Below are 57,671 nucleotides of genomic sequence, written 5' to 3'. Positions count from 1 at the left end.
AGTATTTGATATTAAAGACTCGGCGATATCGGTTAATAGCTGATCTTTTTGCTGAGCATTTAAATTTGCGACTTGACGGGCTGCCTTTTTTGCTTCTTTAGCGGCTTCCGTTATAGAAAAACTCATGGTGTATTTCCTTTAAAATAATTTATTAATTACAGCAGTACTAAGTCATCTCTATGCACGACAACTTCACCTAGGGTGTAACCCAAGGTATCTTCAATATCACTACTGTTTAGACCTTTAATTTGCGATAGTTCGGCGGCGCTATAAAGAGCTAACCCTTTGGCGATAACTTTCTTCTTATAGCTAATATTAACCGCATCACCAGATTCAAACTTTTTAGTCGTACTGACAATACCTGGTGGCAATAAAGAGGCACCGTTTTCAAGTAAGGCTTTGGCAGCACCTTCGTCTACCCTTATAGTACCTCTTGGCTTCAACGTATATTTGAGCCAATTACCTCTAGCACTATGATTGCTCTCTAATGGCGTAAATGATGTACCCGCCAATTGTCCTTTGCCCAAGGTGGTGAATACGTCTTCATCACGGCCATTAACAATTAATGTTTGAATACCTGAGCTCACACACTTTTTAGCCGCTTGTATTTTGGTGTACATTCCACCAGTACCAGAAGAAGTCCCAGCGCCACCTGCTAAATCAAATATGCTTTGGTCGATACTGGTAACCAAAGGCATTAAACTCGCATCCGGGTTTTTCCGCGGATCTGCGCTATATAAACCATCAATATCGGTACAAATAATTAAGGTGTCGGCTTCTGCAACCAAGGCAGTATAAGCGGCTAGGTTATCATTATCGCCCACCTTTAATTCATTGATAGCAACCGTATCGTTTTCATTTACGATAGGTATTATGTGATTTTTTAATAATTCACGAAGAGTATTTTTGATATTAACGTAACGGGTACGATCGTGAAGATCATCAGACGTTAATAGAATTTGCGCGCAATCACTTGCGAATAATTTTGCCCAATTGGACATCATTTCCATCTGCCCAATGGCAGCCATTGCTTGTTTTTCTGCAATGGAAGGTCGGTGGTTATGGGCTATCTTACCCTTACCAGCAGCAACACTGCCCGACGATACTAAAATAACTTCTTTACCTAGCTTGCGACTATCAGTTATAAATTGAGCAATATGAGCTAAATATTTTGCACTACACTGATTATCAGATGGAGCAATCAAACTGCTCCCCACTTTTACAACGGCTCTTTGCCATTCTAGTTTTTTCATCATCCCCCCTACAATTTAGTTGCAGTAAGGGTACGGCAACCAGCTTAATAAACAAGCTGATGTAGTTATAAGCTATGGTTTAATATAAATAAAGCCCCCAATTAACAACCTTTTTCTTTATATCAAAACAAACGTTTCAAATGTAAAAAGCAAACAAAAGATTCTTAAGAGAGCAATACAAGAGGCCGGACTTTACTCCGAAAATGTTATATTATCACGCGGCTAATTGGATTAAAGATTATCTTAAAAATTCTGGTCTAGTAGCACTTCACAACATACAACCATCAGGGAAATTCATGCTTAAACAACTTATCACGATAACTATGTTATCGTTTTTAGCTATTGCTTCGGCTAACGCTGCTATTAGTCAAACAAAAGGTGATTTTGAAGATAAATTTCGCCAATTAGACGAATCATTACCCACACCTAATGTTTACCGTAACGCAGCTGGTGAGCCGGGCCATAAATATTGGCAACAACAGGTTGATTATAAGATAAAGGCTAAATTAAACGAAGAAAAACGTCGTATAGAAGCTAGCCAAACTATCACTTATCACAACAACTCTCCGGATACCTTGAAGTATTTATGGATGCAGTTGGATCAAAACAAATTCCGTAATGATTCTCTGTCTGCCATGACAACTACATTTGGTGGCATTGGCAATCGAGGGCCAGCTACAGCGGCAGCTTCAGCAGGTAAAGCAGCACAACTTAGCTTAGGTGCATTACGTCGCCAACAGTTTACCGAAGACAATGTTTTAGGTTATGACATTCAGTCGGTTACCGATAAAAGCGGTAACAAGCTTAAATTTACTATTGTTGGTACTAATATGCGTATCGACTTACCTAATTCATTAAAGCCGGGTAAAAAGATCGTATTTAACCTAGATTACGCATTCAACATAGTTGAAGAAGATGCGGTTTCTGCACGCTCTGGATACGAACACTTTCCAGATGACGAACGTGAAGGTGGTAACGATATTTTCTTACTAGCCCAATGGTACCCGCGTTTACATGCTTACACAGATTACGAAGCTTGGACCAATAAAGAATTTATTGGCCGTGGTGAGTTCACCTTAGAGTTTGGTAATTATGATGTTGAGTTAACAGTTCCTGCAGACCATATCGTTAGTTCTACCGGTGCTCTGCAAAACCCTAGAGATGTTTTAACATCAACTCAACGTAAACGTTTAGAACAAGCTAAAAATGCAGAGCGTATAGTCTTTGTTGTCACTGCAGAAGAAGCACTAGAAAACGAAAAAGAAGGCACTGATAAATCTAAAACATGGAAATTCAGCGCTAAGAACGTCCGTGATTTTGCTTGGGCGTCTTCTCGTAAGTTCATGTGGGATGCGCGCGGTCATCAACAAGGTGGAGACGATCAACCTTTAGTTATGGCTATGTCTTTTTACCCTAAAGAAGGGGGGGACTTATGGAAGAAGTATTCAACTGAGTCCATTATTCAAACCTTAGAAGTTTACTCACGCTTTTCTTTCGATTACCCATACCCGGTAGCTCAATCTGTTAATGGTCCAGTAGGCGGCATGGAATACCCAATGATCACCTTTAATGGCCCGCGTACAGAGCTACAAAAAGATGGTAGCCGTACTTATTCTCAAGCTGAAAAACGCTTTTTGATTGGCGTAGTCATCCACGAAATTGGGCATATTTATTTTCCTATGATTGTAAACTCTGATGAGCGTCAGTGGACTTGGATGGACGAAGGGCTTAATAGCTTTTTAGACGGTGTTGCTGGTCGTGAGTGGGATCCTACTATTCCTTGGGGTGTTGAGCCTCGCGATATAGTCGCTTACATGAAGTCGTCAACCCAAGTACCTATCATGACTCAATCAGATAGCGTATTACGTTTAGGCCCTAATGCTTACACTAAGCCGGCCGCTGCGTTAAATATTTTACGTGAGACCATTCTAGGTCGTGAATTATTCGATTTTGCCTTTAAAGAGTATGCACAGCGCTGGAAATATAAACGCCCTACACCTTCTGATTTTTTCCGCACCATGGAAGAAGCATCGGGTGTTGATTTAGATTGGTTCTGGCGTGGTTGGTTTTACACCACAGACCACGTTGATATCTCGTTAGATAGTATTTATAAACTACGTTTAGATACCCTTGACCCTGATATTGATTTTGACCGTCTACGTCAAGAAGAGCTTGATAAGCCATTGTCTTTAACTGACGAGCGTAACAAAGCTGAAGGCAGAGAGCTTTGGGTTAACCGTTTTTCTGATATCACAGACTTTTATGACGAAAACGACCGTTTTACTGTTACAAACAAAGAGCGTAACAAGTATCAGAAGTTTTTAAGTAAACTTAAGCCATGGGAAAAAGCCACCCTAGAGCGTGCTGTAGCCGAAGACAAAAACTACTATGTATTAGAGTTTTCTAACCTGGGTGGTTTAGTAATGCCTATCATATTAGAGCTTACCTTTGCCGATGGCACCACAGAAAATCAGTATATTCCTGCTGAAATTTGGCGTCGAACACCTAAAGCGGTAAGCAAAATGATTATCACCGATAAAGACAAAGAGCTAGTTAGTGTCACTGTTGATCCTCGCTGGGAAACTGCCGATGTGGATGTAAACAACAACCACTACCCTCGTAAAATTATACCTTCACGTATTGAGGCCTACAAAACCAAGAAACGTACCGGCAAAGTATATAGAGATATCATGCAAGATATCAAAACCGAGGCTAAGTCTTACGATGACAGCACAACCGAAGATGAAGACTCAAACTAACAGTGAGTAACTTCATTAAACTCTTAGTGGGGACGCTGTTATTCACAGCGTTTTCACTGAGTGCTCATCAGCAAAAAACTTCAATAAGCACGGTATTGTTTAACCCGCGCACCAAAAATATCGAAATTATGCATAGGTTTAGGGTCCATGATGCTGAACATGCTGCAAAAGAGATTTTTGGTAAAGATGCCGATATGATTGACTCTGAGATCACTCAGCAACAATTTAGTGATTACGTGAATGAGCGGTTTAGACTTTTTGATAGCCAACAACAACCTTTGAAATTAAAAGGAGTTGGCCATGAATTAGACGGTAACTTTTTCTGGGTTTATCAAGAAACCACAGAGCCTTCAAATTTAGAAAACCTCACGATACAACACGAAGCATTGCGAGATCTATGGCCACAACAAGTCAATACCATTAATGTTGAAGGTAAAGGTAAACTACAAACCTTAACCTTTTCAGGCTCAGTTGAGTTGTTAAAGGTTTCCCTTAAACAAGATTAATTCTGTTTGAGTTACAGTTTAACACTAAGAGCATACCCAATAAAAATAGGCTTTTGTATCTTCTACAAGAGCCATTTTTTTAAAAGCACACCTTTCAAATCAATAATTTTTAATCACCGGCACAATACTTGATCTAGATCATAAACAACCACAACGCTCTGCTTACAATTTAACCCATGACATTAAGTGGTTATTTGAGGAGAAACAAAATGTGGAATTTAATTTTAAACGATCCAGTAGCATGGGGCTCAATTCTAGGTATAGGTGTTGTGGTATCGCTATGTAGCTATTACGCTTATTTGTTTATTCATAACACTAGCCAAAACCTATAAACACGGCCTTTAGCTTAGCCCATTGAAAATGGCAGTGGGCTATCAGCTTGTGCTGATTCTGGGTTGCCTATCATTTCGTCATAGGGTGACTCATGTAACATCTGTGCAGCTAGTATATTGCAGTGTTCAAATGCATTTCGAACATCTTGACTGCTATTAAAACGCTTAGGTTTGTTATCTTGGTATACCAAACCTTTGCGATTACCAATCTCAAGTTCTACTAGATATATGCTCATTTCATAAGAGCGTACAGTTAGCCTATCCACAACTATATTTTGGGACTCAATGGTTTTTATTGAAAATTTAGAGTTTGCCATTAGGGTTACACCTAGCTTGCTTTTCATAAAAACCATTACGTAGCCTTTGCTAAATTGGTTCAACACTAATCACAGAATTAATCAGTATATCCCCAAGGTGCTGGTGGCGCTGAAATGGGTTTGCTTAAATCAAAGTCAACTCTAAACTCCCGACCTTCACGTACTAAGCGATACGAGAAAGTTTCGGGGTAAATATACATTTGCCACACATTAGTAATCGACTGGGGTAAACCTTGCTTGGCAAACAACTCTTTGGTGTATTGATCTGCAGGGAAGGATTGAATCTGCTCATAGCCCCCATCTAAGGTATGGCCACCATACATAGTGACAAGATCATTAGTACCATCTTTATGTCTATGATCATGCTTTAGGCTCAAACCGCTCCCTGTTTTTTTAATAATCCAAGTACGAGAGGCATTATCACCGACATAAAAAGGTATTTGTAATTCAGCTTGATCGCAATAGCGCACAAACATCACTAATTTATTATCAAAAGCTGGGCTGGGTTGATTGTCTACCGTAACTTTACCTTCATATGCTTTGCCACAATGTTTGGCAATGGCATCAAAAAATGCATCGTGAGTCGGTATTGACACCAAAGGCGCAGAACCTGCAAATACAATATTAATAGTAAACCCAACTATTAAAATAGTGAGATATCTAATACTCATAATAACTTCCTCTTTATTGAAAACTAATGTGCTAAAAACGCTTTAAAACTTGAGTAACTATGCCAGTAAAAGGAGACAAACAAATTTCACTACAATTTATGTGAATTACATGCCTTTCATTTATTTTTCACTACAAGGAGAAAATACTATTCAGTGAAGTCTAAGTACCCATAATCTGTTCGTCCAGAAACATTGTTAAAATTTTGCTACTGCATTTTTTTTGAGGTTCAGATTACTGTAATTTACGATCTACACATATCAATTGAGACAAATTTTGAGTAGGCTAATATCTAAAGGGTTTTGGTAGGAACATAACATTATGAATGATCAATCTAGCAAGTCATTGGTACCCCATTTTACAATTGGAGCAATTGTAGTTTTAATCATATTGATTGTGTTGCTTTGGCCATCTGAGCCAACTCTATATGCACCTGAAACAGAACCAACTATTGAATCCCTAATAACAACACCAATTGCAGAACCAGAGGTAGAGCCAGCGCCAACGTTTGAGGCGCCGCCAGCTGTGACTGAATTTGTTGAGTCAGAACCTGAGTCGACCCCTGAACCAGAACCTGAGCCAGAACCATTAGATGTAAGTGATGGTACTGTTAAAACTAAACTATTGTCCCTTTCTGATTACGATGCTTTTGCTAGGTTACTTATTAATGATGCCTTATTGGAACGATTTGTGGTCATGACCACTACGCTTGCCAATGAAGATATAGCAGCGAACAACAGAGTCCTTACTCAACCCGAAAAGCCGTTTCGCACATACAGACAAGCAGATAAAGACTGGATAGATCCAGCAAGTTACAAACGTTACACCCCTTATGTTGATGTTTTTGAATCCTTAGAAGTATCATCCTTGCTAGCTTTATACGAAGAATACAAACCAGCAATTAACGATATATTTGCAGAAATAGGCAATCCAAATGACAGCTTTGATGACAAACTGTCTGATGCAATAGATATACTACTGGACACCCCAGAAGTACCAGTGCCAGTAGAGGTTTATACCGACAGCGTGATGTTTAAATATGCCGATGAAAGAATTGAAGCTTTGTCAGCGCCTCAGAAACAACTATTACGTACCGGCCCAGAAAATATGCGCCGCATCAAAGCAAAATTACGAGAAATTCAGAGTGCCTTGTAGGGCACTTAATTACTAATGGCAAACTTTGATTTAGGCTCTTTTCAAGAGCAAATTAGCTCACAACAAAGGGCTTTGCCGCCAATAGAAACATGGGATCCTGATTTTTGCGGCAACATAGACATGCAAATAAAGCATGATGGTAGCTGGTTTTATATGGGTACTCCAATAGGCCGTAAGGCATTGGTTAAACTTTTTGCTAGCGTGTTAAAGCGTGAGGGTGATGAATACTTCTTAGTGACCCCAGTAGAAAAAGTCGGGATTCAAGTTGAAGACGCTCCCTTTATTATTACTCAATGGCATATTGAAGAAGGTGAGTTGGTACTAACTTCCAACATAGGTGATGTTTTAAAAGTTAGTGCTGAAAATCCAATAGAACTATTTAACGATAAACTAACAGGTGCCACATTACCCTATGCCAAAGTTCGCCGAAATTTGTGGGCCCGTTTCCACCAAAATGCATTTTATCAACTCGCCGAATTAGGCCAAGAGCAGATTATCAAAGGCCAGTCTCATTTAACTTTAGCAAGCGGTGATTATCGCTTCAGTTTAGGGACACTCTAAAAAGGATCTCCAATGAAAAATTATATTTATAATCCTATCATGGCGTTATTGGTATCCCTTTTGCCATTAACATCCAGCATCGCAGCTACCTTAATTCACACAGGTACATTAATTGATAGCACTTCTAATAAAGTAAAATCGAACATGACGATAGTGGTTGATGACAATACAATCACAGCGGTAGAAAAAGGATTTATTGCACCTCAAAGTAACGACAAGCTCATCGATTTATCTGATTACACTTTAATGCCAGGCTTCATGGATATGCATACCCATTTATCCATGCAACATAATGGACCTGAAACTTATACTGAAGGGTTTATTTTAAACGAGGCAGACTTCGCAATTAAGGGAGTAATTTACGCTAAAAGAACCCTTATGGCAGGCTTTACTACTGTGCGTAATTTAGGTGATGGTTATAACGAAACCGTAGCCCTACGTAATGCCATAAACAAAGGCATGGTGAGTGGCCCTAGAATATATACCGCAGCTAAATCAATTGCGACTACCGGTGGTCATGCGGATCCAACTAATGGCACAAGCCAGTCAATTATGGGTGATCCAGGACCTAAAGATGGGGTAATAAATGGTGTAGCCGAAGCCCGAAAAGCGGTACGGCAGCGTTATAAAGAAGGCGCTGATTTAATAAAAATCACCGCAACAGGTGGTGTGTTAAGCGTAGCTAAAAGTGGCCAAAACCCACAATTCATGATTGATGAGCTTGAGGCCATAGTAGAAACAGCTAATGATTACGGCATGACGGTGGCAGTCCATGCTCATGGTAAAGAAGGAATGTTAAGAGCCATAAAGGCTGGTGTTACATCTATCGAACATGGAACATATATGGATAAAGAGGTGATGTCGCAGATGAAAAAGCACGGCACCTATTACGTCCCCACTATTATGGCCGGCAACTGGGTAGCAGAAAAAGCTAAAATAGAAGGTTTTTTCCCAACATTAGTTAGACCCAAAGCAGCAAAAATTGGCCCTCTCATTCAAAATACCTTTGCTAAAGCTCATAAAGCTGGGGTTAAAATAGCCTTTGGAACAGACTCTGGCGTATCTGCCCATGGTGACAATGGGTTAGAATTTCAGTTAATGGTAGAAGCAGGTATGAAACCAATTGAAGCTATACGCTCAGCAACTATAAATACTGCTGAATTATTACAAATAGAGAATACATTAGGCACAATAGAAGTAGGCAAACTTGCTGACTTGGTAGCAGTTAAAGGTGATCCACTTTCTGATATTTCATTATTGCAAAATGTGAGTTTTGTTATGAAAAACGGCGAAGTCTACAAACATCTGTAGCCTTCATTCCTCAGCCTTGGCTTTTATATACCCATTAAAAATTCACACTAAAATAGCCGATAATAGTTTGTTTCGATGCGTTATAAATATCATTATTGGCTGAAGGGGGATACAAGTCTAATCCAGTAACTGTCTCGAAAGTACGTAACTCCCCTAAACGCACTTTACCGGTCCCCTTCTTTATGTAGACTCCAGTGGTAATCGGCAACTCAAAAATAAGTGTATTAAATGCCAAACTTACGCCTTTAAGATCTATGTCTTCTAAGCGCTGATTGGCAATAGTAGGGTCAATAATTGACATAGCGTTATCGGTAAAAAAACCCAACTGCAAGCTGTCTTCTTTATTCATTTTATACTGAAAGCCTACAGCATAATTTGTAACACTGGCAAAAGAACGTGTAATAGGAATAGGAAAATTTTCTAGAATATGCTCGTCCACTTCTAAGGCTTGATAGTGACTAACATCAGCACTAAAGCTAAGCCTTTCGAACTGATAAGCCATTCCCAACCTAATATTGAGGGGGTACGTTTGTTTTACCTCGCTAGAGTCATGAATGCGCGAAGCAGTTGTAATTCCCAGGATTTCCGAAGGTATGCCTGATACTAAAATAGTACTATTAAAATCATATTTACGTTTCACTGCAATATTTTTAGTCAATTTTGCACCAAAACTAAAAGCGTCTTTGTGATACAACAGGGATAAACTTGGCACAATAAAATACTTTTCATCACTAAACCTAGCTGCACTGAAAAATCCACCTTCAATCACGTCAACACCAACATCGGTGCCAGACACAACTCCAGATGCCTGATAGGTTTCAAATTGACTATATTCTAATGCCAGTGACAAACCTATGTTCCAATGATCCGTTATACTTCGCGCTCCAGCAAAAGTAATTTGGTAAGCACCATTGTCTATATCAATAGTGGCAAATTGATTTTGTTCTAAGGCAAAGGTGTCTTCTGTCGCTGCAATATCAAGGTAAACATCCCCATCTGAACGCTCTTTACTGTAATCCCTTACCATTAACGCTGCACCTAAAGTCCAATTATCAGCTGCTTGACTCACACCAAAAAATCCAGGAACAACCGAAAATGCCTTACGATTAAAGTCTTGTTCGTTACCTATACCATAAACATTTTCAAAGCTAGTTTCTTCCCAAGCAAAAGTATTGATTGAAGCCATATTACTTGAGCCTAATTTGACTAAGCCTGCTGGGTTATAAAAAATGGTGGAAAGGTCATCCGCTACAGCCGTATACGCTCCCCCTAATCCCACAGCATTTTTACCTATCAAAAGATTGTTATAATGATACTCATCCGCCAAACTAGTTTGAACTATCGCGACTAACAACCAACAAGTGAACCCATTTTTCATTCCATTCCCCTCATACACTTGATAATGTTTTTACTTGAAAGCCTTTTTACTATTTACTGGTCTTTTACGTGTTAACAACATAAATTAACTCTCAAAAAATATACAATGTATGTAAGTTAACCTAATTAACAGCAATGGAGCCATTTAATGAAAACCAGTTTAGTTTTATTCATAACACTAGTCGTTAGTGCTAACACCTTAGCTGCTAACAGTTTTGATGCAACAGCTGAGAAGATTAAGAAAGCCTTAGCCTCAGATATTAGAACTGAAGCCGATACCGTTCGAGATAAAAACCGTAAACCATTAAAAACTTTAGAATTTTTTGGTTTACGTGACGATATGAAAGTTATCGAGTTGATCCCAGGTGGCGGTTGGTACACTAAAATTTTAGCGCCTGTTGTTAACAAAAATGGGCAGTATTACGCAGCCATAGGCACTGGACGCATTGAAAAACTACTTGATGAGCCGGGTTTTAAAAATGCCAAAATAGTGGCAAAAGACGCAAACTTTTATCGTCCAGAAGGTGCGAGCTCTTACTCTTTATCTGGTGACTCTCTAGAAGTTGAAGATTTAGATATGGTACTAACTTTCCGTAATTATCATAACTTTGGTGAAGATGGGCGCCGCCACATGAACAAAATAGCTTTTGATGCACTTAAGCCTGGTGGCATATATGCTGTTGTAGACCACACTAGGCGTCACATGGAAGCTGATAATTCTCAGAACGGCCGCAGAGTAGACCCTGTTTTAGCCATTAAAGAAATACAAGAAGCTGGGTTTGAGTTCGTTGACTACAGTGATTTACACTACCGTATTGACGACGAGTTACGTTACGAAGTAGGAGTAAAAACAGTAACAGGTAACACTGACCGCTGGACAATCAAGTTCCGCAAACCAGAGTAATATATACAACTTTGTCTGCTATTGTGGGGAGCCCTCTCAGTAGCAGACATTCTAATCAAACAATAGTCTTCAATATTCAAAACCTTAGAGCATTTATTATGGTCTTTGCGACACCTTACTAATGATGGTACTGTTCTGTCTAAGGCATTTTGTACCCACGAAAATTTTTAGTTTTTTCCCGAATGAAAATACACGATCCCAGGCCAAAATTAATACGCTTGTCAGCACTTTTTATGGCTGTCAGTATTCTAATACCTACGGTCGTCACGCCTTTTTTTGTTAATCAGAGTATCTATTTTACCCTAGCCGGTATATTTAACGTTACTTTGTATATTTTATGCTTTCTAATTTTTACTTTTGATAAACCTAAATTTTGGCACATATATTTACTATTAGGGGTGATATTAATCTCAGTGACGCCACTTGTTGTAGTGACAGGCGGTGTAAATAGTCAATTTACATTATTATTCCCTGTAGCTCCTATGCTAGTAGCATTATTATCAAATAGCCGTAACGCTTGGGCTTTCTCAGTTATCCTTATTATTTTGATGGTGAGTATAACGGCCTTACAAAATCATCTACCAGATTTTACCGAAGAAAATACTTCAATAGATAAAACTCGGGCTCGCACCATATGGTTAATAGTAAGCGTAGGTTTTAGTACTACCTTTGCCACTTTGTTCAATGGTATTAATCACAAATTAAGACGTGAACTCACACTTCAAGCCTATCAAGATGTACTAACTCAAGTAAGCAATAGGCGAAGCATTCTAGAAGAACTTGATTTAAAAATTAGTCAAGTCACTCTTCAAAAGCCCTTTGCTTTGTTATTACTAGACGTTGACCATTTCAAAAAAATCAATGACCAACATGGGCATATAATAGGAGACACATGTTTACAGTTAATAGCCAAAACCATTCAGCAATCTATAAGGCAGGATATTGATCTGGTTGGCCGTTATGGAGGCGAAGAGTTTCTAATAATACTAAACGAAGTTAATGATATAGAGGCGAGCAAAATCGCCAACAAAATACTTAGCAATATTCGCAAAAGCAAAGTAGAAACAGATAACCAATCAAAAATCACACTATCAGCAACTATTGGTTTAAATTGGATAAATCAAGCCTCTAGCCACAACGCAACAAGCTTAATAGAGCAAGCTGATATAGCCCTCTATGAAGGAAAAGAAGCTGGAAGAGATAGAGTAATAAGCTATCTAGAACCTAGCTCCTCGAGTAATATCCTAGCCTAAATTAAGGCCAGTATATTACTCTAAGTTTAACTACCGCTATGTATGTTATACGCCGTTAAATTAGCGCCACAACATCAAACCTACGTAGCCATTTACCATTCCCCAAAGCACTATAATTAAATTCATAGAAATTAAAACATAAGCCACAAGGTGAGAGATTGACAAGCTAGATGGTTTTATCCCTTGATAGGCTACTTTTACTGACCAGAGTGTGGATGCTGCCCAAAAGATAGAAGCAATAAACATTAAGCCTGATGACAAGCTTAATTGCCCTGCTAAAATTTCAGGCGTCACACTTGATTTAATCATCAGCAAACTTACTAGCATCACCACCATAAAGATTAAGGGTAATAAGGCCCATAACCTCAGTTTGATACTCTCAGTCGCATAAACTTTACCTAGTTTTTTTCTGGTCAACCAAATAGGTAAATTAATGACAGAGACTAGAGTCGTAAACACCCATAGCAATATCACTATAAAAGGCACATACACCAGTATAGAGGGCACTTTCTCAAAAGTGCTTGTGCCATACTGAACTACTTGACCAGAAATAGGGTCATCAAGCACCACCATAGCGACTTTTCCAGATTTAGGCTCTAACATTGATTGAGCATCTTTAGCAGAAAGCGATCTTGGGGGACCAAACAGGGGTTTAAATAGGACTTTTTTGGCGCTTATACTTAACCGCCAAGGCATTAGGCTGATAAATGGACCCACTAGTTCAGATATAGGACTAATATTTTGATACATACCGGATAGTGTTGCAGAAGGTTGGCCATTGGCTAAATGGGTAGACGGTTTCACTGACGGTACCCCCTGTGTTAAATAAGCACTAAGCAACTGGTGAACTTGAGATACTGCTGGACTATTTGAATTACTAACAACCAAATAACCAACATTTAAACTAGGAGAATAAGCCAATAAGGAATTTGTCCCAACTAGACTACCTTCATGTGCAATAAAAACCTGTTCACCCACTCTAAGCCTAGTGTTGCCTAAACCATAGGTCAATTCTAATCCCGCATCAGTAGCATCAGTCCCCATTGGTATAGCGAACTGCTCAAGCACCCAAGGGGACAAAACCTGCTTACCGTTTATTTTTCCATCGCCAATTAGCATAGTTAAGAAAGCTGCCATGTCAGACATTGAGCTGTTTAATCCACCAGCCGCTCGATTGTTTAAATGCACATAAGAAATTGGCATTACACCTTTATATAAGGTAGCGCTGTTTTGATGGTATGTGTCTGAGTAAAAATAGTCCGATGAAGACATACTAAGGGGCTCAAAAAAATGGGTTTTGATAAAGTCTTCATATGAAGTATTAGTCAGTTTTTCAATAATAAAAGCTGCCACTAAAGGAGCAGTGTTGTTATAGGCAACTCGGGTGCCGGGTGGCCACCTTGATTCTCTAGAATCTGGGTGGATAGCTAATGCTTGCTCGATTGAAATAGGACGATTACTGGCAGGAATTTGTTCTGCAAAATGCATCCCATCCCAACCTGTTGAATGATTAAGTAAATGTTTAACCCTAAGTGGATGAGTTGCTTGCCATGGGTTGCTAAATTGAAAGTGAGGTAATAAATCTTTCACCTTGTCATCTAAACTAACTTTTCCCTGCTCAACTAAAGTCAACATGCCTAAACTGATGAACATTTTCGAAATAGAGGCAAACCGAAATTGAGTAGCTGAATCAATACTTGTTTTATCTTGTATGTTCCTTAAGCCTGATGCATAAAGCCAATCAGGTTCGCCTTCTTTGATAATAGTAACGGCAATCCCTGGTGTACGAGTTTTTTCTCTTATTTGGTCAATGGCAGCTTTTAAAGACGCTTCATCTTTCACTTGTGCTTTTGCTTGATAGCTTATAAATGGGGTCCATAAAAATAATGCCACCACATAAATCCAATATTTCATGCTGTTTTCCTTTGATTGAATGACGTAAGGTTTATATGAAATACTCAATTTTTCCGAATACTTCATTTTCTAATGTGAAGCATTTAATAAGCTGACTATAAACACAACGGCCCTTTTGTGATGTTTTGTGACGGACCGCTATATTTTTTAGACACGAGCTCTAATATATTGATATGTATATAAAAAATAGTAATTACCAAAATTCAGAGATGCCCATAAAAGTAGGTAAGTTTACTTTTTATCCAGCACGGAATGTCTTAAATAAACAGGGTGAAATATACAAAATAGAGCCCAAAGTTTGTCAGCTTTTACTGCTGCTATGTGAATCAAAGGGCCATGTAGTTAACCGCCAAACATTAACTGAAGCGTTATGGGCGGGTCGTGTTGTAAGTGATGATGCCCTCAGATCAGTAGTTAGAAAACTAAGAGAGGTGCTATCTGATGACGCAAAACAGCCAAGTTACTTAAAAACTTTTCCCCAGAAAGGTTATCAATTAATAGCTGATGTGGATATTGGTAAACCACAACAACCCCCTTCTATTACCTGGCAACAGAGTTTGTTAGCGTTAAGCTTAGTATTACTTTTGTGTATTTTTGTCTTAAAGTTTTGGTTTTTTAACAGCCAAACCACTGCGCAGATTGAGCAACTTACTATGCTCACAGGGTCTGAGGTAATTGCAGATTATAATGAAGTTAGCAAAAATTTAGTCTTTTCACATAGAGCCAACAAAAACGATTATTTACAACTCTACGTAAAAAATTTGACCACCAATAAAACGTCACGCTTAGTTTGGGAAGACGCTAATTTTGGCAATGCCTATTGGTCCCCAAATGGGCGGCAACTTGTTTATGTACGTAGCACGCCAACTATCTATCAAACATTTATTGCAGACTACCAGCCTGAACAAGGGCTAACTAATGTTACAGAACTAGCTATTAATCAAAAAAAGCCCTTAAGTTGGTCCCACGATGGGCAATACTTATATTTGAGCGACTCTTGGAGTGCACCACCAAAGGGCCAAATTTGGCGATACTCTTTAACAACTCAGGAATTTTCTAGAGTCACGTCACCTAATACAGCCACAATGGGCGATTTTGCAGTAAAGGAATCACATGACGGCAGTATGCTGGCGATTTTAAGACAGCATAATAATAAACGAACTGAGTTGATAGTTATGCACCTTGATACTGGGGAGTTGGTTAATGTTCAGTCTTTTCTGGTGCCTGTCACTCGTATGGTGTGGGCTGCAGATAATCAAACTATTACCCTATCAAGTTTTGATGGTGACTTACTTGAATATTCACTGCATTCCCGTGAACTAACTACTTTGACGTTAAACGAAAATCACATAAATGATGTGTTTTACCAATGTGGGAAACAATGCTTATATATGCGTCAGCACAATGGTAACTACCTTGATCTGGCAGAACAACCTTCCCCGTTTAACAACGAGACTATTGTCAGATCTCAATATTATGAAATGCCAGACGCAGAGGATATGCCTGTCATAGGGCAAAGTACTGGCAGTCTGTATTACATAGCAAATCCCCCAAACCAGATGCAGATCAATGTTATAGAAATTAACAAAGCCACAAAAACACTTGTTTCTTTAAGCCCCGATACCGAAATTGAATCAATGTCGATTAATCAAGATGAATCCTATCTTACGGGTTTAGCCAACGGCAGAGTGTTTTTAGTGAACTTAGTGAATAATTCTTTCGAATATTTAACCACAGAGTTAGAAATGAGCTTCGCGCCAAGATGGAGCGCTTTGAAAAACCACATTGAGTTTGCAAAGCAAGAACATAATCAGGTAGTTTTATATCGATATTCAATTGATGCTCAAAGCTTCATGCGTATCGATACTAATGCCTACGTAATCGCACCAATAGATGCAGCTCGAACGCTACATCTAGATGCTGACAAAAACCTATCAATTAAATACATTGATGGTACAAGTCTAGCACTTGGCAAGCTACCAGAAGTATCACCAAACCGTTGGCAGTTAACAGAAAGCTGGCTGTATTACACCTCTCATGAAGAAAACATGGCTATGCTTACTAGAGTCAACTTAAAAACAGGCGAATTACAAAGCCAAGAACTTGCTAAAAACAGATGGAAGCTTAACTTTTCCCTAAGCCAAGACGAATCGCGAATGGTAATTGTGCGGTCACTTTTAGCACAGAGCAATTTGGTGAAAGTGACGTTTTAACAAGCGCCCCTGCTTACTTTCCTTTACGAATAATATAACGATAGGGCGCTTTATCTACAGCTTGATCCACCAGCTCATGTTCCATAAAATGGCAAAAGCTGGGGATATCCCGAGTGGTGGAATGGTCGTCCGCAATAACTGCTAGGGTTTCGCCGATTTGCATCTCACGAATTTGCAGACGCACCATCATTACTGGCTCTGGGCAGCGCATACCCATAGCATCTAATTGATAATCAGCTGATTCAAAAGGGTTATCTGCACTCACAGGCTAACTAAATCCCGTAGTCTAAACGGTATTGTTTGATATTTGCTAAATGCTCTGCCATCTCTGGTTTATCAGCTAAGTATTCAACCAAATCTGCTAGGCTTACAATGCTCACCACTTGAGTATTAAAGTCGCGCTCTACTTCTTGAATGGCTGATAACTCACCTTGGCCTTTTTCTTGTCTATCTAGTGCTATCAACACACCTGCAAGGTCGGCTTTGTTAGCTTCAATTAGCAACATTGATTCACGAATTGCGGTACCTGCGGTAATAACATCATCAACTAACATTATTTTACCTGTTAATGGACTACCCACTAGATTGCCACCTTCGCCGTGGGTTTTAGCTTCTTTACGGTTAAAGCAATAGGGCTTATCTATCCCATGTTTATCCGCAAGGGCCACAGCTGTAGTGGTGGCAATAGGAATACCTTTATAAGCAGGCCCAAATAACACATCATATTCTATGGCTGCATTTTGCAAAGCTTGTGCGTAAAACTGCCCAAGTTTGGCTAAATCGCCCCCTGTGTTAAACAAACCAGCGTTAAAGAAGTAAGGGCTAGTACGGCCTGATTTAAGGGTAAACTGACCAAATTTTAAAACATTGCGAGCTAAAGCAAATTCAATAAAATCACGTTGATAATCTTGCATGGTCAATCCTAATTTAAAGCCAATTTTTGTGCGTCAAATAACTCGCGAATACCGTCTTTCGCCAGCGCTAACATTTCGTTTAGTTCATCTGCGTCAAAAGGTTCACCCTCTGCGGTGCCTTGTACTTCTATGAATTTACCCGTATCGGTCATGACAACGTTCATGTCTGTTTCAGCATCTGAGTCTTCAAGATATTCTAAATCAGCAATCGCTACCCCTTTGTAGACACCTACTGATAAAGCGGCAATCATGTGTTTAATAGGGTTAGTTTTTAAAATACCCTTAGTACGCATCCAGCTTAATGCATCAGCTAGGGCGACACATGCGCCTGTGATAGAGGCAGTACGGGTGCCTCCATCAGCTTGAATCACATCACAATCTACTACTATAGTGTTCTCACCAAGCAGCTTTAAATCAACCGCTGCACGCAACGAACGAGCAATTAAACGTTGAATTTCAAGAGTACGACCACCTTGTTTACCTCTAGCTGCTTCACGGTCTGAACGGGTGTGAGTGGCCCGTGGTAACATGCTGTATTCAGCATTCACCCAACCTTTACCTTTGCCTTTCATAAAGCGCGGAACACCTTCGGTTACCGTAGCGTTACACAATACTTTGGTGTTACCAAACTCAATTAACACTGAGCCCTCGGCATGGCAGGTAAAATTACGGGTAATAGTAACAGGGCGAATTTGATTGGCAGTTCTTCCACTTGGACGCATGGTGCTCTCCTAAATACTCACAGACAAAATAATGGCCGCAATTATAGAGGCATACGTACAAATTATCTTGAGTTTTAAAGCATTCATACCCAATTATTTAGCGAATACTAGGTATGGACTCTCGCACCGAAGAGCAACAGAGGTATAATGCCCCGAATTAAAACTTAGGAAGATTTCAATGATTTACAGTATGACTGCTTTTGCCCGCCGCGAACTCAAAGCCGATTGGGGCTCAGCCGTATGGGAAATACGCTCTGTTAACCAAAGATTTCTTGAAACTTATTTTCGTCTTCCTGAGCAATTTAAAGGCATGGAACCCGTATTACGTGAACGTTTTCGTAAACAATTACAAAGGGGTAAGGTCGAATGTGCGTTGCGCTTTTTCGCTAACGACGCCGCAGTAGGTAAGTTAAATTTAAACGAAAATCTAGCCAAACAAGTCATGCAAGCGGCTAACTGGGTGCAAGCTCATGGCGAATCAGTCGGAGTGAACCCAGTAGATGTCCTAAAATGGCCTGGCGTGATGTCAGCAGAAGAAGCAGACATGGATAGTATTCAAGGTGACATACTGAAAGAGTTTGACCTTACCATAGCCGACTTTATTGCTGCCCGTGCGACTGAAGGTGTAAACCTTAAAGCCATGATCGAACAGCGCTTAAACGGCATCAAGGTAGAAGTAGAAAAAGTCACAGCCCATATGCCTGAAGTGCTTAAATGGCAGCGAGAAAAAATACTCAACCGCTTTGAAGAAGCAAAAATAGAGTTAGAATCAACCCGTGTCGAGCAAGAAATGGTAATGCTAGCGCAAAAGGTAGACGTGGCCGAAGAATTAGATCGTTTGATATCCCATATCAGTGAAACCCATAAAATCCTCAAAAAGGGTGGGGCAGTAGGCCGCCGTCTAGATTTTATGATGCAAGAATTTAATCGCGAGTCGAATACTTTGGGTTCAAAGTCAATCAATACCGATATCACCCAATCAGCTGTAGAACTTAAAGTGTTAATCGAACAAATGCGCGAGCAAATTGCCAATATTGAATAAGAAGTTGATAGCTAATTTAACTCAACAAAAAAGCCATCGTTAAGTGATGGCTTTTTTAAGTGTGGGTTGTCGTTATAGGTTTTTAACCCCTAGGTTATAAAGGGTGAAACCATATATGTCAGCATATTGTTCTATGGTTTTACTGATGGGCGTGCCAGCTCCGTGACCTGCATCTGTTTCTATACGAATAAGCGTCGGGCTAGTACCCGTGTGGTTGGCTTGTAGCATAGCGGCGTACTTGAATGAGTGAGCAGGTACTACGCGGTCATCATGGTCAGCTGTAGTGACCAAAGTAGCTGGGTATTCAACACCTGATTTTACCGTATGAACTGGCGAATAAGCTTTTAGGTACTCGAACATTTCTTTACTTTGTTCTGCTGTACCGTAGTCATAAGCCCAACCCGCCCCAGCGGTAAAGGTATGGTAGCGCAGCATATCCATAACACCAACTGCTGGTAATGCTACCGCAGCTAAATCAGGGCGTTGATTGGCTACAGCTCCCACCAATAGGCCGCCATTTGAGCCCCCACGCAGTGCTAAATGTTTGCTACTAGTGTATTTGTTATCAATTAAATACTCAGCAGCGGCAATAAAATCGTCGAAAACATTTTGCTTTTGTAACTGAGTGCCAGCTTTATGCCAGGCCTTACCATATTCACCACCGCCACGAATGTTAGCGACGGCATAACTACCTCCTAACTCTAACCAAGCAGCCACAGTAGAACTAAACTGAGGAGTTAGGCTGACATTAAAACCGCCGTAACCGTATAAAATAGTTGGGCTACTACCGTCAAGTTTTGCATCTTTATGTTGAGTGACAATCATAGGTACTTTGGTGCCGTCTTTAGATGTATAAAATACTTGTTTAGATACATATTGACTGCCATCAAATGCCGATGCTGGCTTGTTGAATAATGCCGTTTTTCCAGTTGTTATATCGTATGAATAGATAGTGGTAGGCGTAGTGTAATTGCTAAAGGTGAAATAAGTTGTGGTGGCTTTTTGTTTGCCAGCGAAGCTGCCTGCTGTACCAATATCTGGCAAGGCAATTTCACGTACTTGCTCACCCTCTAGAGAGTATTGAAACACCTTAGAAATGGCATCTACCATGTATTCAGCAAAAATATAGCCACCAGCTGTGCTAGGTGATAAAACATTTTCGGTTTCTGACACCACATCTTGCCAATTTTCTACATTGGGAGCGCTTGCTTTAACCTTTACAATTTTACTATTAGGTGCTTGGTAGTTTGTTGCCAAATACAGATCTTCACCTTTATTAGTTAACAGATAAACATCTGACTCTATGGATTCTTTCACCGTTATCCATGTTGCGTTCGTATCATTTAAGTTTTTTAAATATGCGCGATTACCCGACGTAGAGTTCGCCGCTGAAATCATTAAATATTGATTATCATCTGACACTTCGGCGCCAACATAACGATGTTTTTGATCTTCGGTATGACCAAAAATAGCAATATCATCTTTTTGGGCGGTACCCATTTTGTGATAATACACTTTATGCTGGTCGGTTTTTTCACTTAACTCAGACCCTTCAGGTTTATCGTAGCTAGAGTAATAAAAACCTTCATTCTTATACCAAGAGACACCTGTAAATTTAAGATCTACCAGTTTGGTATCGACTTTTTCCATAGTATTGGTGTCAATAACATAAAGCTCACGCCAATCACTACCACCTGTTGAAGTTAAGTACGCAGCTAAAGATCCGTCATTCGAAAATGACAGACCCGCTAATGACACTGTGCCGTCATCACTCAACTTGTTTGGATCGATAAATACTTGTGGCTCACCTTCACCTTTTTGGCGATACACCACACTTTGGTTCTGTAGCCCATCGTTCTTATAAAAATAGGTGTAATCACCCTCAGTAAATGGTGCAGAAATTCTTTCGTAGTTCAGTAGATTTTTAACAACTGTAGCAATTTTATCTTTGTAAGGTACTTGCTCTAAATACCCTTGTGTCGCTTTATTTTGAGCTTTTACCCAAGCTTCGGTTTCTGCACTTCTGTCATCTTCAAGCCAGCGATACGGATCGGCAACTTGCACACCAAAATAGGTATCAACTACATCTCCTTTACGGGTTACTGGATAAGTTAACACTGATGCAGCTTGAGACTCGACTTCTGGCATTTTTACGTCCTCTGTTTTTGGCTGACAAGCAAGCAATAGGGTAGTTGATGCAGTTATCAACACGCTATTCCAAGTCGTTTTTAACAAGCCTTTTTCTATATTATGTTTCATGTAATTCCCGTTCCATTTTATTAAAAATAATTACTGTAATTGTCAGGATTTAGCTTAATTTACCCAATATTATATCGAAGTTAAAAAGAGTGTCAGCTTTATTTACAAGTAACATTTAATTAACATTAAAATAAATCGTAATGCATTGAATTATATAAATAAAACTTTATTGGCTTACTTTTTGATTATCACTAATTTATGCAGATATTTTATATTCATATATACAAAATATCTATATTCAAAATGATAGCCTTTAGATTTTTATAGGCCGATAACATTTCACTGATAAGGTTGTACAGATGTCTTGTTTAACACGAAAAATGCAACAACAATTAACCCGTTACGTGCAAAAAAATAGTGCTGATTTTTCGTCAACCGACCCTGCATGTATTCGTCAAGATTTAGTCAATAAGGGCGTCTGTCCATCAGCTGTAACGACAGATCAACTTAGAGTCATTTTAAAATTACTACCTGAACAAATTTATCGTTAATTACAGCGCAATTGATTCATTAAAATAGCGGTTAAAGTCCAATTTATAGTCACTGGCGATTACGGCTTCTACTATTTTTACAGTGTTATTACTTGCCGCTAAGTTGAGCTCTTTGGGCTCTAAATAATGACTACCACGGACAGAATAGAACACCTTAACAACAGGTTTAATAGCATGCTCAGGATGTTGTTTAAGCACCATAGCGACCTTTTCGTTATCTAGTTTCACTAAACTGCCAACGGGATAAATACCGACACATTGAACAAACTGTTTAACTAAGGCTAAATCAAACTTATTTGGGCTATCTTTTAATAGTATTTGTAATGCTTTTTTAGATGGCATACCAGCTTTATAACATCTGTCTGCTGTTATAGCGTCATAGGTATCCACTATGGCAATCATGCGGCCAAACTTAGTTATTTGTTCTCCTTGCAATCCTAGTGGATAACCCAAGCCATCTAACCTCTCATGGTGCTCACTTATAGTCGTAACCATAGAATCAGGTAATCCCATTTCATCTAATACTTTTGTGCCATAAACCACATGTTTACGCATAATATCCATTTCTGAATCAGTAAGGCGTCCTGGTTTATGCAATATCGCATCAGGAATTTTAATTTTTCCAATATCATGTAAAAAACCAGATAATGCGAGCTCTTGTACTTGGTCTTCAGCTAGCCCTATATGGGTTCCAAAGTGAGCTAATAAAATAGATACATTTAAAGAATGCTCTAAAAGGTAGGTGTCCTTTTCTCGTATTTTGGTCATGCACATTAATGCATTTGGGTTTCTGTCTATGGATGAGACTAGGCTAGAAGCGAATTCTTGTGGCACAGCCAAATCTACAGAAAGGTTTTTAGCCACGTTGTTTAACATGGTTTTTTGAATACTTTTACCCTGTGCATGCAACTTCATAGCCATTGCAAGTTCAGACTCAAAAGGTACTTCAGATTTAGGGTTTACAGTGACGTGTTGCTGTTCTTTTTCTTTAACATTAAGTTGTTTACTTAAATCAATTGCAACCGCTAAAATGCCTTGTTTTTTTAACTGATCGATCGCTTTTTTTGAAGTTACTCTACCTCGACTAGCTATCTTGAGTGAACTTTTTTGTTTTACGATAGAGTCAATGTACATCCCTTCTGTAACTTCATCTATAAGTATAGTCTTTAGCAATTATTTAACTCTAAAAGTGTATTAAAAGGGACAATATCACTAAATAACATTGCCTAAGCCAATAAAATATTAAGCATATTTTGCAAGGGGATCAGAATTTTAATTTCCATAGTAACTCCCCCAAATCAGGTTGCCATTGAAAAGTTTTAAGTTTTACTCTGTTGTTCAGAACAACGACATTTTCTTGTTGCAAGTATCCAATCTGTTTTTTTGATTGTACCGAACCCGATACAAAAGCAAGTTGTCCAGTAGAACGTAACACTCTATACCAGGGTACTTGCAAATCTTTTGGTATAGCACCTAAAGCTTTGCCAACTAACCTTGCTCGACCTGGTAAGCCTGCTAAATCCGCTACTTGTCCATAAGTAGCCACTTTTCCCATTGGAATAAGCAGGGTAGTTTTCCATATTTTTTGCTGTGGTGATAATACCTGCATTTAAACAACTGGATACTGAATGCTAATGTTTTCTATATTTACTGCTTCTTTTTGATTATTAATATGACGGTATCGCGCCAACTCTGAAGGAGCAATAAACCCAGCCACTTTTTCTATATCATTCAGCTTTATGCCTTGAACAACCAGAAAATTTATATACGTATGACGTAATACATTTAGATCAATTTGCTCTGGAAGTAGTAAATTTGCATCATGGGCAGCATTAACTAAAAGGAGTGAAAAGTCCTGCTCAGGATCAAGGTTAGACCATATAACCTCATTGCCACACGTTGCACATAAACTATTTAAAATTTCACTTAGGTATGAAGGTACGGCTAAAACTCTTGATGCCAGTCCCTTTATAGTCATCTGAGAATAGTCTTTTTGAAAATCTCTGGCGCTAATGACTTTTAACTCTTGTTGCTCAACACCACACATAGTTAAACCAATTAACACCTTTGCTTGTTTGTTTGCTACTGCAAACAGAGATTTACTTTCATCAATGCTCAACAACCTTACTGCTGGTGCTTCGAGCTGCGACACTGATTTTGGGTTTGCTTGGTTAAGCTGCATAGGTTGTTGATTATCAATATTAGCTAAATCTTGATTAACATTTTGCCCTGGTACTACAACAAAATTACTTGAGGTGCCTTGTGAGATGTGTTGTTTGAAGATAAAACTATATAAAAACAATGCCATTATGGCGATAATCAATGATCCAATTAAACTAATAAAGCTGTTTAATAAATAGTTAGGAGATATAGCAAAGTCAGGGATAAAAGGAGATTCTAACACGCTGATTTTTGCATCAAAAGGTTTAGATACCTGTTGCGTTATTTGTTGTGTTTTTATTGTTTGAGCCTGTGCTTGCAATGCTTTTAGCTCTGTATCTAATTGTTTGAATTCTTCTAAATTTTGATTAAATTTTTGTACCAGTTTATTTTGTTCATCAAGCTGTTTTTGCAGATCTACAACCTTATTGTTGGCTGTTTGCACATCTCGCTGGACTTCTTGCATATATGCCTTTTGACTAAGTTTGACTTGTTCATCAAGAAAAGCTTGTAATTTTATAGCTTCTTGCTGGCGAGCCACAATAACAGTGTCTCTTTCTAGATAGGCTTGGGTATATTGCTCAGACAAAGCATCTAACCCTGCTGTTATTTCTTGCAATTTAGATCTGGTTTCATCAATGGTAGATTTATCTTCTGGACGTACTAAGGTTTCTCCATTACTAATAGACACTTCAACGCTAGAAAGAAGGGCACTTTTTTCAGCCTTTTCTGCAACAGCTAAATCAAGACTAGTACTTAAATTTTTTACTTTATTTAAGACACGGTTTTCATCTCGCTCTAAAGAAGTAATGTTATTGCTCTGAGCAAAGTTTTGTACTTGATATTTTTGTTCAACAATTTTTTGCTCTAGCAATAAAAGTTGTTCATTTGCGGATTCTTGTACTTCTGTGTTGCTCACTTCTTTTTCAGAATCGATAAGTGCTAGGTATACCTCTACCCAAGTTTCTAATATAGGTTTAAGAATTTTTGGATCGGAACCGTTTGCCTTAAGTGTAATAATACGACCAGTTAAACTTGGCTCAACTTCTAAGTTAACAAACAAAGTTTGCAAACTAATGTTTAAGTATTGCCTTTCAGATAACGCCTCAGAAACTGCCGTTAAAACACTGCTACTTTTAAGCCTGCGGGTATGTATCGTTATTTGCCTTTGTGGCAACTCTGGGAATACTTGTTCGGTTTGCGAAGGATACGAAAAATGTAATATTGCTTGGCTTTGATAAACCGCAGCTTGACTCCAAATTACAATATTAGAAATAACCACTAATAAGCAAAATGTACCAATTAAAACCTGCCACTTACGAGTTTGAAATTTTTTACGTTCTAGATCAGACATATACTGAGAGCTGCCCGAAAAAGGCTGATTGGGTATGTAATCAAGTTTGTTATTAAATGCCATCTTAAAAATCCAGAATTCGGGTAGGCAGTATCATCAAATAAGTATTATATAAGCTAAACATATAAATCCTTTATTATGTTAAAAAATTTCATTTGGTTAGTAAGTACTAATATAATTAACAAATCTAACAAGTGTGCAGACAAACACCAAGCAGAATATCTGTTGAAGGAAATAAACCCAATCAAATATGAACATTTCTAACATAAAGAAAAGAGAGCATTGTATTCTATGTGACTATCCTCAAAAAACGTGTTTGTGTGCTTGGATTTATCCCCTTGATAGCCCAATAAACATAGTCATTCTGCAACAGCCAAAAGAAGCAAAACATGCCAAAAACACTGCTAAGTTACTTAATTTAACGTTAAATAGAATAGATGTGTTAACAGGAGAGTCACCTGAAGATTGGACAGAATTTGTTAAGTTAGTGTCGCAAAAACCAGAAAAATTCAGTGTGTGTTATCCCCATGAGCAAAGTAAACCACTAGAATCTCTTATCAATATCGAGCAAAAGCAAGATCATTTCCCCTCAGGGCATACAGTTATCTTTATTGACGCATCTTGGCGGAAAGCCTTAAAAATATGGAAACTTAATCCTTGGATGCATAAACTACAGAGTTGGCACTTCTCTGCGCCTCCCATTAACCAATATAAAATTAGACATACCACACAAAAAAATAGCCTTTCAACCTTAGAGTCTGTGGCCTATATACTTGAATATACTCATGGTATTAACTGTGATCCTCTTTATAGTTTATTCACAAAAATGCAGCAGGTTTGCTTCCTAGAAAATACTGGGAACTAACACTGTCTTACTTGCGTATATGACATTTTAGAAGCTTTAAAGAATGAATATTTTCCCATTTTTAAGAAATATCCTACATGTAACTGACTTTTGTCCGAAAAAGATGCAGTATACAAACTTCAATACTTTGGTATTTTACTAAGGTAATTAACTCGTTATGGGTTAAATTATAAACTGTAAATATAGAGACTGATTTCCACTTCAGTATATTGGAAACTCACTGCTGACTTTTATAGATAAAACCAGATATTAACAAAAATAATAGGGCTCTAATAATTAAGATTAGATATGGCTCTGAACTATAAAAGTTATATAAAGATGTATTATAGAAGTTTTAAATTTGTAAGCTTTTTAACGCTATTTGCTGTTATGTTGGGGCAAAGCTTATTTGCTGCAACAACTGATAATATTCCTAGCATCAAACTAAGCAATCTAAATGATCATAATGTTACTGAGCAGATTAGTTATTTTTCTCTACTTGGTAATTCACAAGCGCTTCCCAGAAACAAAGCGACTCTCGAGGCTTTAATATCTTCACTACAACCCCATACTGATACCAATTTAAGTGGTGATAAATATGTGGCGGTATTTGAATTAAATAATGACACTCAACAAACAGAATGGTTTATATATCCTTATGGTTCAGTAGTGCAACATATTGAGATATTTTGTTATGACTGTAACAAGTTTAATGAAACGGTAAAGTCAGGTCATGGCCTTAATAATCAACAAGATTTTCATTACGGTAGTAAGATAGAAATAGATCCAGGACAACGTAAAACAATTGCAATATTGTTTGATAGCCCTTACTTTTTTTCACCTATAACAATAGTTGTTAAACCTTTTGAGCAAACTGTAAAGCTATTTCATATTGAAAATGTATTATTGTTAATCGGTTTAGGCATTTCCTTAGCATTAGGTATTTATAATCTTTTTATTTTCACTAGCACTCATAATTATCAATATTTAACTTATGCACTTTCTACGTTAAGTTACGGTACTGCATGGGCTATAGTATTTGCCGTACCCCACTACTTAGGTTTTGAAAACTCACTTATATTTGGACTGCCTGCATTTCTTATTGGCTCTATATTTACCTGTTTTTTCAATATTCAATTTTTACAGTTAGACAAGGTAAGTCCTAAGATAGCTTTAGCCTTGAAAATAGTAGCCTTAATAGCTTTAATCTCTATTCCTTTCGCTTTTTATAATTATGAAACAGGTTTATATCTAGCAACTTTTTCTACTTCATTAACGGCATTTATAGGTATTTATACCGGTGTACGTTGTTGGATAAATGGATATTCCCCTGCTAAATATTACACACTAGCTTTATTGTCGGTAGCTCTGCCAAACATGGTAGTAAATCTGATAAATATCGAATTTTTACCCAGGTTAAACATTAATATCTATCTATTAGGTTTAATAGGTAATTGTCTAGACAGTTTGCTATTAGCATTTGCCTTAGCGGCGCAATTACGGGTGTTAACTCTTAAAAATATTGAACTCAATGCCAGCTTAGAAACTAAAGTAGCAACACGCACTGTTGAGTTGAAAGAAGCGAATTTAAAACTAGAAAAAACAAATAGTGATTTAATCGAAGCCAATAATGCCAAAGGTCGTTTTTTGGCTACTATGAGCCACGAAATTCGTACTCCTTTAACATCGATTATTGGTTATGCAGATGGCATCTTAACGGGTGATATTGATAAAGCAGAACAAGAACGGGTAACTAAAATAATTGCCGAAAATGGTAATCACTTGCTGAATGTCATTAATGATATTCTCGATATAAGTAAAATTGATGCAAATAAATTAGAATTTGAATCTATTCCTACTCCACTTTTTTCTGTTTTAGCACAAGTGGAGTCACTAGTAGGTAAAAGGGCCAGAGATAAAGGATTAGCATTTTATTTAAACTATCAATATCCCTTGCCAGCTCATATAAATACTGACCCTACACGTTTAAAGCAAATTTTATTTAACATCACAAATAATGCCATTAAATTTACTGAAAATGGTTACATTGGTTTATCAGTCGCTTTAGTTAAAAATAAATTACAAATTACTGTCAAGGACTCTGGAGAGGGGATATCACTAGAGCAGCAAGAAAAACTTTTTCAACCATTCACCCAGGCTGATAATTCCATTAATAGGCGTTTTGGAGGTACAGGCTTAGGCTTAAGTATTTCTCAACGTTTAGCTAAAGGACTTGGGGGGGAAATCACCTTTGAAAGTACGCTAAATAAAGGGTCAACTTTTACCTTAAATATAGTGGTAGATGTTGTAGAGAACACTAGTTGGATAAATAATGTTGCAGAGATATGGCGGTCTACCCCATCACGATCTATTCAACCGGTAAAGATACCGAACTTTAGTGGTAACACAGTATTACTAGCTGATGATCACCCAAATAATAGGGAGCTTATTTCTCTATTATTGAAACGAATGAAAATAAAAGTGACTAAAGTAGAGAATGGTCAACAAGCATTAGAGGTCCTATATCGTCAAAATTTTGATCTGATTTTACTTGATATCCATATGCCTATAATGGATGGAACCCTAGCTTTAAAGCAGCTGCGTTCAACAGGTAACAATACCCCTGTAATTGCACTTACTGCCAATAATATGAAGCACGAAATTGACGAATACATGGCTATAGGGTTTTCAGAACACCTAGCAAAACCTATAGATAGAAGAGATTTTATTCGTAAATTATCTTTGTTTTTAACAATGCAAGGTGATTCGGAGCAAGTGTTAAGTAAAGAAGATATGTTAAATTTAGTTAGTGAATATCAGGATAATTTGCGAGAACAATTAGTTAAGATTGATAAAGCCTTGAAGCAACGAGACCTTTCAGTAGTCTCTGAAATTGCGCATAACATAAGCGGTTCTGCAGGCTCATTTGGATTTGCTTTAATAGGTAATAAATTTGCAAATATTGAGAAGTCGGCGTTGCAAGATGATGAAATAGCCATAGCCTTTGAACTCCCCAAAATACTAGCTCTAGCTCATCAGTGTACCGACTTACCCTGTGTTAACATCCCACTAGGCATAGTTAACCATAAGAATAACGTGGAGTTATTTTTAAAGGCTATATATGAATTTGCAGAGGATGCAGAACAAATATTTATTCAGTTACAAGATGCTTTAATTAATTCCGAAACAAACAGTGCTTTGGTCCACCTATATAGGTTATTACCTAATACACACGAATGTGCATTGACTGAGGCAGAATCCGCTCTTAAATCAATGGAAGTTCTGATTACTTATGGGCATACAAACGTAAATGAATTTAAACCCTATTTAAATTTGATAGAAACGCAACTCAGGCAACTTAATAACGTCTTAGAGCCAAACTTAATGAATTAAAATTAAGGGGCTTTTTAAAAAATTGTGTTACTTTTTGACACCCCAAATTTCTTGTAACCTTTGATCTCTGCCGCAGTTCCAGCGATAAAGCTTATATCTAACAGGACTTTTCTTGTAATAATCTTGGTGGTGTACTTCATTACCTTTGATAGGATAAAATTTTGTAGTATTTAAAATAGGGGTAACAACTGTTTGCTCTGGAAACTGCGAAATAACTAATTGTTTAGACGCTTCAGCTAATCTTTTTTCATCTTCATTTGCTACAAATATAGCGCTTTTATAACTAAACCCTTTATCACAAAACTGACCATTGTCATCGAAGGGGTCAATATTTATCCAGTAGTGATCTAATAAGTCCTGATAACTTAATTTACTGGCGTCATAATCAATTTCTACCGCTTCATAGTGACCATAATGATTACCACGATAAGTGGGATTTTCTAAGGTCCCCCCGGTAAATCCTGATATGACTTCATTAACACCGTCTAACTTTTCGAAATCCGATTCCATGCACCAGAAACATCCCCCTGCGAAAATGGCTTTTTCAGCAGAAGTTTCTGAACTAAAAACTCCAATTATTATGAATAAGATGAGGACTACTGTGTATTTCATTACTAACTTTCACTCTAATAAAATTGTGTACTTAATAGGTATTAAGACCCGTATAAATACAAAACATTTCATTTTTATTTTATAGAAAAAAACTCAAATATGGGTGAGCATTCATTAAAAACCTAATACCTCCAACTTTTTAAATCCGCCCCTTTCGGTGCAGATTTTTCAATACGCTTTAAGATTTTCGATACGTAAAAGGAGTTATAACGCAAACGAGATATAGCATTTGAATTTTCGTGGTCACCAATCCAGCAATGTTCATGACGGTCCTCATAATCTATACTCCTTCGTAAGCTGGTGCTGCATTTTCTAAAAACTTTTCTGTTTGATAAATCGCATTATTAAGATAGAAATTCTCCATATCTCCTACATAAATATGAATTTTCCATTTTAATTTTGGGCCAAGCTCAGTTCAATCTCGTTCCATAATACAACGCAAATCGTAATTTTCACGCCAATATGCAGCAACGTCTTTATTTATTTTCCCGTTTTTTTATTCCATATACGTTGGGGATAACCATCTTCACCATTAGGAGAATAAACAGCTTCCCAACTGTCCCATTGCTGACCAGAACGAAGTTTATCTCCAAGTACTAAATTCTAATGGTTATCCATTTCCATGTACCCAGAGATATGCCCTAAGTAGTTACGGTGTGATGGTCTATCAATTTTTATAAAACTACCTTTGCGGAAATAGGCATTATCATCTTCGTATAAATTAATAGTAGTAAATTGACGAAAATCTATTGGATCGGGACAAGCAGCAAATGCACCATAGTATTCCTCAGTATATTTAAGCTGTACAGCAAGAGCTTTCCACCCTCCAGTTGAGCTACTATAAAGAAACCTTGCCCAACCTTCTCCTATGCCGCGAAATTATCTCTCTACAGCTGGTTTTAACTCATAAACTAAGGCATCCCCATAAAGGCCTTAGATTATCTGAGTTCACAGCGTAGCTATCATCGTAGTAAGGAATACCATGGTCAATCTCAGCGATTAACATCCTAGGAATATCTTGGACTACCCAATATTGATATAAATCATAAGACTCTTGCGCTACGAATTTGTTATAACAATCTAAATCGAAGCGTTGACTGTATTTACATATTAACTTGGGGTCTGGTGGCGTTTCACTAAAGTCGCCAAAATTAGATGGGCAATGGCTATGAAAAATAGAAAGAGGAAAACGGACTTGCGGATACTTATCAAAGCCATGAGGTACTAATACATGTGCTCGAAAAAATATCGGTTCCCAAAAATTCTGTTAACAATTGACTACGAATTTTTATATGTCGAATGTACTCAGTATCTTTTGGTTCGTAAATATTGGGGTTAACTTCACTGAGAATTATTTTAATTATATTGTGATTTGTTGGGTCGAATATTATTTTAAAAGGTTTACTTGCAAGGTTAAAGGTTTGATATTTATGTAAAACAGCCTGAACATAATATTCACCTTTGGGAATACTTTCTATATTTTCATCTGGAAAACCAAAATACATCATTGCCTATAATTTTTGTCTCACCTCGTTTAAACCCTTCAATGTTAATACCAAAGATTTGCGCCCCATCAAAGCTAGAGTTTACGTGATTCATTGGTTCTAATTTGTTGCTAACAGCCAAAATGAGTATTAATCGCCCATCGTATATTTTTTGGTACAGATTTTGGAAACTTTAACCCTAATGTAACTGCGTTTATGTTCTGTTTAGAGAAGAATAGGATAAAGGTTAGTAGTAACCTTTAAAAAACATTTGTGAATTATTCAACTCATAAAAAAACCAGCGCATGGCTGGTTTTTTTAATTTTGTATTTTTTGACACTTACTTACGCAGTTTTTGAATTAACCTTAACTGTGCAATAGCTTCTGCTAGCTCAATGGCTGCTTCTGCATAATCAAAATCAGCGCCTGGATTAGCGATATGTTCTTCTGCGCGTTTCTTCGCTTCAGTAGCTGCTTGTTCGTCTAAATCTTCAGCACGAATAGCAGTATCAGCCAATACAGTTACGGAACCCGGTTGTATTTCAAGTACACCACCATTGATGTAGATATTCTCTTCATCACCGTTTTGTACTAAACGTACCATGCCAGGTAACAATGTAGTTAATAAAGGAGCATGACCAGGATGTATACCTAGTTCACCTTCACTACCAGTAACTTGAATAGCTTCAACTTCGCCAGAAAAAATACTGGTCTCAGCGCTTACTACATCTAGTTGTACTGTTGTCGTTGCCATAATGAACCTCCAATAAAGTTCTTAAACATGCACGCATTTATGAGTCTATCTACCTTGAAATCTAGAAGGAGATACACTAGGTATTATTATACCTATGCACCTCCAACACGAGTTCGTGTTAATAGACTAAAAATTACATGTTTTTAGCTTTCTCGCTTGCTTCTTCGATAGAACCAACCATGTAGAAAGCCTGTTCAGGAAGGTCATCAAACTCACCTTCAAGAATGCCTTTAAATCCACTGATAGTGTCTTTCAAAGATACATATTTACCAGGAGAACCAGTAAATACTTCTGCTACGAAGAAAGGTTGTGACAAGAAACGCTGTATTTTACGAGCACGAGAAACAGATAACTTATCTTCTTCAGAAAGTTCGTCCATACCCAAAATTGCGATAATGTCTTTCAGTTCTTTATAACGTTGTAATACTGATTGCACACCACGAGCTATATCATAATGCTCTTGACCAATTACGAGAGGATCAAGCTGACGTGACGTTGAGTCTAGTGGATCAACCGCAGGGTAAATACCAAGAGAAGCGATGTCTCGAGACAATACAACAGTCGCATCTAAGTGAGCGAAGGTTGTGGCTGGTGATGGATCGGTCAAATCATCCGCAGGTACGTATACCGCTTGGATAGAAGTGATTGAACCTGTCTTAGTAGAAGCAATACGCTCCTGCAATACACCCATTTCTTCAGCTAGAGTAGGCTGATAACCTACAGCAGATGGCATACGACCTAACAATGCAGATACTTCAGTACCAGCCAATGTATAACGGTAGATGTTATCTACGAAGAAAAGAACGTCACGGCCTTCATCACGGAATTTTTCAGCCATGGTTAAACCAGTTAACGCTACGCGTAAACGGTTTCCTGGAGGCTCATTCATTTGACCGTAAACTAGTGATACTTTATCAAGTACATTAGATTCGTTCATTTCGTGATAGAAATCATTACCTTCACGAGTACGCTCACCAACACCTGCGAATACAGAGTATCCACTGTGCTCGATAGCGATATTACGAATTAATTCCATCATGTTTACAGTTTTACCAACACCGGCACCACCGAACAATCCAACTTTACCACCTTTAGCGAACGGGCATACTAAGTCGATAACTTTGATGCCTGTTTCTAGTAGTTCAACTGAACTTGATTGATCTTCGTAAGTAGGTGCTTCACGGTGAATAGACATACGCTCTTCTTCACCAATTGGACCTGCTTCATCGATTGGGTTACCCAATACATCCATGATACGGCCTAATGTGGCTGTACCAACTGGAACCTGAATTGCTTCACCAGTATTTTCAACTGCTAAACCACGGCGCAAACCATCAGTAGTACCCAATGCGATTGTACGCACTACGCCACCACCAAGTTGTTGCTGCACTTCTAGGGTCAAACCTTGCAATTCACCTTCAGTGATTCGCAACGCGTCATATACTTTTGGAACCGAATCTTGTGGAAACTCGATGTCCACAACGGCGCCAATTATTTGGACGACCTTACCTTGACTCATGTTAATTCCTCTTAAATTCTAAAACCTTTGCCTGAATTTACTTACAAACTAGACCGCTGAAGCGCCGCTAACAATCTCACTGATTTCTTGTGTGATAGCTGCTTGACGTGCTTTGTTATATACCAATTGCAAGTCGTCAATTAAGTCGCCGGCGTTATCTGTTGCAGCTTTCATTGCAACCATTCGAGCAGCTTGCTCAGAGGCGGCGTTTTCAACTACACCTTGGTATACTTGAGACTCTATAAAGCGAACCAAAAGCATATCTAAGATAGGCTTAGGATCAGGTTCATAAATATAATCCCAACGATGTTGTAATGTTTGTTCTTCAGATTTTGGCAAAGGCAACAATTGATCGATCTGTGGCTCTTGCGCCATAGTATTAACAAACTTGTTAAATACCAGATATAAACGGTCTATTTTGCCATCGTTGAATGCATCCAACATGATACGAACCAATCCAATTATTTCTTGGACAGTAGGCGCATCACCTAGACCAGATTCAGCAGCAAGTACATTGCCCCCAAAACGGTTGAAAAATGCTACAGATTTTGCACCTAGGGCAGCAAAGTCAGTTTCAACACCTTGTTCTTGCCATTTTTGTGCTTCTTTAGCGACCAATTTGAATTCGTTAGTGTTTAAACCACCACATAATCCACGGTCCGTAGAAATCACTATATAGCCCACGCGTTTTACTTCGCGGTCTTCCAAATATGGATGACGATATTCAAGGTTAGCGTTTGCCAGGTGACCGATCACGTTACGAATATTCTCAGCGTATGGGCGGCTAGAAGCCATACGGTCTTGCGCCTTTTTCATTTTAGACGCTGCAACCATTTCCATAGCGCTGGTGATCTTCTGAGTATTTTTAATACTACCGATCTTACCTTTTATCTCTTTACCGCTAGCCATAAACTCTATCTCCGATTATTCAACATACTGGCTACCATTATCTAATAAATTAGAAAAAAGTAGCCAAATTGATTACCACGTTTGTGTTTCTTTAAACTTAGTTAAAGCTTCATTTAGTGTGGCTTCAATTGTCTTGTCGAAATTACCAGTTTTATTGATAGTGTCCATCAGCTCGCTGTATTCGCTGTTCATATAAGAATGCAAAGATGCTTCAAAATCTAGAATTTTATCTAGAGCAACATCTTTTAAGTATCCTTTTTCTACAGAGAATAAAGAAACACCCATGTCACCTACTGAAAGAGGTGCATATTGGTTTTGTTTCATTAATTCAACAACACGCTCACCGTGCTCAAGTTGCTCACGAGTAGCATCATCAAGATCAGACGCAAACTGTGAGAACGCTGCTAATTCACGATATTGAGCTAAAGCTAGACGTATACCACCACCAAGTTTTTTAACAATTTTCGTTTGAGCTGCACCACCAACACGTGATACCGAGATACCTGCGTTTACGGCAGGACGGATACCTGCGTTGAACAAATCTGTCTCAAGGAAGATTTGACCATCGGTAATCGAGATTACGTTAGTAGGTACGAATGCAGATACGTCACCAGCTTGGGTTTCGATAATAGGTAAGGCAGTTAAAGAACCTGTTTTACCTGTTACTTCACCATTAGTATAACGCTCAACATATTTATCATTTACACGTGCAGCACGTTCAAGAAGACGCGAGTGAAGATAGAAAACATCTCCAGGATACGCTTCACGACCTGGCGGACGACGTAACAATAGTGAAATTTGACGATATGCTACAGCTTGCTTAGACAAGTCATCATATACGATCAAGGCGTCTTCACCACGGTCACGGAAATACTCACCCATAGTACAACCAGAGTAAGGAGCCAAGTATTGAAGTGCAGCAGATTCAGAAGCAGAAGCAGCAACAACTATGGTGTTAGCCAATGCGCCGTGTTCTTCTAACTTACGTACCACGTTAGCAATAGTAGATGCCTTTTGGCCTACCGCAACGTATACACATTTTACACCAGAGTCTTTTTGATTGATGATGGCATCAATCGCTAATGCAGTTTTACCAGTTTGACGGTCACCGATAACTAATTCACGTTGTCCACGACCTACTGGGATCATGGCATCTACTGATTTATAACCAGTTTGAATTGGTTGATCAACTGACTGACGTTCAATAACGCCCGGTGCAATTTTTTCAACAGGTTCAAAACCGTCTGCATCGATAGCGCCTTTACCATCGATAGGTGCACCTAGTGTGTTAACAACACGACCAAGTAGGTTACGACCTACCGGTACTTCTAAGATACGTCCAGAAGATTTTACTTTTACGCCTTCTTGTAAGTCAGCGTAAGGACCCATAACTACCGCACCTACAGAATCTCTTTCAAGGTTCAATGCGATAGCGTAACGACTACCAGGAAGCTCGATCATTTCACCTTGCATTACATCAGCAAGGCCATGGATACGGATAATACCGTCGGTAACACCAACAATAGTCCCTTCGTTTCGAGCTTCACTTACTACTTCGAACTTCTCAATACGTTGCTTGATTAGTTCTGCAATTTCAGTGGAATTCAGTTGCATGCTCTTTTCCCCGTTATGCTTGTAACGCGTCTGAAAGACGGTTTAGTTTACTTCGAAGTGAACCGTCAATTACTGTATCACCGGCTTTTATTAGTACGCCGGCAACTAGTTCAGGATCCACGCTACAATTTAGCTTAACTTTTCGTGCAAGACGTTTCTCAAGAGAAGCACCAATTGCTGTTTGTTGTGATTCATCAAGTTCGACTGCTGAAGTGATTTCAACGTCAATCTCTTTCTCAAAATCAGCTTTAAGCTGATTAAACAAAACAGAAATATCAGGCAACGCTTGTAAACGTCTATTTTCAGCCAAAACCTTTATTAAGTTCTGGCCATGTAGGTCGAGTTGTTCGCCACACACGCCGATAAATATTTCAGAAAGCTTATCTGCCGCAACAGAGCCAGTTAAAAGTTCTTTAACTGTTTCATCTTTAGAAACTTCAGCGGCAAAAAATAACATTTCCTGCCATTGTGCAATGGTTTTGTTCTCAACCGCGTAATCGAACGCAGCTTGCGCGTAAGGGCGAGCGATAGTTGTCAATTCAGACATAGCTCAATTCTCCCTTACAATTCAGCGACAAGTTTTGCAACTATGTCACTTTGTGCTGCAGCATCAATTTCTCTTTCAAGGATTTTTTCAGCACCAGTTATCGCCAGAGCAGCTACTTGTTTACGTAACTCTTCTTTAGTGCGATTTCTTTCTGCTTCAACCTCTGAATAACCCTGAGCAATGATTTTCTCACGCTCTGAGTGACCACGTTGCGTTTCCTCATCAACAATCTGAGTACCACGTTTTTTAGCCTGATCAATTATTTCAGCTGCTTGCGCTTTAGCTTCTTTAAGCTGAACGTCTGCATCTGCTTGAGCAAGTTCGAGAGCTTTCTCGCCTTCCTCAGAAGCTGCAAGACCATCAGCAATTTTCTTTTGGCGTTCTTCAATAGCACCTATGATTGGAGGCCATACATATTTCATGCAGAACACAACAAACACTAAGAAAGCTATTAATTCGCCTATTAGAGTGGCATTTGGTAACACGGCCGCTCCTCCTCTTTAATAGTTGTTAAAAGGTATGGTTAACTATTACTGAGCACCAAGTACAAACAACATATAAAGAGCGATTGCTACACCGATCATTGCGATAGCATCGATAAGACCCGCTACAATGAACATTTTAGTTTGTAATTGATTTGAAAGTTCAGGCTGACGAGCAGCTGATTCCAAAAATTTACCACCTAAAATACCGAAGCCAATAGCTGGCCCCAATGCGCATAGACCAATCAAAATACCAACTGCGATATATAGATTACCTAAGATTTCCATAGATTTTCACCTTGTGTTTAAAGTTAAAGTTAAAATAAAAAAACGTGTAAAACTGTTTTGTAGGCGTCCATGCCTTACCCAAATGGGCCAGCTAGTGCTGTCTAAATTCTTTCAAAAATTAATGCTTTTCGCTCGCCATACTCAAGTAAACGATTGTTAACATCATGAATATGAAAGCTTGCAATGGGATAACCAATAAATGGAATGCAGCCCATAAAAAATGAATAGGTAATTGCCATAGACCAATAGTACCTGCAATAAGAATGAATATGAGCTCACCCGCATACAAGTTACCGAAAAGACGTAAAGCAAGAGAGAGTGGTTTAGCGATAAGTGCTACCACTTCTAATATAAAATTAAACCAATATAACCAAGGAGTATTGAATGGGTGAGCATATAGCTCTTTCATAAAACCGCCCACACCTTTGATTTTTATTGAATAAAAAATCATTAATGCAAATACACCCAAAGATAAAGCAAAGGTCATACTTGTATCAGTAGTAGGTACTGACTTTATATATACATCATGAGGATCAACACCCATCATAATACCAATATTTTGAGCAATATAAGGAATAAGGTCGACAGGAATTAAATCCATCAAATTCATCAATAATACCCAGACAAAGATAGTTAACGCTAAAGGAGCAATAACAGGGCTCTTGCCCTGATAGGTTCCTTTAACAGTGTTATCTACAAACTCAACTACTAGTTCAACGCAAGCTTGCCATTTACCCGGCACGCCCGTTGTCATTTTTTTAGCTGCTGAGCGAAAGCTAATTAAAAACACTAAACCCAAAACCACCGACCAAGCTAGCGTGTCAATATGAAAAGTCCAAAACCCTTCACCGACAGAAGCATTAGTTAAGTGATGTTGAATGTAAGCGCTGACGCTTTGTTCGTCACCTGATGCTGCCATTTTTCCATCCACAATTTAAAGTTAAAAACTGGTACTAAATCACGTTTTTTATTTATATCTAACAACGCAATTCAAAAAAATTATAATTGGCCATTGGGCCATCAAAGTTACTACATAAGTAACTATTAAAGGCAAAGGTTGTAGACTTTGCCATTGATACACAAACAAGAACAATAAAATTGTAAACAAAAATTTCAGTTTACTTCCCTTGTTAAAACTCCGCACTACTAGCTTAATTTTACTAGCACCGGCATATCTGAATGCTAAGAAAGCAAATATAACACTTGGTATAATACATATTAAACCACCATAAAGTGCTGATAAGCCTTCATTTTTTCCTAAAAAAAAGGAATATAGTAAGGTACATATAGTGGCGATTATACTTTGTAATAAAAGTATGTTTTTAGCCAATTTTTGACCTTCTCGGACCAAACTAGTTACCAATTGATCCCTCTACGTATATAAACCTATCGAAAAGCGCCAAAATTATACTTAACTGACGCTGATTTACAACAATAAAGTCTAGTTTGGTGCATAAAAGCACTATTATGGAGAGCACTATAAAGCATTAAATTTTATAGAGATTATATAATTTACGTATTTAGTTAAGGCTATGATTGTATTTACTCAATTACTAAATTGGTTTATCAAAATAAAATTTATCTAAATACACTAATTTATATCGTTTATTTTATATGACTCAAAATACCATCAAGCTGATCTAAACTAGAAAAATTAATCACTAATTTACCTTTACCTTTAGCATTGTGAGCAATATTGACAGGGGCACCTAAATTTTCAGATAGCGTTGTTTGCAGTTTTTCAACATCAGGATCTATTTTAACAGGTTCTTTTAGTTTTACAGGCTCTAGAAGTTTTCTAACTAAAGTTTCAGTATCTCTTACAGTAAGGCCTTTTCCTGATACTGTCTGCGCAGCTTCGTTCTGAATATTACCTTCTAATGATAATAATGCTCTAGCATGACCCATTTCTATATCACCATGCTCGAGTAATAATTTAACATCGTCATTTAAATTATTGAGGCGCATTAAATTAGTTACGGTAGTACGTGATTTACCAACAGCGGTTGCGACCTCTTGATGAGTTAATTCAAACTCAACCATTAGACGGTCTAATGCTTGTGCTTCTTCCATAGCATTTAAATCTTCACGTTGAATATTTTCAATCAATGCAATGGCGACAGCAGATTCATCTGGAACGTTTTTAACTAAACAGGGAATTTCATCTAATTGTGCAATTTGAGAAGCACGCCAGCGTCTCTCACCAGCAATTATTTCAAACTTGTTTTCTGCAACCTCTCGAACGACTATAGGTTGAATAACACCTTGGGATCGAATTGACGATGCTAAATCTTCTAAAGCTTCAGAAGACATGTCTTTACGAGGTTGGTATTTACCAGGCTGTAAAAACTCAACAGGGATTTTACGTAATTCACCTTTTTGCTCTGCTTTAGCTGCTTCAGAACTTGTAGCACTTTGACTAGTGGCTAATAGAGCATCTAATCCTCTGCCTAAACCTCGTTTTTTTGCCGACATGTTGTCCTCTAATTTAATATTTTCTAAGTTGTTTTCTTTCTACTACGACGCAAAATTTCACCAGCTAATGATAAATAAGCTTTGGCCCCGGTGGACGACTTGTCATAATACATGGCTGGAGCACCAAAACTTGGAGCTTCTGCAAGCCTAACATTCCTAGGAATAACCGTTCTATAAACTTGATCACCAAAATGTCGTTTAAGCTGTTCTGACACATCATTAGCTAATCTATTTCTAGGGTCATACATAGTTCTTAGCACACCTTCAATTTTTAATGCTGGATTAACAACCGATGCTAATTTTTTGATGGTATCCATCAAAGCTGTTAACCCTTCAAGTGCATAGTATTCACATTGCATGGGTACTAAAACAGAGTCTGCAGCTGCCATTGCATTTACAGTAAGCTGATTTAGGGAAGGAGGACAATCAATAAAAATAAAATCGTAGTAATTTTTAACTGGTGCCAATGCATTTCTAAGTCGTACTTCTCTTGCAAATACTTCCATCAGTTTAATCTCAGCGGCTGTAATGTCACTATTTCCTGCTATGAGATCATATTTTCCTGACGTTTCTTTAATTAAAACTTCATCAATTGGTTTTTCTTCAATTAATAATTCGTAACTGGTGTTTTCAACACTATATTTGTCTACACCACTACCCATGGTGGCATTTCCCTGAGGATCTAAGTCGATCAACAATACCTTGCGCTTAGTAGCTGCCATTGATGCAGCAACGTTAACCGCTGTAGTTGTTTTTCCGACACCACCTTTTTGATTAGCGATCGCAATGATTTTGCCCAAAATAGCCATCCATTTATGTTGGCAGACTAGATAGACATAAAAATTATGCCTAATTAAATAGCATCTAGTCTGATGGTTGTTTTATTATTTTGACTATATGACGTTCACCGTCAAGGCCTGGAACGTCTAACTTAAGTGTTTCTTGTAAGGTAAAACCTATAGGTAACTCTTCAAGCTCATCCAGAGGAAGTTGTCCTTTTAAAGCAAGATAAACTCCGTGGGAATCTACCAGATGCTGACACCAGTGCAACATATCTTTTAATGATGCAAAAGCTCTGCTCAATACCCCATCAATTTTGTAAGTTGGAACGTAGTCTTCAACTCTAGATTGTACAGGCTCAATATTTTGAATATTTAGTTCATGTGCTACTTGCTTCATAAAGCGTACACGTTTTCCTAAACTATCTAATAAAATAAAATGTTTATCAGGACACATAATTGCTAATGGAATACCCGGTAACCCTGGGCCAGTACCTACATCAATATATTGATTTTTATCCAGAAAAGGGGCCACTACAATGGAGTCAACTATATGCTTTATCACCATTTTTTCTGGCTCTCGAATAGAGGTTAAATTGAAAGCCTTGTTCCATCTATTAACCATTAAAATGTAGTTGATCAGTAGTTTTTGTTGCTGTTCGTTAACATCTAAAGAGGTGTATTTAATGCTCTTTTTTAAAATGGTGAGTAATTCTTCACCTAAAATCTGTTGTTCTTTCATCAGGCTATAATTTTCTTTTCGTTGCTGCTAGATCCAACTAATAATCCGTGCTTTTTCAAATAAACAAGCAAAAGTGAAACGGCAGCAGGTGTAATACCTGAAATTCTACCCGCTTTACCAATAGTCTCGGGTCGCGCATCACTAAGCTTAGCGACGACTTCATTACTTAATCCTGAAATTTGACTAAAATCAAAATCTTTTGGAATAAGCGTATTCTCATTACGTACAGTTTTGGCTATTTCATCTTTTTGACGTTCGATATATCCAGCATATTTGATTTGTATCTCGACCTGTTCTGCAGCTTGTTCGTTATCTAAACCTGGGCCAAAGGTATCTAAACTTATTAAAGTTTTATAAGTCATTTCAGGACGTCGGATTAAATCTTCTAAAGAGTTTTCCTTAGTAACTGGATTTTTTAAAATTTTATTTAACTCGCCAACAGATTCATGTTTTGGATGAACCCAGGTTGCTTTTAAGCGTTGCTTTTCAAGTTCAATTGCTTCTAATTTTTCATTAAAAGCTTTCCAGCGATATTCATCAACTAACCCTATTTTATGTCCTTTGGCTGTCAATCTAATATCCGCATTATCTTCTCTCAGTAATAAGCGATATTCAGCTCTACTGGTAAACATACGATAAGGCTCTTTAGTTCCCATTGTGGCTAGATCATCGATCAATACGCCAATATATGCCTCATCACGGCGTAGAATAAATTCTTCTTTTTGTTGCACCTGACTAGCAGCATTCGCCCCTGCTATTAAGCCTTGAGCACCTGCTTCTTCATAGCCTGTTGTGCCATTTATTTGCCCGGCAAAAAACAGTCCATTGATAAATTTTGTTTCAAGTGTTTGTTTTAGATCCCTTGGATCAAAAAAGTCATATTCGATCGCATAACCAGGACGTACAATATGCGCATTTTCAAAACCAACAATTGAACGAACTAAGTTCATTTGAACATCGAATGGAAGACTAGTTGAAATACCATTTGGATAAACTTCAATGCTATTTAGCCCTTCAGGTTCTACAAATATTTGGTGAGAATTTTTATCTGCAAAACGATGAATTTTATCTTCAATTGAAGGGCAATAGCGTGGACCAACACCTTCTATAATTCCAGTATACATAGGGGATCTATCTAATCCACCTCGAATAATGTCATGTGTTTTTTCATTAGTGTGAGTAATGTAACAAGGAACTTGACTAGGATGATCACTGGCTTTACCTAAAAACGAAACTACCGGAATAGGTGTGTCACCGTGTTGCACCTGCATAGCATCGAAATTTAATGTACGAGCATCTAGTCTAGCAGGTGTTCCTGTTTTTAAACGATCAACTCTAAAGGGTAAATCCCGTAAGCGATCAGCTAAAGCGATCGAAGGAGGATCGCCTGCACGGCCTCCTTTATAATTTTCCATGCCTATATGTATTGTACCGCCTAAAAACGTTCCTACGGTGATTACAACCGCTTTAGCATGGAATTTAAGACCCATTTGAGTGACTACACCCACAACGCGATCTTGTTCTACAATAAGATCATCACAAGATTGTTGAAATAAGGTTAGGTTTTCTTGGTTTTCAATAATATTTCTAATTTCATTTTTATAAAGAGTACGATCTGCTTGAGCTCGGGTTGCTCGGACCGCTGGGCCTTTACTTGAATTTAGGGTTCTAAACTGAATACCTGCTTTGTCGATCGCTTTAGCCATGACACCACCTAAAGCATCGATCTCTTTTACTAAATGTCCTTTACCAATACCACCAATAGCTGGGTTACATGACATTTGACCCAAAGTTTCAATGTTGTGTGTGAGTAATAAGGTTGATGCTCCCATACGTGCAGAAGCTAATGCTGCTTCTGTTCCTGCATGGCCACCGCCTACTACGACTACATCAAAATTTTGTTGATAAAACATGGTATTCCTCTAACGCTGTTGATCATTTTGTACCCTTTAAAACGGGGCGCACATTCTATATAGATTTTGACGTAAGTAAAATGCTTAAAATTTATTCAGATCTTAAATTTTGATCTCACTAGTATTTATAAGATCTATTAGATCTTTACTTATTATTACTATTATTAAGGATCTACTTTTCTGTTAATAAGTGCTTTTTTACTATTAAAATCAATTATTTGAATAACGATCAACCATGTTAATAAAGCGATAGTAAGTAGGTATAATATGGGTATAAATAGCTGTTTTATCCACAAGTGCATTTTCTAAATATTTTACTAAGTGGATATAATATATTTCTACAGGGGTTATACATAAAACTATCCACAATGTTGAATATGTTTTGATCTAACTGTGTGTAACTTGTGATCTAATTATAGGGTTATTTTAGTTAGATCTTGATCGCTAAGGAAAAATTGCTATTTTTGGATCCTAAGATCGTTATCTTTGTTTCTCATGTATATTTTTGATAAATGCTAAACAAAAATTTTAATATTTATTCAAAAAAAATATATTTGATTAGATTTAAGACTTTTTTAGTGAAAATTTGATGCTTAAATATAAATGGCGTTAATAATAACGCCGTTTTTATCTGTATTTATAATGGTTATCTAACCTGATTAGGTTGATATCCAGTTGTTGATTGTGCTCGCTGTGGCTCTGTTTGTGTAGGGACTATTTCTTTACGACGACTTGGTCCAGAAAATTTCACCTTATAGGTGTCATACTCTTTTATTGATTCAAAACAATAGGGCCCTAGTGCTGTTTCTAATTCAGCAAGGTTATGGTTAGTAATTAATATACAGTTTTTATTATTGGCTAAACGTTGCCTAAGTAAATTTCCTAGCCAGCTTTGGGCATTCTTTTTAAGTATGCTTTCGTTAACACACACTTCATCGAGTATCAGTAAGTCTACATCTAATAGCTCTTGGTTTATCTCTCTAAATTTTTGTCCAACATCATCTTTTGCATTGTAATCGTATGAGAAAAAACGAAGTTCTAATATGCTGGATAGTTGGCGATATAATACTGATATTTCAAATTTTTCGATGAGTTCATGTGCTATAGCACCTGCCGTGTGAGATTTTCCACGGCCGTAGTCTCCGTAAAAGATCATCATATGAGAGCCACTTCTACGCCAGTTTTGGTCTTCGTGGGCTGCAATGAAAGACTTAGCAATGCTTACCGCTTCTATAACGTCATTACTGTCTTCTATTAAGTTTGCAAAGGTCCATTTTGAGTTGAGATCGGAACGCCCTTGTATGGCTTGTATACGTTGTTTTTTACCTTGCTGTTGAATCAACCTAACATCTCTATTTGCTAAGGTTTCATATTCGCTTTTTAGACTTTTGTAGTCAGTATAACTATCAGGGACGTGTTGCCGGCCTAAAGCTTTACCTAGTTTCTTTATTTTGTCTTGAATGCTGTCCACGAATTTTATAGTCCTAGATTATAAAGTTAAGTTTACTGAGTTTTTTTACTATATTTAGCTACTAAATTTTTAGCATTGTCGTCTGCAATTATTCCAGCTTTGGTTTTAACCATTTGCTGCCCTACTTTTTGTGTTCCTTTAAAGTTATTAGCCATTCGCATTTTCTTCAAATTAAATACAAATTTTTGTGTCCATTGATATTCGCTAAATTGGACTTCAGGCCTGCCAAGCCAATAAGCTATAAAGTCTCCTAATTCATTATCTGTATATTGGTATTCAATAAGACCTATTAGTTTGGCTAAATCAGTTACTAAGTTTTCGTTGGGCTGCCAGTCTAAATGCATGTCAGTCCAATTTAAATGTAGCTTGGTATAGTCATCAACTTTCATTGTGGTTAAGGGCAATACTAAGGTTTTACCATTAAAACTGTGGTTAAGCTCTACTTCTTGTTCAAATTTAACCAGACCAGTATTAAGTAATTCTTTTATTAAGCTATTAATTTGTCTACCAAGTGTGAACTTTTGTTCTTTTTCATTTAGAAGTGAAAGTAGGTTTTTGTAATTTAGAGGCGCACTTAACCCTGTCTTTTTATTTGCCGTAGGTTTTATTCCTAACATATATAAAGTTCGAGCTTCATTGCTGAGAGTTTGTAGTAGGGCAGTTTGTTCAGCTTGATTAAATTGCATTAGCTTTAATACTCATTAATCAATAGTTACGTTTTTGAAGTAAGTTTCTATATGTTCAACTGCTACATTTTCGGGAATAGGGTGGTTAAGTACATCTATATGAATAGCGGGCATAAGTATTTTTGCACCTGTGGTAGACATCAATGTTTCTAATTTGATAGCCCCATAGCAAAATGTGTCATAGCTACTATCACCTAAGCCAATAATGATAAAGTTTGTATTGGGGAACTGCTTTACCAATAGTTCTTTAGAAAAAGGTTCGATATTGTCTGGTAAGTCACCGGCACCATGGGTTGATGTACAGATAATCCATGTAGCGTTTTCATCTAATTCAGATAACTTAGGGGTTAGGTGTATATTACTTGTGTGTTGCTTTTCAGTGAGAACTTCTTGTACTGCATCAGCTACATATTCGGTTGCACCTAATACACTGCCTACTATTATTTCGAACTTTGCCATTCAAGTCTTACGTATTTTGCTAATAATTTTTTATTGTACCTTGCGGATAATAGATCGACACAGATAAATTTTTAACTTGGATTTATTTTCCAATGCAAAAAGATGAAAATATTTTGCTGAGTAAGTCATCCGAGGTAAATTCCCCAGTGATGTCATTCAGGTGGTGTTGAGTTAATCGCAACTCTTCAGCGAGTAATTCGCCTGCTAGGTGGTCTTCTAGTTGTTCTTTTCCTAGGTACAAATGTTCAGCTGCTTTGTCTATGGCATCTAAATGACGACGACGAGCTATAAATTGACCCTCCGAACCTAGGTTAAATCCCATGCAGGTTTTTAGGTGCTCTGTTAAATGATTAATCCCAATATTTTCACTAGCAGATAAGGATATAACTGGATATTCACCCTTGTCATTGATGCCAATAGTTTCATTAGATAAGTCTGCTTTATTGCGGATGACACTTAAACCAATGTTTTTAGGAAGCTGTTGATAAAACTCAGGCCATATTTCTTTGGGGTGTGTTTCTTTTGACTCGGTACTATCTAGCATAAATAGAACTCTGTCAGCTTGATGTATTTCTTGCCAAGCTCTCTCTATGCCTATTTTTTCGACTTTGTCTGGGCTATCTCGCAAACCTGCTGTGTCGATAATATGTAACGGCATACCGTCAATATGGATATGCTCTTTTAAAACGTCTCGTGTGGTACCTGCTATGTCGGTGACAATAGCGGCGTCTTTTCCTGCAAGAGCGTTTAGTAAGCTAGATTTACCGGCATTGGGTTTGCCTGCAATAACCACACGCATACCTTCTCGTAATAAAGCGCCTTGCTTGGTTTGTTGCCGTAATGCTTCAAATGATTGGATAATATTAATCAAATCAGCTTGGACTTTACCATCACTTAAAAAATCAATTTCTTCATCAGGGAAATCAATGGCGGCTTCTACATACATTCTAAGGTGTATAACTTGTTCTACTAACGTATTAACCTGTGTTGAAAACTCACCTTGTAGTGAGCGCAATGCTCCCTTGGCAGCTTGTTCGGTACTGGCATCTATAAGATCTGCTATGGCTTCTGCTTGTGCTAGGTCTAACTTATCATTTAAGAATGCGCGTTCACTAAATTCACCAGGTCGAGCTATACGTATTTTAGGTATTTTTAGAATAGCATTAAGTAACATATCTAATACAACCTGGCCACCATGTCCTTGAAGCTCCAAAATATCTTCACCGGTAAAGGAGTTAGGACCTTTAAAAAAAATGGAAATGCCCTGGTCGATAAGATTATTTTGAAGATCAGAGAAGGGCAAATATTCAGCTTTACGGACTTCTGGAAGTTTTCCTAAAACAGCTTCAGCAACATTACTGGCTAAGTCTCCTGATACTCGGATAATTCCAACACCTCCACGGCCGGGCGCTGTTGCTTGAGCAACTATTGTATCTTGCTGTGTTGGTAATCCGGTTGCTGTCATGCTTTTTTAATCTCTAAAGTTTGTAAACTGTAATGGTAAATCTAACTCAGCTTCTTTAGCTAGGCGCATAGCACTTTGTAAATCATCGCGCTTTTTACCTGTAACTCTGACTTTATCTTCTTGTATTTGAGCTTGAACTTTTAGTTTGGATTCTTTTAGTAATTTAATTATTTTCTTTGCATTAGGTTGTTCTATGCCTTGAATAAACTTAACTGTCTTCTTGTAAGTTTTGCCGGTAACGTCAATATCTTGTGGATCAAGGGCGGCGTTACTTACCCCTCTTTTTGCGCATGCACTACGCAATATATCCATCATTTGTTTAATTTGAAAGTCACCCTCAGCTTTTAATGTTACTAGTTCATTAGTATATTCAAATGATGCCTCTACACCTCTAAAGTCAAATCGTGTACTTAGTTCCCTGCTTGCATTATCGACTGCGTTTTTAACTTCTACTAAATCAATTTCTGAAACTATATCTAATGAAGGCATGTTTGCTCCTTGTGTAACAAATTAGAGATTAAATTATATGGAAAAAAAGCCCGTTTTATATGCAATATTTGCTATAAAACGGGCTTTTAGATGTTGTTTATCAATTACTTAGTTTGAAGACCACGTTTCTCCATGGAAGCATAAATAAATTTAGCCTGTATTAGGGTAATAACATTACTGACTAACCAATAAAGTACTAAACCAGCTGGGAATATAAAGAAGAATAAACTCATGGCTACTGGCATAAATTGCATTATTTTCTGCTGCATAGGATCTGTCATAGTCATGGGTTGTAGTTTTTGTAATAAATACATACTTGCACCCGTTAATATGGGTAGAACAAAATATGGGTCTTTAGCACTTAAGTCTGTAATCCAAAATATAAAATCAGCATGTCTCAGCTCTACACTTTCAAGTAGTACCCAGTATAAAGCTAAGAATATAGGCATTTGTAGTAATAATGGAAAACAACCACCCATAGGATTAACTTTATCCTTCTTATATAGCTCCATCATACCTTTTTGTAGTTTTTGCTTATCGTCGCCACATCGCTCTTTTAAAGCATCCATTTTAGGCTTTAGCGCGCGCATTTTTGCCATAGATTCATATTGTTTTTTGGTTAAAGGATACATTGCCCCTTTAACGACTATGGTGATCAATATAATGGCGTAACCCCAATTACCTACTATATTGTGTATCCATTGTAGGAAGTAGAATAAGTATTTTGAAATCATCCATAGAAAACCATAATCAACTGTTAGATCTAATCCTCGAGCAAGTTGTTCTAAGGTATCTTGATCTTTAGGGCCTAAATATAAAATACTATTTATTTGTTTAGTTTCACCTACTTGTATAGTGACTGATTCACCTGTAAATCCGATGACACCATTTGTATTTTGTTTAACGGTACTAAATAGTTTATTGGTTTGGTCTTGAGGCGGAACCCATGCTGAAACAAAGTAATGTTCAATCATTGCAGCCCAACCTGCTTTGGTGGTTTCCCTAAGATTTTTGTCGGTCATATCATCAAAGGTATATTTCTCATAAATATCTTCTTCTATAGAGTAAGCGCCGCCGCGGTACACAGGCATAAACATGCTGCCATCTTGTTCAAGCATACTTTGTTTTAATTGACCAAATTGTTGCATTTGTTTTGCAGCACTAGTGTTGTTTTCAACTACATAGCTAACATCGATTTTGTGACTACCTTTTGAGAATATAAAGTTTTTAGTAACTTTCATTCCGTCTGGTGTAACTAGAGTAAGAGGTACGGTTAAAGTCTCGCCTTGCAGAGTATATTCATCTTGCGTTGTTACATAAGTAGGTCGGCCTTTTGCGTCAACACCGTCTTGCCCAATTAAGCCACTTTGGGCAATAAATAATTTATCTCCATTTGGTCTGAGTAAGCTGTATAGTTCTTTAGAGTCTTGCTCTACCGGATATTTAACAAGATTAGCAGAAACAACATCACCACCTTTGGTATCTATGTTAAGTATTAAGGTATCTGTTACAACTGAAATTAACTTTCCTGATGGTTGGTTGCTTGCTTGGATAGTTTGACCATCTGCAGATGCTACAGGGATATCTTCTGTTCCAGAAGGATTTGCTATAAAGGCTTCTTGAGAAGTGTTATCAGAAGGTTGTATTGGTTGTGGACCGTAATCTACCTGCCATTGCTGCCATAATAGAAAACCGACCATAGCTAGGCCAATAAACAAAAAACTACGTTGAGATTCCATAAAGTACTCTAATTAACTGCTAAATTTCGTGGGCGATTTATTTAAGTGTTTATTCATATATTAAATCACGGCGATATTACTATTTTATTTATTACCTGCTCTTTATAAGGGCAGTTGTGTAAAAATCACTCTTTATTTGATTTTTTTTCTGGTACTGGATCATATCCCCCTTCATGAAGGGGATGACATTTTAGTATGCGTTTAATACTTAACCAACTTCCAATAAAAAAACCATGTTCTTTTATTGCCCCAATTGCGTAATAAGAACAACTAGGGTGAAAACGACATGTTGGTCCCAACATTGGAGAAATTACTTTTTGATAAAGTTTAATTAATCCGATTGGGATTTTTCGCAACGCTTTGCTAATTTTTTCCATAATTTATTAAGTAAGGAAAACAGCTCCTGATTTGATAATTTATCTAAGCCACTTTTACCGACTACAACTATATCAATATTTGGAAACGAATGACGTTGTAAACGAAAGCTCTCTCGTATTATACGTTTAAGTCTATTTCTATCGTGGGCATATTTAACTCTTTTTTTAGATAAAGTAATGCCTAGACGAGGATTATCTGATTCGTTAAATCTAGCTAGTAGGGTAAGTTGGGGAGAAACTGCAGGAATTGCTTTATTGAAAACATATTCAAAGTGGGTGGGAGTAAGTAGTCTTAGCTCCCGAGAAAAGTTATTTTCACCCACCTTGGATAATTAAGCTGATAAACGAGCACGGCCTTTAGCACGACGATTAGCTATGACCTTACGGCCATTCTTAGTCGCCATACGGGCACGAAAACCGTGTGAACGCTTACGCTTTAAGTTGCTTGGTTGAAATGTTCTTTTCATGACCTAGTCCCGTTACATAAGGTTAAACAAAATGAACACTGTAATAACCAAATGTTTGGTTCGACTGTGCTCAAAAATGACGCTGAATAATAGAGATCACTTGTGCCTTTGTCAATTAATTAGTGGCAGTTCATTATAATTTTATTCTGATATTGGTGTTTATCTCTGTAACCGTTAATTAAGACTATTATTTTTGATAAGTTTAATGATTTTTATAATTTATCCACAAAAAATTCCCTGATACACAGATTTACTAGTTCTTGATATTTAAAATAGACCTATTAGAACTAATAATTGTTATGAATAAGCTTAGGTTTATTAATTATTTTTATCCCTTAAAGTAAATAAATATAAGGATTTAGGAACTTAAATGAATTTAATTTAAAATGCTTGTTGCCTTGAGGTGGTGTTTAGCGAGATAATTCACAGCTAGTTTAAAAATTTGCATTTTTAACTTATATTTAACTGTAATTTATTATTTTCAAATTTTTAGTATTTTACGTATTTCTTCTTTATAGCCTATGTTGTGTATGGCCGGAGTAGTTTTTTTTAATGTCTATATGGAATCAGTGCCTCGACAGGTTACAGCAAGATTTACCTATTCAGCAGTTCAGCATGTGGATAAGACCTCTTCAAGCAGATTATAATGAAGAATATCTAACATTGTTCGCTCCTAATCGCTTTGTTTTAGATTGGGTGAGAGATAAATATTTTGTTCAAATTACTCAGTTATTGTCAGAATTTTGCAGTAATAAACCACCTCAATTAAGGTTTGAAGTTAAGCTTGCTGATGTTGGAGTAGGTGCACCATCCAAAATTACTTCTAGAGTTTCAACAGTGTCTACTGCTACACCTTTAGTTCAAAGTTCAGCAGCAAGTGGAGTTGCTGCTTTAGCTAACCATAATTCAAGTTCCCAAGTTATTGATACGGTACCAGCCCATAAAAGTAATATTAACCTTACATATAAATTTAATAATTTTGTTGAGGGTAAGTCAAATCAACTAGCAAGAGCTGCTTCTCAGCAAGTAGCGGATAATCCAGGTGGTGCCTATAACCCATTATTTATATATGGTGGGACTGGATTAGGTAAAACACATCTGTTACATGCTGTTGGTAATGGAATTATAGATAATAAAAAAGACGCAACGGTTGTTTATATGCAATCCGAAAGGTTTGTTCAAGATATGGTTAAAGCATTACAGAATAACGCCATAGAAGAATTTAAGCGTTATTATAGATCTGTTGATGCTCTACTAATTGATGATATTCAATTTTTTGCTAATAAAGAACGCTCTCAGGAAGAATTCTTTCATACATTTAATGCTCTATTAGAAGGTAACCAACAGATTATTCTGACTTCTGATCGTTATCCTAAGGAAATAACTGGCGTTGAAGATAGACTAAAATCTAGATTTGGGTGGGGATTAACTATAGCAATTGAGCCTCCTGAGTTGGAAACAAGAGTTGCTATTTTGATGCGTAAGGCTGTAGAGAATAAGATTTTCTTACCTGATGAAGTGGCGTTTTTCATTGCAAAAAGATTAAGATCAAATGTTAGGGAGCTTGAAGGAGCATTAAACCGAGTCATTGCTAATGCTAACTTCACAGGTCGGCCAATTACTATAGATTTTGTGAGAGAGGCTTTAAGAGACTTGTTGGCGTTGCAAGAGAAGTTGGTAACTATTGATAATATTCAAAAGACGGTAGCAGAGTATTATAAAATTAAAATGGCAGATATTTTGTCTAAACGCAGGAGTCGTAGCGTAGCCAGGCCAAGACAAATGGCTATGGCTTTAGCTAAAGAATTAACAAATCGTAGTTTACCAGAGATAGGAGATGCCTTTGGCGGTAGGGATCATACTACTGTATTACATGCATGCCGAAAAATAGTACAGCTAAGGGAAGAAAGTCATGATATAAAAGAAGATTATCAGAACTTAATTCGTACACTCTCTTCATAAAAAATATTACGAGTAGAAAATGAAATTTAGCATTAGCAGGGAAAACTTTTTACAACCCCTTCAATTAGTTTCAGGCGCGGTTGAGCGTCGTCATACATTACCCATCTTGTCTAATGTGCTAATAAAAGTTAGTGAGAACTCACTTTGGATAACAGGCACAGATTTAGAGGTGGAACTTATTTCAAACGTTACTCTTACTGATGCGTTTGTAGAGGGTGAAATTACTGTACCAGCTAAAAAGCTGCTGGATATCTGTAGAGGTCTGGCGGAAGGTAGTAATATTGACTTTAGTGTCGATGGAAACAAAGCCATTTTACGTTCAGGTAGAAGTAAATATAGTTTATCTACTCTATCAGCAGAGGATTATCCTAATCTTGAAGATTGGCAGGGTGAACTTGAGTTTGAAATTTCGCAAGCTGATCTAAAACATCTTATTGATAGTACACATTTTTGTATGGCTCAACAGGATGTGCGTTATTATTTGAATGGTATGTCTTTAGAGACAGAAGATAACTTGATTCGAACAGTAGCTACGGATGGGCATAGATTAGCACTGTGTCGTTTAGCCTACGAAAATGCAACTTTACCTAATCGCCAAGTTATCATTCCTCGTAAGGGCGTTTTAGAAATTATTAGGCTAATTGAAGATAATGAAAAGTTAGTTAAAGTTCAGGTTGGCTCAAATCATATTAGAATCTTTTCAACAGACTTTATTTTTACTAGTAAGTTAGTTGATGGAAGATTTCCTGATTATCGTAGGGTTCTGCCGAGAGACGGTGATAAAAAGATAGAATCTAGCAAGGATGTATTAAAGCAAGCGTTCTCGAGAGCTTCTATTCTTTCTAATGAAAAGTTTAAAGGTGTGCGCTTAAACTTATCTTGTGGTGAGCTTAAGATTACCGCCAATAACCCAGAGCAAGAAGAAGCTGAGGAAATAGTCGATGTTGATTATCAAGGTGATAACTTAGAAATAGGATTCAACGTTGCTTATTTGATAGATGTAATGAATGGTTTAAGTTGTGATGATATTCGAATTACTTTAGCTGATTCCAACAGTAGTGCGTTACTTGAAGACGCAAAAGATGACTCTGCTCTATACGTTATTATGCCAATGAGGCTCTAGGTATAGTTGTTTATTTATATGTTGTTTAAACTAATATGAAACTGGATAAAGTCCAGATAAGTAATTTTAGAAATTTAGATAGCTTGTCTTTTACACCCAATAGAAATCTAAATGTTTTTATTGGAGAGAATGGAAGTGGTAAATCCTCAATATTAGAAGCATTGCATTATTTAGGCTTTGCTCGTTCTTTTAGAACATCCAAGCATAAGAATGTTATTCAAAGTGGAAAAGATAACTTTACCGTCTATTGTTCTGGCCAAGAAAAAGAGCTTACTTCTTCTCATAAGTTAGGTATTAGTCGGCATAGAGACGATAGTTGTGTAGTTAATATTAACGGTGTTAAATCTAAGAAAGCTTCAGATTTGGTCAGTTGTTTACCAATACAAATATTCACACCTCAAAGCTCAGATTTGCTTTTAGGAGCCCCAAAACTTCGGAGGCGTTTTATCGATTGGCTATTGTTTCACGTGGAACAAAATTTTAACCTCGAGTCAAACGTTTTCATGAAGAGTCTTAAGCAACTCAATGCTCTATATAAAAACAACACTAATAGTAACTTGGGTACTGAAAACTATTGGGCTGAATTATTTTGTAATCAAGGGAGCAAAATTTCCAAAAAGCGTGAAGAATTACTAGAAATAGGGTTAATACCTATGATTAATTCTACATTAGCAGATTTTTTACCTGAGTTTTCCTTCGAAATTTCGTATTATAGGGGATGGGAAAAGGAACTTACTCTAGAACAATCACTAAGAAAAAATTTGATGCGAGATATGCGAAATGGTTTTGTAAGCGCAGGTCCTCATAAGGCAGATATAAAAATTAAGATTAAGGGCGTTAATGCTCATGAATTACTTTCTAGGGGGCAATTACGCATGCTTGTAGCAAGTATGCAACTAGCCCAAACTCTTTATTTACAAAGCAAAACCAATAGACCATCGATATTCCTGTTAGATGATATCGGTGCCGAACTAGACGAAGATAAGCGTAAGGTATTTATATCTAAATTAGCAAACTCTGATACGCAATTATTTGTTACAGCGATTGATATTAACCAATTAGAATTTATAGAAAATTATAATGATAAAACAGTGTTTCACGTGGAACATGGTCATGTGAAAGAGGAGATTTAACTAAATGGCAGAAGAAAATGTTTATGATTCGTCCAGCATCAAAGTCCTTAAAGGATTAGATGCTGTAAGAAAAAGACCTGGTATGTATATTGGTGATACAGATGACGGTACCGGGCTTCACCACATGGTGTTTGAAGTAGTAGATAACTCTATAGATGAAGCTCTAGCAGGACACTGTTCTAGTATCAACGTGAAAATTCATATCGATGGTTCAGTATCTGTTAAAGATGATGGCCGAGGAATACCTACCGAAATCCACGAAGAAGAAGGTGTCTCAGCTGCAGAAGTTATCATGACCGTACTGCATGCAGGTGGTAAGTTCGATGATAATTCGTATAAGGTTTCAGGCGGATTACATGGTGTTGGTGTATCTGTTGTAAACGCGCTTTCCAAAAGGCTACAAATTCAAATTCGTCGCTCTGGTAAATTGCATGAGCAAGAATATCAACATGGTGAACCTCAAAAGCCATTAGCAGTAATTGGTGATTCGGAAACATCTGGTACAAGCATTCGTTTTTGGCCAAGTGAAGATACATTTACTAATGTAACTTTCCATTACGATATTCTAGCCAAAAAATTACGTGAGCTTTCATTTTTAAACTCAGGCGTTTGCATTATTCTTGAAGATGAAAGAGATGGAAAAAGTGATAGGTTCGAGTATGAAGGTGGGATCACTGCCTTTATTGAATATTTAAATCAAAATAAAACACCTATACATCAGAAAGTATTCTACTTTGAATCAAATCGAGACGATGGGATTTCTGTAGAAGTTGCCATGCAATGGAATGATAGCTTTCAGGAAAATGTATTTTGTTTTACTAATAATATCCCACAAAAAGATGGTGGTAGCCATTTAGCCGGCTTTAGAGGAGCATTAACACGTACCTTGAATAGCTTCATGGATAAAGAAGGTATGGCTAAAAAGTCAAAAACTAGTACTAGCGGTGATGATGCTAGAGAAGGTTTGACTGCTATTATTTCGGTTAAAGTGCCTGATCCAAAATTCTCTTCACAAACTAAAGACAAACTTGTATCTTCTGAAGTAAGACCAGCAGTTGAAACAGTAATGGGTGAAAAACTACAAGAGTTTTTACTAGAAAATCCATCTGATAGTAAAATTATTGTTGGAAAGATTATTGACGCCGCTAGAGCTCGTGAAGCAGCAAGAAAAGCTCGAGAGATGACCCGCAGAAAAGGCGCCTTAGATTTAGCTGGATTACCAGGTAAATTAGCCGATTGTCAGGAAAAAGATCCGGGTCTTTCTGAGCTATATATAGTGGAAGGGGACTCTGCTGGCGGATCAGCCAAGCAGGGAAGAAATCGTAAAAATCAGGCAATACTTCCACTGAAAGGTAAAATATTAAACGTTGAGAAAGCTAGATTCGACAAAATGTTGTCTTCTCAAGAAGTCGCAACTCTTATCACTGCTTTAGGTTGTGGTATTGGTAGGGACGAATATGACCCTGAAAAACTCCGTTATCATCGCATAATCATCATGACGGATGCTGATGTTGATGGCTCTCATATACGTACATTGTTGTTAACGTTCTTTTATCGTCAAATGCCAGAAATTATCGAACGAGGCTATATCTATATTGCACAACCTCCTTTATATAAAACGAAGAAAGGTAAGCAGGAACAATATTTGAAGGATGATGAATCGTTAACCAAATACCTAACTTCAATAGCATTAGATAATGCATCTCTTTATGTAAATGAAGATGCTCCAAGTATCACAGGTGTAGCCTTAGAGACACTTGTGAAACTCTACCAAGATACAACTAGTATGATTACCCGCATTAGTAGAATAATGCCTGAGGTAATCTTGAATAAGTTGGTATATAGCAATACTTTAGAATCTGAAGATGTAAATGATGAACAAAAGTTATTAGTATTTGCTAAAGACTTTACTGCTGCATTAACTATCGATGAAATTGATGGAGCTACTTACTCATTTGAAGTTCGTCAGGATTCAGAAAGAAGTTACTGGTATGTAGCTATTATTATTAGATTACATGGTATTGATACTGAATATAAATTAGATAAAGAGTTTTTAGAATCTAATGAATATAAGCGTATTAAAGAGTTGAATGTGGCTATAAATGGAATTATAGAGTCAACAGGCTATGTTAAACGTGGTGAAAAAACCAAGCCTGTCACATCCTTTGTAGACGCCTTGGATTGGTTAATGGCTGAGTCTAAACGTGGTCAATACATTCAGCGATATAAAGGGTTAGGTGAGATGAACCCTGGTCAACTGTGGGAAACTACAATGGATCCAACATCTCGTAGAATGTTACAAGTCAAAATAGAAGATGCCATTGGTGCAGACCAACTATTTACTACTTTGATGGGAGATCAGGTTGAGCCTAGACGAGCATTTATAGATGAAAATGCTCTTAAAGTTGCAAACTTAGATGTCTAGTTCACCAATAAAATAATCATGTCCCGTCCTAGAATAAGTTGACGGTTTTTAAGC

General features: G+C 37.5%; 54 protein-coding genes (1 of these 54 running past the window's edge). 17 read left to right on the top strand and 37 right to left on the bottom strand.

Features of this window, described 5'->3' with window-relative positions:
• Together EOK74_RS04810 and proB are read right to left on the bottom strand one after the other, a co-directional pair.
• Positions 1-126 carry the start of a glutamate-5-semialdehyde dehydrogenase gene (locus tag EOK74_RS04810; protein WP_133468792.1) on the bottom strand. Its footprint begins 1,125 nt before the window's first position, so 126 of the gene's 1,251 nt are visible here — the first part of the coding sequence; it begins with the start codon at positions 124-126; its stop codon lies off the left edge, out of view.
• A 29-nt stretch (positions 127-155) separates the two neighbouring features.
• Positions 156-1,253: a glutamate 5-kinase gene (proB, locus tag EOK74_RS04805; protein ID WP_133468791.1), complete on the bottom strand. Its 1,098-nt coding sequence runs from the start codon at positions 1,251-1,253 to the stop codon at positions 156-158.
• A 296-nt stretch (positions 1,254-1,549) separates the two neighbouring features.
• Here proB and EOK74_RS04800 point away from each other — a divergent pair, with 296 nt between their 5' ends.
• From EOK74_RS04800 to EOK74_RS21175, 3 genes are all read left to right on the top strand, one after another.
• Entirely contained in the window at positions 1,550-4,012 is a 2,463-nt protein-coding gene (locus EOK74_RS04800) for a M1 family metallopeptidase (protein WP_133468790.1), read from the top strand.
• A gap of 2 nt (positions 4,013-4,014) precedes the next feature.
• On the top strand, positions 4,015-4,518 hold the full coding sequence (locus tag EOK74_RS04795) for a DUF6702 family protein (RefSeq protein ID WP_133468789.1): 504 nt from the start codon (positions 4,015-4,017) through the stop codon (positions 4,516-4,518).
• Positions 4,519-4,727: 209 nt separating this feature from the next.
• Positions 4,728-4,850, top strand: coding sequence for a hypothetical protein (locus EOK74_RS21175; protein ID WP_275404663.1), 123 nt, complete (start codon positions 4,728-4,730; stop codon positions 4,848-4,850).
• Between the two features lie 14 nt (positions 4,851-4,864).
• On the opposite strand, the gene EOK74_RS04790 is transcribed toward EOK74_RS21175, so the two are convergent.
• Together EOK74_RS04790 and EOK74_RS04785 are read right to left on the bottom strand one after the other, a co-directional pair.
• Positions 4,865-5,167, bottom strand: coding sequence for a DUF6482 family protein (locus tag EOK74_RS04790; RefSeq protein ID WP_133468788.1), 303 nt, complete (start codon positions 5,165-5,167; stop codon positions 4,865-4,867).
• Positions 5,168-5,244: 77 nt separating this feature from the next.
• Positions 5,245-5,838, bottom strand: coding sequence for a hypothetical protein (locus EOK74_RS04785; protein ID WP_133468787.1), 594 nt, complete (start codon positions 5,836-5,838; stop codon positions 5,245-5,247).
• A gap of 319 nt (positions 5,839-6,157) precedes the next feature.
• Here EOK74_RS04785 and EOK74_RS04780 point away from each other — a divergent pair, with 319 nt between their 5' ends.
• The 3 genes from EOK74_RS04780 to EOK74_RS04770 are packed head-to-tail and all read left to right on the top strand — an operon-like array spanning position 6,158 to position 8,863.
• Positions 6,158-6,991, top strand: a complete 834-nt coding sequence (locus tag EOK74_RS04780; protein ID WP_133468786.1) for a DUF3014 domain-containing protein — start codon at positions 6,158-6,160, stop codon at positions 6,989-6,991.
• Positions 6,992-7,006: 15 nt separating this feature from the next.
• Complete coding sequence (locus tag EOK74_RS04775; RefSeq protein ID WP_133468785.1) at positions 7,007-7,552, top strand: DUF1285 domain-containing protein; 546 nt, start codon at positions 7,007-7,009, stop codon at positions 7,550-7,552.
• A gap of 12 nt (positions 7,553-7,564) precedes the next feature.
• On the top strand, positions 7,565-8,863 hold the full coding sequence (locus EOK74_RS04770; RefSeq protein WP_133468784.1) for an amidohydrolase family protein: 1,299 nt from the start codon (positions 7,565-7,567) through the stop codon (positions 8,861-8,863).
• Positions 8,864-8,897: 34 nt separating this feature from the next.
• On the opposite strand, the gene EOK74_RS04765 is transcribed toward EOK74_RS04770, so the two are convergent.
• On the bottom strand, positions 8,898-10,241 hold the full coding sequence (locus tag EOK74_RS04765) for an OmpP1/FadL family transporter (RefSeq protein ID WP_133468783.1): 1,344 nt from the start codon (positions 10,239-10,241) through the stop codon (positions 8,898-8,900).
• A gap of 147 nt (positions 10,242-10,388) precedes the next feature.
• On the opposite strand from EOK74_RS04765, the gene EOK74_RS04760 reads away from it, so the two are divergent.
• Positions 10,389-11,144: a class I SAM-dependent methyltransferase gene (locus tag EOK74_RS04760; RefSeq protein WP_133468782.1), complete on the top strand. Its 756-nt coding sequence runs from the start codon at positions 10,389-10,391 to the stop codon at positions 11,142-11,144.
• A gap of 182 nt (positions 11,145-11,326) precedes the next feature.
• Complete coding sequence (locus EOK74_RS04755; RefSeq protein ID WP_133468781.1) at positions 11,327-12,397, top strand: GGDEF domain-containing protein; 1,071 nt, start codon at positions 11,327-11,329, stop codon at positions 12,395-12,397.
• A gap of 60 nt (positions 12,398-12,457) precedes the next feature.
• Here EOK74_RS04755 and EOK74_RS04750 read toward each other — a convergent pair whose 3' ends face one another.
• Entirely contained in the window at positions 12,458-14,311 is a 1,854-nt protein-coding gene (locus EOK74_RS04750; protein ID WP_166638714.1) for a serine hydrolase domain-containing protein, read from the bottom strand.
• Positions 14,312-14,484: 173 nt separating this feature from the next.
• Here EOK74_RS04750 and EOK74_RS04745 point away from each other — a divergent pair, with 173 nt between their 5' ends.
• Positions 14,485-16,524, top strand: coding sequence for a winged helix-turn-helix domain-containing protein (locus EOK74_RS04745; RefSeq protein WP_133468779.1), 2,040 nt, complete (start codon positions 14,485-14,487; stop codon positions 16,522-16,524).
• 13 nt (positions 16,525-16,537) lie between these two features.
• Here EOK74_RS04745 and tusA read toward each other — a convergent pair whose 3' ends face one another.
• From tusA to rph, 3 genes are read right to left on the bottom strand one after another with little or no spacing between them, the layout of a single operon-like run.
• Complete coding sequence (gene tusA, locus EOK74_RS04740) at positions 16,538-16,789, bottom strand: sulfurtransferase TusA (protein WP_133468778.1); 252 nt, start codon at positions 16,787-16,789, stop codon at positions 16,538-16,540.
• Between the two features lie 7 nt (positions 16,790-16,796).
• Positions 16,797-17,438, bottom strand: coding sequence for an orotate phosphoribosyltransferase (gene pyrE / locus EOK74_RS04735; protein ID WP_133468777.1), 642 nt, complete (start codon positions 17,436-17,438; stop codon positions 16,797-16,799).
• An 8-nt stretch (positions 17,439-17,446) separates the two neighbouring features.
• Entirely contained in the window at positions 17,447-18,160 is a 714-nt protein-coding gene (gene rph / locus EOK74_RS04730) for a ribonuclease PH (RefSeq protein WP_133468776.1), read from the bottom strand.
• Between the two features lie 178 nt (positions 18,161-18,338).
• Between rph and EOK74_RS04725 the strand changes: the two genes are divergently transcribed.
• Positions 18,339-19,202 carry a YicC/YloC family endoribonuclease gene (locus EOK74_RS04725; protein ID WP_133468775.1) on the top strand — a complete coding sequence of 288 codons (864 nt, stop codon included), beginning with the start codon at positions 18,339-18,341 and terminating at the stop codon, positions 19,200-19,202.
• Between the two features lie 72 nt (positions 19,203-19,274).
• Here the strand turns inward: EOK74_RS04725 and EOK74_RS04720 are convergent, their stop codons facing one another.
• Positions 19,275-21,461 (bottom strand): prolyl oligopeptidase family serine peptidase, encoded by a 2,187-nt coding sequence (locus EOK74_RS04720; RefSeq protein ID WP_133468774.1) that lies wholly within the window; start codon positions 21,459-21,461, stop codon positions 19,275-19,277.
• 299 nt (positions 21,462-21,760) lie between these two features.
• Between EOK74_RS04720 and EOK74_RS04715 the strand changes: the two genes are divergently transcribed.
• Positions 21,761-21,952, top strand: coding sequence for a hypothetical protein (locus tag EOK74_RS04715; RefSeq protein ID WP_133468773.1), 192 nt, complete (start codon positions 21,761-21,763; stop codon positions 21,950-21,952).
• On the opposite strand, the gene EOK74_RS04710 is transcribed toward EOK74_RS04715, so the two are convergent.
• The 3 genes from EOK74_RS04710 to EOK74_RS04700 all read right to left on the bottom strand — a co-directional run bounded on the left by EOK74_RS04710 (position 21,953) and on the right by EOK74_RS04700 (position 25,529).
• Positions 21,953-23,125, bottom strand: coding sequence for a cyclic di-GMP phosphodiesterase (locus EOK74_RS04710; protein WP_133468772.1), 1,173 nt, complete (start codon positions 23,123-23,125; stop codon positions 21,953-21,955).
• A 91-nt stretch (positions 23,126-23,216) separates the two neighbouring features.
• Positions 23,217-23,561 (bottom strand): MGMT family protein, encoded by a 345-nt coding sequence (locus EOK74_RS04705; protein WP_133468771.1) that lies wholly within the window; start codon positions 23,559-23,561, stop codon positions 23,217-23,219.
• Positions 23,562-25,529, bottom strand: coding sequence for a GumC family protein (locus tag EOK74_RS04700; protein ID WP_133468770.1), 1,968 nt, complete (start codon positions 25,527-25,529; stop codon positions 23,562-23,564).
• A gap of 187 nt (positions 25,530-25,716) precedes the next feature.
• Here EOK74_RS04700 and EOK74_RS04695 point away from each other — a divergent pair, with 187 nt between their 5' ends.
• Together EOK74_RS04695 and EOK74_RS04690 are read left to right on the top strand one after the other, a co-directional pair.
• Positions 25,717-26,331: a tRNA-uridine aminocarboxypropyltransferase gene (locus EOK74_RS04695; protein ID WP_133468769.1), complete on the top strand. Its 615-nt coding sequence runs from the start codon at positions 25,717-25,719 to the stop codon at positions 26,329-26,331.
• Between the two features lie 318 nt (positions 26,332-26,649).
• Positions 26,650-29,703, top strand: coding sequence for a response regulator (locus EOK74_RS04690; RefSeq protein ID WP_133468813.1), 3,054 nt, complete (start codon positions 26,650-26,652; stop codon positions 29,701-29,703).
• Positions 29,704-29,730: 27 nt separating this feature from the next.
• Here EOK74_RS04690 and msrA read toward each other — a convergent pair whose 3' ends face one another.
• The 24 genes from msrA to rpmH all read right to left on the bottom strand — a co-directional run bounded on the left by msrA (position 29,731) and on the right by rpmH (position 50,974).
• Entirely contained in the window at positions 29,731-30,315 is a 585-nt protein-coding gene (gene msrA, locus EOK74_RS04685; protein WP_133468768.1) for a peptide-methionine (S)-S-oxide reductase MsrA, read from the bottom strand.
• Between the two features lie 1,208 nt (positions 30,316-31,523).
• A complete protein-coding gene (locus EOK74_RS04680; protein WP_133468767.1) occupies positions 31,524-31,823 on the bottom strand; it encodes a hypothetical protein in 300 nt (99 codons plus the stop codon).
• A 316-nt stretch (positions 31,824-32,139) separates the two neighbouring features.
• Positions 32,140-32,553 (bottom strand): F0F1 ATP synthase subunit epsilon, encoded by a 414-nt coding sequence (locus tag EOK74_RS04675; protein ID WP_133468766.1) that lies wholly within the window; start codon positions 32,551-32,553, stop codon positions 32,140-32,142.
• Positions 32,554-32,686: 133 nt separating this feature from the next.
• On the bottom strand, positions 32,687-34,072 hold the full coding sequence (atpD, locus tag EOK74_RS04670) for a F0F1 ATP synthase subunit beta (RefSeq protein WP_133468765.1): 1,386 nt from the start codon (positions 34,070-34,072) through the stop codon (positions 32,687-32,689).
• Between the two features lie 48 nt (positions 34,073-34,120).
• Positions 34,121-34,981, bottom strand: coding sequence for a F0F1 ATP synthase subunit gamma (gene atpG, locus EOK74_RS04665; RefSeq protein ID WP_133468764.1), 861 nt, complete (start codon positions 34,979-34,981; stop codon positions 34,121-34,123).
• Positions 34,982-35,053: 72 nt separating this feature from the next.
• Positions 35,054-36,595, bottom strand: a complete 1,542-nt coding sequence (gene atpA, locus EOK74_RS04660; RefSeq protein ID WP_133468763.1) for a F0F1 ATP synthase subunit alpha — start codon at positions 36,593-36,595, stop codon at positions 35,054-35,056.
• Between the two features lie 13 nt (positions 36,596-36,608).
• Positions 36,609-37,142, bottom strand: coding sequence for a F0F1 ATP synthase subunit delta (atpH, locus tag EOK74_RS04655; RefSeq protein WP_133468762.1), 534 nt, complete (start codon positions 37,140-37,142; stop codon positions 36,609-36,611).
• 14 nt (positions 37,143-37,156) lie between these two features.
• A complete protein-coding gene (gene atpF / locus EOK74_RS04650; protein WP_133468761.1) occupies positions 37,157-37,627 on the bottom strand; it encodes a F0F1 ATP synthase subunit B in 471 nt (156 codons plus the stop codon).
• A gap of 45 nt (positions 37,628-37,672) precedes the next feature.
• On the bottom strand, positions 37,673-37,912 hold the full coding sequence (atpE, locus tag EOK74_RS04645; protein ID WP_133468760.1) for a F0F1 ATP synthase subunit C: 240 nt from the start codon (positions 37,910-37,912) through the stop codon (positions 37,673-37,675).
• Between the two features lie 118 nt (positions 37,913-38,030).
• Positions 38,031-38,831, bottom strand: coding sequence for a F0F1 ATP synthase subunit A (gene atpB, locus EOK74_RS04640; RefSeq protein ID WP_133468759.1), 801 nt, complete (start codon positions 38,829-38,831; stop codon positions 38,031-38,033).
• A 48-nt stretch (positions 38,832-38,879) separates the two neighbouring features.
• Positions 38,880-39,242 (bottom strand): ATP synthase subunit I, encoded by a 363-nt coding sequence (locus EOK74_RS04635; protein WP_239024014.1) that lies wholly within the window; start codon positions 39,240-39,242, stop codon positions 38,880-38,882.
• Between the two features lie 275 nt (positions 39,243-39,517).
• A complete protein-coding gene (locus tag EOK74_RS04630) occupies positions 39,518-40,387 on the bottom strand; it encodes a ParB/RepB/Spo0J family partition protein (RefSeq protein WP_133468757.1) in 870 nt (289 codons plus the stop codon).
• Positions 40,388-40,410: 23 nt separating this feature from the next.
• Positions 40,411-41,187 carry a ParA family protein gene (locus tag EOK74_RS04625; RefSeq protein WP_133468756.1) on the bottom strand — a complete coding sequence of 259 codons (777 nt, stop codon included), beginning with the start codon at positions 41,185-41,187 and terminating at the stop codon, positions 40,411-40,413.
• A gap of 64 nt (positions 41,188-41,251) precedes the next feature.
• On the bottom strand, positions 41,252-41,908 hold the full coding sequence (gene rsmG, locus EOK74_RS04620) for a 16S rRNA (guanine(527)-N(7))-methyltransferase RsmG (RefSeq protein ID WP_133468755.1): 657 nt from the start codon (positions 41,906-41,908) through the stop codon (positions 41,252-41,254).
• Positions 41,908-43,821, bottom strand: a complete 1,914-nt coding sequence (mnmG, locus tag EOK74_RS04615) for a tRNA uridine-5-carboxymethylaminomethyl(34) synthesis enzyme MnmG (RefSeq protein ID WP_133468754.1) — start codon at positions 43,819-43,821, stop codon at positions 41,908-41,910. Before mnmG ends, rsmG begins: the two co-directional genes overlap by 1 nt.
• 646 nt (positions 43,822-44,467) lie before the next feature.
• Entirely contained in the window at positions 44,468-45,292 is an 825-nt protein-coding gene (locus tag EOK74_RS04610; RefSeq protein WP_133468753.1) for an ATP-binding protein, read from the bottom strand.
• Between the two features lie 32 nt (positions 45,293-45,324).
• Positions 45,325-45,978, bottom strand: coding sequence for a DnaT-like ssDNA-binding domain-containing protein (locus EOK74_RS04605; protein WP_133468752.1), 654 nt, complete (start codon positions 45,976-45,978; stop codon positions 45,325-45,327).
• Between the two features lie 15 nt (positions 45,979-45,993).
• Positions 45,994-46,437 carry an FMN-binding protein MioC gene (mioC, locus tag EOK74_RS04600; RefSeq protein WP_133468751.1) on the bottom strand — a complete coding sequence of 148 codons (444 nt, stop codon included), beginning with the start codon at positions 46,435-46,437 and terminating at the stop codon, positions 45,994-45,996.
• Positions 46,438-46,519: 82 nt separating this feature from the next.
• A complete protein-coding gene (gene mnmE, locus EOK74_RS04595; RefSeq protein WP_133468750.1) occupies positions 46,520-47,902 on the bottom strand; it encodes a tRNA uridine-5-carboxymethylaminomethyl(34) synthesis GTPase MnmE in 1,383 nt (460 codons plus the stop codon).
• A gap of 6 nt (positions 47,903-47,908) precedes the next feature.
• Positions 47,909-48,391, bottom strand: a complete 483-nt coding sequence (locus tag EOK74_RS04590) for a YajQ family cyclic di-GMP-binding protein (protein ID WP_133468749.1) — start codon at positions 48,389-48,391, stop codon at positions 47,909-47,911.
• A gap of 104 nt (positions 48,392-48,495) precedes the next feature.
• Entirely contained in the window at positions 48,496-50,130 is a 1,635-nt protein-coding gene (gene yidC, locus EOK74_RS04585; RefSeq protein ID WP_133468748.1) for a membrane protein insertase YidC, read from the bottom strand.
• Between the two features lie 125 nt (positions 50,131-50,255).
• Entirely contained in the window at positions 50,256-50,507 is a 252-nt protein-coding gene (gene yidD / locus EOK74_RS04580; RefSeq protein WP_133468747.1) for a membrane protein insertion efficiency factor YidD, read from the bottom strand.
• Positions 50,462-50,830 (bottom strand): ribonuclease P protein component, encoded by a 369-nt coding sequence (gene rnpA / locus EOK74_RS04575; RefSeq protein WP_133468746.1) that lies wholly within the window; start codon positions 50,828-50,830, stop codon positions 50,462-50,464. The genes yidD and rnpA overlap by 46 nt, the downstream gene beginning before the upstream one ends.
• A gap of 9 nt (positions 50,831-50,839) precedes the next feature.
• On the bottom strand, positions 50,840-50,974 hold the full coding sequence (rpmH, locus tag EOK74_RS04570; RefSeq protein WP_007615483.1) for a 50S ribosomal protein L34: 135 nt from the start codon (positions 50,972-50,974) through the stop codon (positions 50,840-50,842).
• 552 nt (positions 50,975-51,526) lie between these two features.
• Between rpmH and dnaA the strand changes: the two genes are divergently transcribed.
• Genes dnaA through gyrB form a run of 4 tightly spaced genes read left to right on the top strand, consistent with a single transcriptional unit; the run spans position 51,527 to position 57,617 of the window.
• Positions 51,527-52,936, top strand: coding sequence for a chromosomal replication initiator protein DnaA (gene dnaA, locus EOK74_RS04565; protein WP_133468745.1), 1,410 nt, complete (start codon positions 51,527-51,529; stop codon positions 52,934-52,936).
• A 19-nt stretch (positions 52,937-52,955) separates the two neighbouring features.
• Entirely contained in the window at positions 52,956-54,059 is a 1,104-nt protein-coding gene (gene dnaN / locus EOK74_RS04560; protein WP_133468744.1) for a DNA polymerase III subunit beta, read from the top strand.
• A 35-nt stretch (positions 54,060-54,094) separates the two neighbouring features.
• The gene (gene recF / locus EOK74_RS04555) at positions 54,095-55,192 is read left to right on the top strand and encodes a DNA replication/repair protein RecF (RefSeq protein ID WP_133468743.1); all 1,098 of its coding nucleotides are present in this window, start codon (positions 54,095-54,097) and stop codon (positions 55,190-55,192) included.
• A gap of 4 nt (positions 55,193-55,196) precedes the next feature.
• Positions 55,197-57,617, top strand: coding sequence for a DNA topoisomerase (ATP-hydrolyzing) subunit B (gyrB, locus tag EOK74_RS04550; RefSeq protein WP_133468742.1), 2,421 nt, complete (start codon positions 55,197-55,199; stop codon positions 57,615-57,617).
• The last annotated feature ends 54 nt before the right edge of the window (positions 57,618-57,671 follow it).

This window comes from Paraglaciecola marina (assembly GCF_004360155.1).
GTDB lineage: Bacteria > Pseudomonadota > Gammaproteobacteria > Enterobacterales > Alteromonadaceae > Paraglaciecola > Paraglaciecola marina.
This window is presented reverse-complemented; position numbering and strand designations above follow the sequence as displayed.

What these genes read in the sequence shown, in the direction of transcription:
- proB (WP_133468791.1), bottom strand. Translation starts at nt 1,253, where the DNA reads ATGAAAAAACTAGAATGGCAAAGAGCCGTTGTAAAAGTGGGGAGCAGT.
- EOK74_RS04800 (WP_133468790.1), top strand. Translation starts at nt 1,550, where the DNA reads ATGCTTAAACAACTTATCACGATAACTATGTTATCGTTTTTAGCTATT.
- EOK74_RS21175 (WP_275404663.1), top strand. Translation starts at nt 4,728, where the DNA reads ATGTGGAATTTAATTTTAAACGATCCAGTAGCATGGGGCTCAATTCTA.
- EOK74_RS04790 (WP_133468788.1), bottom strand. Translation starts at nt 5,167, where the DNA reads ATGGCAAACTCTAAATTTTCAATAAAAACCATTGAGTCCCAAAATATA.
- EOK74_RS04785 (WP_133468787.1), bottom strand. Translation starts at nt 5,838, where the DNA reads ATGAGTATTAGATATCTCACTATTTTAATAGTTGGGTTTACTATTAAT.
- EOK74_RS04780 (WP_133468786.1), top strand. Translation starts at nt 6,158, where the DNA reads ATGAATGATCAATCTAGCAAGTCATTGGTACCCCATTTTACAATTGGA.
- EOK74_RS04775 (WP_133468785.1), top strand. Translation starts at nt 7,007, where the DNA reads ATGGCAAACTTTGATTTAGGCTCTTTTCAAGAGCAAATTAGCTCACAA.
- EOK74_RS04770 (WP_133468784.1), top strand. Translation starts at nt 7,565, where the DNA reads ATGAAAAATTATATTTATAATCCTATCATGGCGTTATTGGTATCCCTT.
- EOK74_RS04765 (WP_133468783.1), bottom strand. Translation starts at nt 10,241, where the DNA reads ATGAAAAATGGGTTCACTTGTTGGTTGTTAGTCGCGATAGTTCAAACT.
- EOK74_RS04760 (WP_133468782.1), top strand. Translation starts at nt 10,389, where the DNA reads ATGAAAACCAGTTTAGTTTTATTCATAACACTAGTCGTTAGTGCTAAC.
- EOK74_RS04755 (WP_133468781.1), top strand. Translation starts at nt 11,327, where the DNA reads ATGAAAATACACGATCCCAGGCCAAAATTAATACGCTTGTCAGCACTT.
- EOK74_RS04750 (WP_166638714.1), bottom strand. Translation starts at nt 14,311, where the DNA reads ATGAAATATTGGATTTATGTGGTGGCATTATTTTTATGGACCCCATTT.
- EOK74_RS04745 (WP_133468779.1), top strand. Translation starts at nt 14,485, where the DNA reads ATGTATATAAAAAATAGTAATTACCAAAATTCAGAGATGCCCATAAAA.
- pyrE (WP_133468777.1), bottom strand. Translation starts at nt 17,438, where the DNA reads ATGCAAGATTATCAACGTGATTTTATTGAATTTGCTTTAGCTCGCAAT.
- rph (WP_133468776.1), bottom strand. Translation starts at nt 18,160, where the DNA reads ATGCGTCCAAGTGGAAGAACTGCCAATCAAATTCGCCCTGTTACTATT.
- EOK74_RS04725 (WP_133468775.1), top strand. Translation starts at nt 18,339, where the DNA reads ATGATTTACAGTATGACTGCTTTTGCCCGCCGCGAACTCAAAGCCGAT.
- EOK74_RS04720 (WP_133468774.1), bottom strand. Translation starts at nt 21,461, where the DNA reads ATGAAACATAATATAGAAAAAGGCTTGTTAAAAACGACTTGGAATAGC.
- EOK74_RS04715 (WP_133468773.1), top strand. Translation starts at nt 21,761, where the DNA reads ATGTCTTGTTTAACACGAAAAATGCAACAACAATTAACCCGTTACGTG.
- EOK74_RS04705 (WP_133468771.1), bottom strand. Translation starts at nt 23,561, where the DNA reads ATGCAGGTATTATCACCACAGCAAAAAATATGGAAAACTACCCTGCTT.
- EOK74_RS04700 (WP_133468770.1), bottom strand. Translation starts at nt 25,529, where the DNA reads ATGGCATTTAATAACAAACTTGATTACATACCCAATCAGCCTTTTTCG.
- EOK74_RS04695 (WP_133468769.1), top strand. Translation starts at nt 25,717, where the DNA reads ATGAACATTTCTAACATAAAGAAAAGAGAGCATTGTATTCTATGTGAC.
- EOK74_RS04690 (WP_133468813.1), top strand. Translation starts at nt 26,650, where the DNA reads ATGTATTATAGAAGTTTTAAATTTGTAAGCTTTTTAACGCTATTTGCT.
- msrA (WP_133468768.1), bottom strand. Translation starts at nt 30,315, where the DNA reads ATGAAATACACAGTAGTCCTCATCTTATTCATAATAATTGGAGTTTTT.
- EOK74_RS04680 (WP_133468767.1), bottom strand. Translation starts at nt 31,823, where the DNA reads ATGATGTATTTTGGTTTTCCAGATGAAAATATAGAAAGTATTCCCAAA.
- EOK74_RS04675 (WP_133468766.1), bottom strand. Translation starts at nt 32,553, where the DNA reads ATGGCAACGACAACAGTACAACTAGATGTAGTAAGCGCTGAGACCAGT.
- atpD (WP_133468765.1), bottom strand. Translation starts at nt 34,072, where the DNA reads ATGAGTCAAGGTAAGGTCGTCCAAATAATTGGCGCCGTTGTGGACATC.
- atpG (WP_133468764.1), bottom strand. Translation starts at nt 34,981, where the DNA reads ATGGCTAGCGGTAAAGAGATAAAAGGTAAGATCGGTAGTATTAAAAAT.
- atpA (WP_133468763.1), bottom strand. Translation starts at nt 36,595, where the DNA reads ATGCAACTGAATTCCACTGAAATTGCAGAACTAATCAAGCAACGTATT.
- atpH (WP_133468762.1), bottom strand. Translation starts at nt 37,142, where the DNA reads ATGTCTGAATTGACAACTATCGCTCGCCCTTACGCGCAAGCTGCGTTC.
- atpE (WP_133468760.1), bottom strand. Translation starts at nt 37,912, where the DNA reads ATGGAAATCTTAGGTAATCTATATATCGCAGTTGGTATTTTGATTGGT.
- atpB (WP_133468759.1), bottom strand. Translation starts at nt 38,831, where the DNA reads ATGGCAGCATCAGGTGACGAACAAAGCGTCAGCGCTTACATTCAACAT.
- EOK74_RS04630 (WP_133468757.1), bottom strand. Translation starts at nt 40,387, where the DNA reads ATGTCGGCAAAAAAACGAGGTTTAGGCAGAGGATTAGATGCTCTATTA.
- rsmG (WP_133468755.1), bottom strand. Translation starts at nt 41,908, where the DNA reads ATGAAAGAACAACAGATTTTAGGTGAAGAATTACTCACCATTTTAAAA.
- mnmG (WP_133468754.1), bottom strand. Translation starts at nt 43,821, where the DNA reads ATGTTTTATCAACAAAATTTTGATGTAGTCGTAGTAGGCGGTGGCCAT.
- EOK74_RS04605 (WP_133468752.1), bottom strand. Translation starts at nt 45,978, where the DNA reads ATGCAATTTAATCAAGCTGAACAAACTGCCCTACTACAAACTCTCAGC.
- mioC (WP_133468751.1), bottom strand. Translation starts at nt 46,437, where the DNA reads ATGGCAAAGTTCGAAATAATAGTAGGCAGTGTATTAGGTGCAACCGAA.
- mnmE (WP_133468750.1), bottom strand. Translation starts at nt 47,902, where the DNA reads ATGACAGCAACCGGATTACCAACACAGCAAGATACAATAGTTGCTCAA.
- EOK74_RS04590 (WP_133468749.1), bottom strand. Translation starts at nt 48,391, where the DNA reads ATGCCTTCATTAGATATAGTTTCAGAAATTGATTTAGTAGAAGTTAAA.
- yidC (WP_133468748.1), bottom strand. Translation starts at nt 50,130, where the DNA reads ATGGAATCTCAACGTAGTTTTTTGTTTATTGGCCTAGCTATGGTCGGT.
- yidD (WP_133468747.1), bottom strand. Translation starts at nt 50,507, where the DNA reads ATGGAAAAAATTAGCAAAGCGTTGCGAAAAATCCCAATCGGATTAATT.
- rpmH (WP_007615483.1), bottom strand. Translation starts at nt 50,974, where the DNA reads ATGAAAAGAACATTTCAACCAAGCAACTTAAAGCGTAAGCGTTCACAC.
- dnaA (WP_133468745.1), top strand. Translation starts at nt 51,527, where the DNA reads ATGTCTATATGGAATCAGTGCCTCGACAGGTTACAGCAAGATTTACCT.
- dnaN (WP_133468744.1), top strand. Translation starts at nt 52,956, where the DNA reads ATGAAATTTAGCATTAGCAGGGAAAACTTTTTACAACCCCTTCAATTA.
- recF (WP_133468743.1), top strand. Translation starts at nt 54,095, where the DNA reads ATGAAACTGGATAAAGTCCAGATAAGTAATTTTAGAAATTTAGATAGC.
- gyrB (WP_133468742.1), top strand. Translation starts at nt 55,197, where the DNA reads ATGGCAGAAGAAAATGTTTATGATTCGTCCAGCATCAAAGTCCTTAAA.